The sequence below is a fragment of the Actinoplanes sp. ATCC 53533 genome (assembly GCF_003947245.1).
Genome location: NZ_QHHV01000021.1, coordinates 57,672 through 106,309, shown reverse-complemented (window position 1 = coordinate 106,309; position 48,638 = coordinate 57,672). Strand labels below are relative to the sequence as shown.

General features: G+C 72.4%; 39 protein-coding genes and 3 pseudogenes (1 of these 42 only partly in view). 20 read left to right on the top strand and 22 right to left on the bottom strand.

Annotated features, from left to right (window positions below; genetic code table 11):
• Positions 1 to 197: pseudogene (locus tag DMB66_RS62470) on the top strand (hypothetical protein); the annotation flags it as partial.
• 152 nt (positions 198 to 349) lie between these two features.
• Here the strand turns inward: DMB66_RS62470 and DMB66_RS08545 are convergent.
• The 3 genes and pseudogenes from DMB66_RS08545 to DMB66_RS08530 all read right to left on the bottom strand — a co-directional run.
• Positions 350 to 919 (bottom strand): annotated as a pseudogene (locus DMB66_RS08545) (trypsin-like serine protease); the annotation flags it as partial.
• 143 nt (positions 920 to 1,062) lie between these two features.
• Positions 1,063 to 1,824 (bottom strand): transposase, encoded by a 762-nt coding sequence (locus tag DMB66_RS08535; protein WP_233624397.1) that lies wholly within the window; start codon positions 1,822 to 1,824, stop codon positions 1,063 to 1,065.
• Positions 1,825 to 1,842: 18 nt separating this feature from the next.
• Entirely contained in the window at positions 1,843 to 2,205 is a 363-nt protein-coding gene (locus DMB66_RS08530) for a transposase family protein (RefSeq protein ID WP_233624396.1), read from the bottom strand.
• A 935-nt stretch (positions 2,206 to 3,140) separates the two neighbouring features.
• Between DMB66_RS08530 and DMB66_RS08525 the strand changes: the two genes are divergently transcribed.
• The 4 genes from DMB66_RS08525 (at position 3,141) to DMB66_RS08510 (ending at position 6,313) form a co-directional block, all read left to right on the top strand.
• Positions 3,141 to 3,578, top strand: coding sequence for a hypothetical protein (locus tag DMB66_RS08525; RefSeq protein WP_199752137.1), 438 nt, complete (start codon positions 3,141 to 3,143; stop codon positions 3,576 to 3,578).
• Between the two features lie 63 nt (positions 3,579 to 3,641).
• A complete protein-coding gene (locus tag DMB66_RS08520) occupies positions 3,642 to 5,042 on the top strand; it encodes a DDE-type integrase/transposase/recombinase (protein ID WP_125803475.1) in 1,401 nt (466 codons plus the stop codon).
• The gene (locus DMB66_RS08515; RefSeq protein ID WP_125803474.1) at positions 5,039 to 5,851 is read left to right on the top strand and encodes an ExeA family protein; all 813 of its coding nucleotides are present in this window, start codon (positions 5,039 to 5,041) and stop codon (positions 5,849 to 5,851) included. Before DMB66_RS08520 ends, DMB66_RS08515 begins: the two co-directional genes overlap by 4 nt.
• Before the next feature lie 72 nt (positions 5,852 to 5,923).
• Positions 5,924 to 6,313: a transposase gene (locus tag DMB66_RS08510; RefSeq protein WP_125803473.1), complete on the top strand. Its 390-nt coding sequence runs from the start codon at positions 5,924 to 5,926 to the stop codon at positions 6,311 to 6,313.
• On the opposite strand, the gene DMB66_RS08505 is transcribed toward DMB66_RS08510, so the two are convergent.
• Positions 6,297 to 8,021: a serine hydrolase gene (locus tag DMB66_RS08505; protein ID WP_233624395.1), complete on the bottom strand. Its 1,725-nt coding sequence runs from the start codon at positions 8,019 to 8,021 to the stop codon at positions 6,297 to 6,299. The genes DMB66_RS08510 and DMB66_RS08505 overlap by 17 nt on opposite strands.
• 56 nt (positions 8,022 to 8,077) lie before the next feature.
• Complete coding sequence (locus tag DMB66_RS08500; RefSeq protein ID WP_125803472.1) at positions 8,078 to 9,178, bottom strand: phosphatidylserine/phosphatidylglycerophosphate/cardiolipin synthase family protein; 1,101 nt, start codon at positions 9,176 to 9,178, stop codon at positions 8,078 to 8,080.
• 257 nt (positions 9,179 to 9,435) lie between these two features.
• Here DMB66_RS08500 and DMB66_RS08495 point away from each other — a divergent pair, with 257 nt between their 5' ends.
• Positions 9,436 to 10,908 (top strand): family 43 glycosylhydrolase, encoded by a 1,473-nt coding sequence (locus tag DMB66_RS08495; protein ID WP_199752133.1) that lies wholly within the window; start codon positions 9,436 to 9,438, stop codon positions 10,906 to 10,908.
• Between the two features lie 23 nt (positions 10,909 to 10,931).
• Here the strand turns inward: DMB66_RS08495 and DMB66_RS08490 are convergent, their stop codons facing one another.
• Positions 10,932 to 11,366, bottom strand: coding sequence for a DUF6069 family protein (locus DMB66_RS08490; RefSeq protein WP_125803471.1), 435 nt, complete (start codon positions 11,364 to 11,366; stop codon positions 10,932 to 10,934).
• 124 nt (positions 11,367 to 11,490) lie between these two features.
• Here DMB66_RS08490 and DMB66_RS08485 point away from each other — a divergent pair, with 124 nt between their 5' ends.
• The gene (locus DMB66_RS08485; RefSeq protein ID WP_125803470.1) at positions 11,491 to 11,979 is read left to right on the top strand and encodes a MarR family winged helix-turn-helix transcriptional regulator; all 489 of its coding nucleotides are present in this window, start codon (positions 11,491 to 11,493) and stop codon (positions 11,977 to 11,979) included.
• Positions 11,980 to 12,034: 55 nt separating this feature from the next.
• On the opposite strand, the gene DMB66_RS08480 is transcribed toward DMB66_RS08485, so the two are convergent.
• On the bottom strand, positions 12,035 to 13,150 hold the full coding sequence (locus tag DMB66_RS08480) for a winged helix DNA-binding domain-containing protein (protein ID WP_125803469.1): 1,116 nt from the start codon (positions 13,148 to 13,150) through the stop codon (positions 12,035 to 12,037).
• Between the two features lie 179 nt (positions 13,151 to 13,329).
• On the opposite strand from DMB66_RS08480, the gene DMB66_RS08475 reads away from it, so the two are divergent.
• From DMB66_RS08475 to DMB66_RS08450, 6 genes are all read left to right on the top strand, one after another.
• On the top strand, positions 13,330 to 14,907 hold the full coding sequence (locus DMB66_RS08475) for a methyl-accepting chemotaxis protein (protein ID WP_233624394.1): 1,578 nt from the start codon (positions 13,330 to 13,332) through the stop codon (positions 14,905 to 14,907).
• Between the two features lie 127 nt (positions 14,908 to 15,034).
• Complete coding sequence (tsaA, locus tag DMB66_RS08470) at positions 15,035 to 15,445, top strand: tRNA (N6-threonylcarbamoyladenosine(37)-N6)-methyltransferase TrmO (RefSeq protein ID WP_125803467.1); 411 nt, start codon at positions 15,035 to 15,037, stop codon at positions 15,443 to 15,445.
• Positions 15,446 to 15,462: 17 nt separating this feature from the next.
• Complete coding sequence (locus tag DMB66_RS08465; RefSeq protein WP_233624393.1) at positions 15,463 to 16,074, top strand: enoyl-CoA hydratase/isomerase family protein; 612 nt, start codon at positions 15,463 to 15,465, stop codon at positions 16,072 to 16,074.
• A gap of 513 nt (positions 16,075 to 16,587) precedes the next feature.
• Positions 16,588 to 16,875 (top strand): hypothetical protein, encoded by a 288-nt coding sequence (locus tag DMB66_RS63545; RefSeq protein ID WP_233624392.1) that lies wholly within the window; start codon positions 16,588 to 16,590, stop codon positions 16,873 to 16,875.
• 120 nt (positions 16,876 to 16,995) lie between these two features.
• The gene (locus DMB66_RS08455) at positions 16,996 to 17,685 is read left to right on the top strand and encodes an NAD(P)-dependent oxidoreductase (RefSeq protein WP_125803465.1); all 690 of its coding nucleotides are present in this window, start codon (positions 16,996 to 16,998) and stop codon (positions 17,683 to 17,685) included.
• Between the two features lie 412 nt (positions 17,686 to 18,097).
• Entirely contained in the window at positions 18,098 to 18,562 is a 465-nt protein-coding gene (locus tag DMB66_RS08450; RefSeq protein ID WP_125803464.1) for an ATP-binding protein, read from the top strand.
• Between the two features lie 101 nt (positions 18,563 to 18,663).
• Here DMB66_RS08450 and DMB66_RS08445 read toward each other — a convergent pair whose 3' ends face one another.
• From DMB66_RS08445 to DMB66_RS62465, 12 genes are all read right to left on the bottom strand, one after another.
• On the bottom strand, positions 18,664 to 19,590 hold the full coding sequence (locus DMB66_RS08445; RefSeq protein WP_125803463.1) for a hypothetical protein: 927 nt from the start codon (positions 19,588 to 19,590) through the stop codon (positions 18,664 to 18,666).
• A gap of 46 nt (positions 19,591 to 19,636) precedes the next feature.
• Positions 19,637 to 20,422, bottom strand: a complete 786-nt coding sequence (locus tag DMB66_RS08440) for a phosphatase PAP2 family protein (protein WP_125803462.1) — start codon at positions 20,420 to 20,422, stop codon at positions 19,637 to 19,639.
• A 148-nt stretch (positions 20,423 to 20,570) separates the two neighbouring features.
• The gene (locus DMB66_RS08435) at positions 20,571 to 21,230 is read right to left on the bottom strand and encodes a TetR/AcrR family transcriptional regulator (RefSeq protein WP_125803461.1); all 660 of its coding nucleotides are present in this window, start codon (positions 21,228 to 21,230) and stop codon (positions 20,571 to 20,573) included.
• Positions 21,231 to 21,352: 122 nt separating this feature from the next.
• Positions 21,353 to 22,189, bottom strand: coding sequence for a carbohydrate ABC transporter permease (locus tag DMB66_RS08430; RefSeq protein ID WP_125803460.1), 837 nt, complete (start codon positions 22,187 to 22,189; stop codon positions 21,353 to 21,355).
• The gene (locus DMB66_RS08425) at positions 22,186 to 23,130 is read right to left on the bottom strand and encodes a carbohydrate ABC transporter permease (protein ID WP_233624391.1); all 945 of its coding nucleotides are present in this window, start codon (positions 23,128 to 23,130) and stop codon (positions 22,186 to 22,188) included. Before DMB66_RS08425 ends, DMB66_RS08430 begins: the two co-directional genes overlap by 4 nt.
• Before the next feature lie 69 nt (positions 23,131 to 23,199).
• Complete coding sequence (locus DMB66_RS08420) at positions 23,200 to 24,507, bottom strand: ABC transporter substrate-binding protein (protein ID WP_125803459.1); 1,308 nt, start codon at positions 24,505 to 24,507, stop codon at positions 23,200 to 23,202.
• A 5-nt stretch (positions 24,508 to 24,512) separates the two neighbouring features.
• Positions 24,513 to 26,648, bottom strand: coding sequence for a glycoside hydrolase family 36 protein (locus DMB66_RS08415; RefSeq protein ID WP_233624390.1), 2,136 nt, complete (start codon positions 26,646 to 26,648; stop codon positions 24,513 to 24,515).
• A gap of 29 nt (positions 26,649 to 26,677) precedes the next feature.
• Positions 26,678 to 28,846 carry a CBM35 domain-containing protein gene (locus DMB66_RS08410; RefSeq protein ID WP_125803458.1) on the bottom strand — a complete coding sequence of 723 codons (2,169 nt, stop codon included), beginning with the start codon at positions 28,844 to 28,846 and terminating at the stop codon, positions 26,678 to 26,680.
• Positions 28,847 to 28,957: 111 nt separating this feature from the next.
• Positions 28,958 to 29,989: a LacI family DNA-binding transcriptional regulator gene (locus DMB66_RS08405; RefSeq protein ID WP_125803457.1), complete on the bottom strand. Its 1,032-nt coding sequence runs from the start codon at positions 29,987 to 29,989 to the stop codon at positions 28,958 to 28,960.
• A 96-nt stretch (positions 29,990 to 30,085) separates the two neighbouring features.
• Positions 30,086 to 31,726 (bottom strand): GGDEF domain-containing protein, encoded by a 1,641-nt coding sequence (locus DMB66_RS08400; protein WP_125803456.1) that lies wholly within the window; start codon positions 31,724 to 31,726, stop codon positions 30,086 to 30,088.
• Positions 31,727 to 31,783: 57 nt separating this feature from the next.
• Positions 31,784 to 32,302 (bottom strand): hypothetical protein, encoded by a 519-nt coding sequence (locus tag DMB66_RS08395; RefSeq protein WP_125803455.1) that lies wholly within the window; start codon positions 32,300 to 32,302, stop codon positions 31,784 to 31,786.
• 43 nt (positions 32,303 to 32,345) lie between these two features.
• Positions 32,346 to 33,080, bottom strand: coding sequence for an AbfB domain-containing protein (locus DMB66_RS62465; RefSeq protein ID WP_233624389.1), 735 nt, complete (start codon positions 33,078 to 33,080; stop codon positions 32,346 to 32,348).
• A 543-nt stretch (positions 33,081 to 33,623) separates the two neighbouring features.
• On the opposite strand from DMB66_RS62465, the gene DMB66_RS08385 reads away from it, so the two are divergent.
• Positions 33,624 to 35,189 carry a PP2C family protein-serine/threonine phosphatase gene (locus tag DMB66_RS08385; RefSeq protein WP_125803453.1) on the top strand — a complete coding sequence of 522 codons (1,566 nt, stop codon included), beginning with the start codon at positions 33,624 to 33,626 and terminating at the stop codon, positions 35,187 to 35,189.
• A 6-nt stretch (positions 35,190 to 35,195) separates the two neighbouring features.
• Here DMB66_RS08385 and DMB66_RS08380 read toward each other — a convergent pair whose 3' ends face one another.
• From DMB66_RS08380 to DMB66_RS08370, 3 genes are read right to left on the bottom strand one after another with little or no spacing between them, the layout of a single operon-like run.
• Entirely contained in the window at positions 35,196 to 35,870 is a 675-nt protein-coding gene (locus DMB66_RS08380) for a response regulator transcription factor (protein WP_125803452.1), read from the bottom strand.
• Positions 35,867 to 37,138, bottom strand: a complete 1,272-nt coding sequence (locus DMB66_RS08375; RefSeq protein WP_125803451.1) for a sensor histidine kinase — start codon at positions 37,136 to 37,138, stop codon at positions 35,867 to 35,869. Before DMB66_RS08375 ends, DMB66_RS08380 begins: the two co-directional genes overlap by 4 nt.
• 2 nt (positions 37,139 to 37,140) lie before the next feature.
• Complete coding sequence (locus DMB66_RS08370; protein ID WP_125803450.1) at positions 37,141 to 39,363, bottom strand: MMPL family transporter; 2,223 nt, start codon at positions 39,361 to 39,363, stop codon at positions 37,141 to 37,143.
• Positions 39,364 to 39,526: 163 nt separating this feature from the next.
• Between DMB66_RS08370 and DMB66_RS08365 the strand changes: the two genes are divergently transcribed.
• From DMB66_RS08365 to DMB66_RS08340, 6 genes and pseudogenes are all read left to right on the top strand, one after another.
• Positions 39,527 to 40,441 carry a class I SAM-dependent methyltransferase gene (locus DMB66_RS08365; protein WP_125803449.1) on the top strand — a complete coding sequence of 305 codons (915 nt, stop codon included), beginning with the start codon at positions 39,527 to 39,529 and terminating at the stop codon, positions 40,439 to 40,441.
• Positions 40,442 to 40,542: 101 nt separating this feature from the next.
• A complete protein-coding gene (locus DMB66_RS08360; RefSeq protein WP_125803448.1) occupies positions 40,543 to 41,055 on the top strand; it encodes a hypothetical protein in 513 nt (170 codons plus the stop codon).
• A gap of 101 nt (positions 41,056 to 41,156) precedes the next feature.
• The gene (locus tag DMB66_RS08355) at positions 41,157 to 44,219 is read left to right on the top strand and encodes a PAS domain-containing sensor histidine kinase (RefSeq protein WP_233624388.1); all 3,063 of its coding nucleotides are present in this window, start codon (positions 41,157 to 41,159) and stop codon (positions 44,217 to 44,219) included.
• Between the two features lie 125 nt (positions 44,220 to 44,344).
• Positions 44,345 to 45,799: pseudogene (locus DMB66_RS65770) on the top strand (helix-turn-helix domain-containing protein); the annotation flags it as partial.
• A gap of 235 nt (positions 45,800 to 46,034) precedes the next feature.
• Entirely contained in the window at positions 46,035 to 48,122 is a 2,088-nt protein-coding gene (locus DMB66_RS08345; RefSeq protein WP_158647176.1) for a WD40 repeat domain-containing protein, read from the top strand.
• A 217-nt stretch (positions 48,123 to 48,339) separates the two neighbouring features.
• Positions 48,340 to 48,638, top strand: the beginning of a protein-coding gene (locus tag DMB66_RS08340; RefSeq protein ID WP_125803445.1) for a pectate lyase. Its footprint extends 487 nt past the window's final position; only the first 299 of its 786 coding nucleotides appear in the window; it begins with the start codon at positions 48,340 to 48,342; its stop codon lies off the right edge, out of view.

Genomic DNA, 48,638 nt, shown 5'->3' with positions numbered 1-48,638 from the left:
TGTCGATCGGGCCGAGTTCGTTGGTGACACGCTCGACCATCGAGGTCACCGCGTCGGTGTCGGTGACGTCGGTGTCCAGCGCGATCGCTCGTACCCTGTTCGTCGCTGCGCTGATCACCATCGTCCCCGTGGTCGTCCTGTTCATCGCGATCGAGCGCCATCTGGTCGCCGGACTCACTGCGGGCAGCGTGAAGTGAGTGACCCCAGGGCAATGCACGCCAAGCGGTTCTCCATCAGCTCGTCAGTAGCACCCTCGTATTCGGGTGCCGTGCCCGCTTGCACCGGTGCCAAGCGTGGCGTTCCGTTCGTCGCATCTCGTGGACGGGACGCCACGCTCTTCGGTCAGCGGTCAGGAGTTCGAATCGCTTGCCTCAACTCCTTGCGACAGCACGATCCAGGCCCGGTTGCCGGCCACGCTGGCGTGATCGTTCATGCCGCTCGAATTGGTGTTCAGCGCCGTGCTGAATGCTCCGACCTGCACCCCTCCGACCAGCAACGGGCCGCCCGAGTCGCCCTTGTAGCCCATGCCGGTGTCGTTGATGCTCCAGGACGAAAGGCCGGCACCGCCGTCGCCATCCGGGTAGGATGCGCTGTAGATCCACATGTCGGCATTCTTTAGGGCTGGCGACATCAGTGCCTTTTCGCCGTCCGCCACCGGCTTCTCCGCACCCCAGCCGTACATCGTGCCGGTGGAGTTCTGCGGCGGATCGGCGTCGGCGAGCCGGACGGCCGAGGCGCTCGCAGCGACCGATAGGTGCAGGAGCGCGACGTCGCCCGCTGCGGGCGGGACCTCGGAGCAGTCCACGGCGATCCGAGTGCTCGCACTGAGCTCGAGACCGCCGATCCGGACGGCGGTGGTCTCGCCCGCGTCGGCCAGACAGTGCCGGGCCGTCAGCACCCAAGTCGGGGCGATCAGCGTGCCGCCGCATTGGAAGACGTGAGATCACGGCCTCGACATCGACGACGCCGACACCTGCGCGGTTCAGGCGCTCGATCGAGAGGCGCTGTGTCACCTCGGAGAAAGTACCCGAATCATCGATGACGGTGTAAACACGAAAGCCCTCAGCCGGCAGGGGCTATTGCATAGTCGGGTTGGTCCTGGTCACGGTCGGTTTTCCGGTGGTCACGGCGGTGATGAGGTCGTGGGGTGGTGGCTGGCCTCTCGGGTGGCTTCGGTGATGTTGGTGGCGCCGTTGACGCGGTGGTACCCGATCGAGTTGTTACGGAGGATGGCGAACACGGCGGGGCCGTTGCCGGATCGGGCTTGATGCGCCTCTTCACGTAGCGTGACGTCTCGTACGTAATGCAGACGGTTCTCGATATGCCATTCCAAAACGCGCCCACGTGCCCAGATCGACGGGCCGGGCCGGGCCGGGCCGGGCCGGGCCGGCGGGCAGCGAGATCGTCAGGTACGCCGTCTCGCGGCTGGTCTTGCCCTTGATCGTGCGGGTGCGGGTGATCCGGACGGCCTGTTGCGCGTGGGGGAATTCCAGCCCACCCGGGGTCGCGACGGTGAGCGCCTCGACCGTGCGGGTCTCCTTTGCGGCCGTGATCGGTCTCGCGGGTCTGCGCCCCGATCGGGACCTTGCTCCAGGGAAGGCCCTTGAACTGGTCGTGCGGTTTCCGCTGGTTGGCCTTGACCGTGACCATCAGATGCCCGCCGTCCGCGGCGAGCAACTCGGCGTGCCCGACCTGGGCATGCAACGCGTCCGCCACGACCAGGACGCCTTCCAACGACCCCAGGAGGGCCTTGACTAGGCGCAGCAGTGGCGTGAACGCGGGAATCTCATTCGATTTCGCCGCGATCTGGACCTGGGCGAGCATGATCCCGGTGCTGGTGTCCTAGGCCGAGAGCAGATGGACCTGCCGCCCGTCGCTCAGCCGGGCTCCCCGCTCGACCTTCCCATCGACGGCGACGACCAGGCGCCACCATCGGCCGGCAGCCAGTACCGGCACCGCCCGGCCCCGCAACCAGCCGGCCAGGACCCGCGACAACACCTCGGCGTCGATGCGGGTCAGCAGCCGCCACACCGTCGTCGCGGCGGGCACCCGGCCGGTGAACCCGAGACGCTGCCACACCGTACGGTCCTGGAAACGCACCCAGTCGCCGACCGCGGCGAACGTGCATGCCCCGGCTATCACCGCGCACACCGCTGCCGCCAGGATGCCGGCCAGCGGATACCGCCGGCCCCGCGGATCATCCACCGCTTCCAACGCGACGAACAGGCTCAGACGATCACCATCGGTGACCGCGGTCGGGCACGGCATGTCCGGGGGCGCTGCAGCAGCACGATCTCGGTCAGTGATGATGACATCAGCGGGTGCGGTCCTGTTCTCGATCACGGTTGTCTTCGCAAACACCATGATCACCAACGGGCCGCACCCGTCCTACATGGACCCAGCCCTCGCCGCACGACCACCCGACCGCAGTTCACACACCCCCTTAACCGACTATGCAACAGCCCTGCCTCAGCCGGGGCCGCCAAGGTGGGCTCGACGACGTAGAAGCTGGTCATGATGCCTGCGATGATGAGCGTGCGGCGGCTGGTGCCCTCGACCGCGCGACGGATGCCCTTCCGGACGATGGTGCCGGCTGTGGGCTGCCACAGGAAGCCGGTTGCGGAGCGCATCGAGGTGGTGGGTCGGCGCCTGCGCATCTCCGGGATAGACGCGTTGAGCGGGCTCGGGCGGTCGGCCCAGGACATGCGCAACCCGGTCGCGGTCCCGTTGGAGACTCGCCGCAGGGATGCTCAATGGACCCCGCTCGTCCGTAGGGGTGTTGAGCGACGCTCTGCCTGACGATCGGGTTGTGGTCCAGCGACGGTGACGGTGACGATTGGTGTTGGGGGCTGTCTTCGGGCGGCCCCTTGTTTGTGTGCGACGACAGTTTGAGCATGTTCTCCAGGCGCGGCGGCCCTCCCTTCTCCTTGGCCGGACAGGGAGGGCCGCTACTTGGTGCTCTGGAGGCACCCATGGTGATGGTAGGGACTGCTCAGGGTGAGGTCGATCGGCGGCTGGTCGCGGGCGAGTTGAGGTGCCCGTGCGGCGGCGTTTTGAGGCCGTGGGGTCGTGCTCGGCCGCGGGTGGTGCGGGGTGTCGGGGTGCTGCGGCCGCGTCGGGGACGGTGTGTGGCGTGCCGGATGACGCATGTGTTGCTGGCGGTGTCGTGCCTGGTCCGGCGGGCTGACGGGGTCGAGGTGATCGGTGCTGCGTTGACCGCGAAGGCCGGCGGGCAGGGGCATCGCCGGATCGCGGTGCGGTTGGGTAGGCCGGCCTCGACGGTGCGGGGCTGGCTACGCGCGTTCGCTGGTCGCGCGGCGGTGGTGCGGGCGGTGTTGGCGGTGCTGCTGGTCGCGTTGGACCCCCTCGCTGGGCGGTTGGTGGTGCACGGGTCGGTATTCGCAGACGCGGTGGAGGTGCTCGGAGTGTGTGCCGCGGCGGCCCGGCGCCGGCTCGGGGTCCTCGGCGCGGTGTCGGCGTGGCAGTTGGCTTCAGCGGTCACGGACGGCCGGCTGCTGAGCGGGGCGGTGCCGGGCGAGTGGAGCAACACGAGTTGGCCCTTGGGCACCGCTGGTTGATCAACGAGTCTCCCGGGCAGGTGTGCGCCGACGCGGTGCATCCGAGCAGGTGAGGAGGCGCCGATGGCCACCAGTAGTCGTGCCGGGGAAGATCAGGTCCGGGCCGAGCGGGCCCGGGCGGTAGGGCTGTTCCGGTATTCAGTGATCCGCCAGGCCGCCGACCGCGGGTTGACGACCAGGCAGCGGGGTCGGCTGGTGAGGGCCCTCGCGGAGCGGGAACACACGGGCCCGTTCGGTGCTGCGGTGCGGGTTTCGCGGCACACGATCGACCGGTGGATCCGGGACTGGCGCCGCGGTGGGTTCGATGCGCTGGTGCCCAGCCCACGCCTGGTGTCGCCGCGGACCCCAGCTGACGTGCTCGAACTGGCTGTCGCGTTGAAGAAGGAGGTGCCGGCCCGCACCGCAGCACAGGTGGCGGCGATCCTGCGCGCGCATGGCGGGTGGGCGCCGGACGAACGGACCCTGCAACGACACTTCGCCCGGCTGGAACTGACGACCCGGCCCGGCGGCCAGCCGCCGACGGTGTTCGGCCGGTTCGAGGCGGACGCGCCGAACGTCCGCTGGACGGGGGACGCGTTGCACGGCCCGACGGTGGGTGGGCGCAAGGCGATCCTGTTCGCGTTCCTCGACGACCACTCCCGGCTCCTGGTCGCCGGCCGGTGGGCGCGCCGGGAGGACACTGTGCGGTTGGAGGCCGCGTTGCACGCCGCGGTCGCGTCCCGCGGTGTCCCGCAGTCGATCTACGTGGACAACGGATCAGCCTATGTGGATCGGCAGTTGCTACGGGCCTGTGCCAGCCTCGGTATCCGTTTGATCCACTCCCGGCCGGGCCGGCCCGAAGGGCGCGGCAAGATCGAACGGTTCTTCCGGACCGTGCGGGAGCAGTTCCTCGTCGAGATCGGCTCCGGCCGCGAACTCGACGACATGATCGCGCTGAACACGCTGTTCACCGCGTGGGTCGAGACCGTCTACCACCGCCGCACGCATTCCGAGACCGGCGAGGCCCCGCTGGAGCGCTGGCAGCCGGTCGGCACCCCGGCGTTGCCGTCGCCGCAGCTGCTGCGGGAGGCGTTCCTGTGGTCGGAATGGCGCACCGTCACCAAGACCGCCACCGTCGGTCTGCACGGCAACCACTACGAAGTCGACGCCGCTCTGGTCGGGCGCAAGGTCGAGCTCGTCTTCGACCCGTTCGATCTCACCGCCCTCGAGGTCCGCTGGCACGGCAGATCGATGGGCAAGGCGATCCCGCACAAGATCGGCCGGCACGTGCACCACAAGGCCCGCCCCGACGACACCACATCACCGCAGCCGGCGGTAACCGGGATCGACTACCTGCGCCTGGTCGAGGCGCAGCACACAGCCGAACTGGCCACCAAACTGCGTTACTCGCAACTGGACGACGGCCAACTGCCCGGCCAGCTCGCGCTGCCCGGCACCGACCCGACAGACGAGGTGCCGGCGTGATCGACAAACTGCAAGCGCACTACGGCTTCACCCGCACCCCGTTCGGCAGAGCCCTGGCACCGCAGATGCTGCACCGCCACGGCGGCCACGCCGAAGCCGTCGCCCGGATCGGCTGGTGCGTCACCGAACGCGCCCTCGGTGTGATCACCGGCGAGGTCGGCGCCGGGAAAACCGTCGCCATCCGCGCCGCCCTGGCTGGTCTGGACACCAGCCGCCACACGATCATCTACCTCGGCAACCCCGCCGTCGGTGGCCGCGGCCTCTACGCCGGCATCGTCGGAGCCCTCGGCGGCGTCCCTCGCTTCCACAAAGCCGCCCTCATCCCACAAACCGCCGATCTCCTCGCCGCCGAGGACCACGAACGCGGCCGCACCGTGGTCCTCGTCCTCGACGAAGCCCACCTACTCGACACCGACCAACTCGAAGAACTCCGGCTCCTGAGCAACGCCGACATGGACAGCCACTCACCGTTCGCCGCCCTGCTGGTCGGGCAACCCACCCTCCGACGGCGGATCAAACTCGGCACCTTCGCCGCGCTCGACCAGCGCATCGCCCTGCGCTACACCATCACCGGCATGACCGCCGACGAAACCAGCAGCTACGTCGGCCACCACCTCAAACTCGCCGGCCGTTCCGACACCCTGTTCAGCGACGACGCCCTCGCCCTGATTCACCAGGTCTCCCGCGGCCTGCCCAGAGCGATCAACAACCTCGCCGTCCAAGCCCTCGTCGCCGCCTACGCCACGAACAAGACCATCGTCGACGAATCCAGCGCCCGAGCCGCCGTCGCCGAAGTCACGACAGAATGACCACCACGCCGACACCGTGAACACCAGAACCCCGCCGGCTACGCCGGCGGGGTTCTTTCACACCCAAACCACATCGTCACGCTCAACGACGCCGTCATCGCCATCCACAGCGTCGCTCAACACACCGCGTGCACCCGCTCGCAGCGCTCCGGCCGACAGTTGACGCTGCAACCCCGCCACCTGCACGACACCCTGCGCCAGGCCCGCGCCGAACAACAAACCCCGGCGTGGAAACACACCTACCGCGCCCGCGCCGGGATCGAAGCCACCATCCACCAAACCACCGCCGTCACCGGCATCCACCAAGCCCGCTACACCGGCCTGAGCAAAGTCACCCTCGAACACACCTTCGCCGCGACCGCGATCAACCTCATCCGCCTACACGCCTGGTGGACCAACACACCCCTCCAACGCACCCGAACCACCCACCTGAACAGACTCGATCTCACCCTCGCCGCGTAGACAGAATTAGGCAACAGGGTCGGGAAGCAGAGCAAAGCGCGAGCAACCACCAACACACTCCGCCGGCGGACCCAGCGGCACCGGCGGTCAAACGCCGTAACAGCGGACCCAGCGGACCCAGCGGACCCAGCGGACCCAGCGGACCCAGGGGACCCCAGCGGACCCAGGGGACCCAGCGGACCCAGGGGACCCCAGCGGACCCAGGGGAGCCAGCGGAGCCGGCGGCACCGGCGGCACCGGCGGACAAACGCCGTAGCAGTGACAGCGGACCCGGCGGCGCCGGCGGACAAACGCCGTAGCAGTAACAAGTGCCTACCCGGGCATGCGCAGCTTCGACAGTGGTGGCTCGCCGAGTGGCACGGTCTGCCAGCGGGCGTCGAATGTCCCGGCGGCCGGGTCGAGCCGCACGTGCAGCCGGTGCGGGGTTTCGACGAAGATGAGGTCGACGTGCAGCCGCCCGTCGGACCAGGCGGAGGCCGTGGCCACGGGACCCGTTCGGGTCCAGGCGTCCGGGGCGCCCAGTGCGGCGACCACTTCCGGGCCGCTGTCGGCCAGTTGGATCTCGTCGCCGGCGTTGAGCCGTACCGTGTGCAGGCTTTTGATCTCGTTTGCCGGGCCGGGGCGGAAGGCCATCGGGGCGAGGTCGTCCGGCGGGCGGCTGCCTGCCGGGCCGGGCAGTCGGCCGCCCGGGGGTCGTGGGTGTCCCGGTGCCCGGGTGCGGCGCCGGGGAGGAGGTCAGCGCGGGCAGCAGATGGGTCCAGAGCGCGTCCAGCAGGCCCGGGGTGTCCGGGCTCTGCGAGGTGATCGCGACGACCGCGTCCGCCTCCGGCAGGACCAGCATGAGCTGGCTGTACGCGCCGTCGCCGCGGTATCCGTGCCGGCCGCGCCAGAACTGGAAGCCGTAGCCCCGGTCCCAGTCCGGGTCCGGGCTGGTCGTCGCGACCTGCGCGCGGGTCGCCTGCGCCACCCACTCCGCGCTCAGCAGCCGCCGGCCGGCCCACTCGCCGTTCCGCAGGTAGAGCTGGCCGAGCTTGGCGATCGCCTCGGTCGGCAGGTACAGCCCGGCGTAGCCCAGCTCCAGGCCCCGCTTGTCGCGGCGCCAGCCGGCCCGCGTGATGCCCAGCGGTTCGAACAACCGGGGCCTCAGGTACGCCGTCAGCGACTCCCCGCTGACCCGCTGGATGATCGCCGACAGCGCGTACGTGCACGGCTGGTTGTACGCGAAGACCGTTCCCGGTTCCCGGTCCGGTGGGACGAGCAGGAGGCCGAGCAGCATGTCGCCGTTTCCGGCCACCATCGCCCGTTCGAAGGTCTCGTCGTCGTGCCCGCTGGCCATCGCCGCCACGTGCCGGACCCGGATCGAGCGGGACCGCTCGCCGGTCACCGCCGCGTCGTACTCCGGGAAGTACGACAGCACCGTCGCGTCGAGGTCTACCAGGCCCTCGTCCACCGCGAACCCGAGCGCGGTGGACGCGAAGCTCTTGCTCAGCGAGTAGAGCAGGTGCGGCGTCTCCGGCCCGTACGGCTGCCACCAGCGCTCGGCGACCACGTGACCGTGTCGCAGCACCATCAGGCTGTGCAGTTCCACCCCGTCGAGCGGGGCGACCGCGTCGATGAACCGGTCCACCCCGGTCCCGTCGACGCCCTGCTCGCCCGGCGTGCTCCGCGGCAGCGCCGCCCCGTCGGATACGTCCATGTGATCGGCCACAGTCCGATTTATAGCCGATCGCGACCGACGGCCCGCCACCGCGGCCGCCGGCTGGATCAGACCGGCCGGCCCAGGTCGGTGATGATCCGGTCGATCTCGGCCAGCGCCGCCGTGGCGAGCCGGCGCTGGGCGGCCTCGGCGACCGCGTCGGTCTCCTCGAGATCGCCCAGCACCACGATGTTCTCGTCGTTGAGGGTGGTCGCCGGCCCGGTGTAGTTGAAGCTGCCGATGATGATCAGCCGGGCGTCGACCACCATCAGCTTGTGGTGCACCTTGCGCAGCCCGGTGCCCGGCCGGTTCTCCCACAGCTGCACGCCCGCGGCCTTCAACGGCTGGGTGGCGGCCCAGCGCTGGGCGCCCTGGCCCCGGTCGAGGATGCCGCGGATGGGCAGGCCGGGACCGACCAGGCGCGCCATGGCGTCGTCGATGCCGGAGGACTGGGCGAAGGTGAACATCGCGAAGTCGACCCGGGAGCGGGCCTTGAGCATCTGCTTCATGATCTCCATCTCGGGCCCGTGCCGCGGCGCGAACAGCGGCTTGACCCGGATGCCACCGAGCCGGAACTCGTCCGGCCGGGCCTCGTGGCGCTCGTGCAGGTCGCCGAAGGTGCCGCCGCGCATCCGGTCGAACTCGCTGCGGTACTGGTCGGTGGCCTGCTTGCCGCCAAGCACCACGACGTGGTTGAGATTGTTGCCGGACCGGCCGGCCCCGGTCTCGAGGTTGGTGCCGGTGTCGGTGTGGGTGAAGTTCGCCGAGCCGGTCAGCACGGCCGCGCCGGGCTTGCCGTGGTCGCGCACCACGAACTTCTGGTGGAAGATCGCCGGGTTCAGGTCGGTGATCACGTCGACGCCGGCGCGCAGGAACGCCGCGTGGATGACCCGGTTGACCTCGTTGTCCCCGGCCACCGCCCACGGGTCGGCCGGCGCCCGGTCCTCGTGCAGGTAGCTCGACTCGAGAATGATCTGGACCCGGACGCCGCGGGCCTTGGCGTCGAGGATCGCCCGCGCGATGGGCTCGGAGTCGATCTCCTGGACGGCGATCCGCAATGACGTCGTGGCGGCGGCCAGGAAGCCCAGGATCACCGCGTGCAGGTCGTCGGGGGCGCCCAGCACGGGCGGCCCGGTGTGGAACTCGACATCACCCAGTCGCACGGCCATGGCAGCACCCTCATCTCACCGTCGGCCAGCACTTTTGCCAACCCAGCTCCGCTTCACGATGACCCCGGCGAGCCGCGATTCACGGCCTCGGTCGCCAACCTGACTCGGCCCTCGGCGGGGCCGGCCGGGGCCCGGTGCGGACGACATTCTTTGATGTCAATGGCCGGCAGGTCTTGACGGTGTCATTGTTACCGCTAACACTCTGGCGTAACCCGGGTGAAACAACAGCGGCCGGGTGCAGCCAGAAGGGCGCCCGCATGACCGTCCCCGCGAATTCCCCCGCCCGTACCGGTCGGATGAGCGCGCGCCTGATCGCCGTCGCCGCGGCGCTGAGCCTGGTCGCCGCGACCCTGACCGGTGCCACGCCCGCCGCCGCGTCGCCCTCGGTGCAGTACACGAATCCGCTGGTGAACCAACGGGCCGACGCCCACATCGTCAAGCACACCGACGGCTACTACTACTTCACCGCCACGGTTCCCGAGTACGACCGCATCGTGCTGCGCCGCGCCACCACCATCCAGGGGCTGTCGAGCGCGCCGGAGACGGTCATCTGGCGCAAGCACTCCAGCGGCATCATGGGCGCGCACATCTGGGCGCCCGAGATCCACTTCATCGACGGCAAATGGTACGTCTACTTCGCCGCCGGCGCCTCCGCCGACATCTGGGCGATCCGGATGTACGTCCTGGAGGGCACCGGCGCGAACCCGCTGACCGCCTCGTGGGCCGAGAAGGGCCAGATCCGTACCTCCTGGGAGACCTTCGCCCTGGACGCCTCGACCTTCGTCACCAACGGCGTGCGGTATCTCGTCTGGGCCCAGGCCGAGCCGGGGATCGACACCAACTCCAACCTCTACATCGCCCGGATGAGCAACCCGTGGACCATCACCGGCACGCCGACCAGGATCGCGGTGCCGACGCTGGCCTGGGAGCGGCGCGGCGGGGTCGAGGTGAACGAGGGGCCCGCGGTGATCCAGCGCAACGGCAAGGTGTTCCTGGCGTACTCGGCCAGCGCGACGGACGCCAACTACTGCCTGGGACTGCTGACCGCCTCCGCCACCGGCAACCTGCTCAGCGCCTCGTCCTGGACCAAGACCCCGGACCCGGTCTTCGTCAGCAACGCCGGCACCGGCCAGTACGGCCCCGGTCACAACTCGTTCACCACCTCCGAGGACGGCCAGAGCGACATCCTCGTCTATCACGACCGCAACTACCCGAACATCACCGGCGATCCGCTGAAGGACCCGAACCGGCGGACCCGGGTGCAGAAGCTGTACTGGAACGCCGACGGCACGCCCGACTTCGGCATCCCGGTCCCGGACGGCGCCACCCCGGTCCGCCTGAAGTCGGCCAACTTCCCGGACCGCTTCGTGCGGCACTGGGAATACCGGGCCCGCATCGAGGCCGGCGTGAAGCCGCTGGCCGACTCCCAGTTCCGCCTGGTGCCCGGCCTGGCCGGCGGGGGATCGGTGTCGCTGGAGTCCACCAACTTCCCGGGCTACTACCTGCGGCACAGCAACTTCGAGGGCTGGGTCCGGCGCGACGACGGCACGGCGACCTTCCGGGCCGACGCGAGCTTCACCCGGCGGGCGGGCCTGACCGGCACCGGGACGGTGTCGTTCGAGTCCGTCAACTTCCCCGGCCGGTACCTGCGCCACTACGAGAACCTGATCTTCGTGCAGGCCGTCTCGACGGCGACCGATCGCGCGGACGCCACCTTCATCCTCGAATAGCGGGCCGGGCGGCCCCGCATCCGCTACCCGCGGTCGGGCAGCGGGAGGACGCGACGGAAGACCGGTACGGCGACGGCCGCGACGTTGACGTGCATGACGATCAGGGCGACGACCGCGAACCCGCTCGTCCCGGGCTGCGCGTCGCTGCCCAGCAGCGCCAGGTCGGGCACGAACGACACCACCAGCACGGCCGGTACCAGCCACCGCAGCACCGCCGAGGGTCGCTTGGTCCACCGGCGGATCGCCGCCCAGCCCGCCGCCGCGATCAGGATGCCGGCCACCGTCAGGAAGGCATAGGCCCCGAACCGCAGCGGCTGGAATTCGTCGGAAGCGCCGAACCCGTGCGCGATCACCGCGATCAGGGCGTTGACGGCGACCGCGACCACCGCGGCGGCGACGATTCCGGCCGCGACCGCCAGGCCGGAGCTGCGGGCTACGGGTGCGCTGGTGACTGTCATGGTCTACCTCTCGAAGGGGCTGCCGAAACTTGAGGCATCAACTGAATCTTGTACCACCAAAGATTGATGCGTCAAGTGTTGGGGCCGAACCGGGCGGGCGGCGGGCGGCACCTAGGATGGCGGTATGGCCGGGGATGAGCACAGCGAGCCGGCGTGGCTCGACGCCGACGAGAGCGACGCCTGGCTGCAGCTCGTCCAGTTGACCTCCTGGCTGCCCGCCGCGCTGGACGCCCAGCTCACCCGCGACGCCGAGGTGACGAGCTTCGAGTATGCGATCCTCGCCGTGCTGTCGGAGGCGCCGGAGCGCACCCGGACGATGAGCACCCTCGCGCTGCTGGCGAACGGATCCCTGTCGCGGCTGTCGCATGTGGTCAAGCGCCTCGAGGCGCGCGGCTGGGTGTGCCGCTCCCGCAGCGCCGACAGCGGCCGGGTCAAGAACGCCGTGCTCACCGACGCGGGGTACGCGAAAGTGGTGGAGTCCGCACCCGGCCACGTGGCCGAGGTGCGCCGGCTGACGGTCGACCGGCTGACCCGTACGCAGCTGCGCCAGCTCGCCGCGATCGGGCGCCGCCTCAACAGCGCGCGCGCCGACCGACAGCCCTGGCGGGAATAGCGGCACGCGCCGGCTACCGGATCATCGCCGACCCGCCGCCTCGCCCGGCCGGTGCCTACGTCCCCGGAGACGCGGCGATCTGGACGCGATCACTGTCGTTGTCGGAGAGGAACGACGCCAGCGCCCGCCCCTGCTCGGCCACGGCGGTGCGGTCAGCCCGGGAGAAGCCGCCCAGCGGGGTGACGATCACGGTGCCGGCCCTGACGTCCCAGGTGCCGGCGACCCGGCCGTCGACCAGGACCACGCGCGAGCCGGCTACCGACAGGCCGCGGTGCGCCTTGTCGACGATCCGGCTGCGGTCGTCGTAGCCGAGCAGCGCGTTGTCGAACGCCGGCAGGAACCGCACCGGGGCGGGGGTGTCGGGGTCGGGGCGCGGCGCGTCGGGGAGATCCAGCAGCTCCCGGCCTCGTTCGTCGCGGAAGGAGACCAGCTCGTCGCGTACCGCGGTCACCGCGGCCGGCAGCCCGGCGAGGCCGCACCAGGCGCGCAGGTCCGCCGTGGCCGCGGGGCCGAAGGCGGCCAGATAGCGCCGCACCAGCGCCTCGCCGACCGGATCGGAGCCGCCCGGATCGGAGCCGTTCGGGGCCGGCGGGTCGACCTCGCGTCCCAGCCAGGACGAGATCAGGGCGTTGCGGACTCCCGCCCTCGTGCGCCACAGCCCGCGTGGCGGCAGCTGCGCCATCGGCAGGACGGCCAGCAGCATCTCGCCCAGCGCGCGCGGTCCCGGCGCCGGCCAGCGCTCGGCCAGCGCCCGCGCGAGCTCGGTCATCGAGCGGGGCTCGCCGTCGGCCAGCACCGCCCGGCCCGCCGCCGCGAGCTCGTCGAGGTCCACGCCGGCGAGCTCGCGCCGGTAGACCCCGATGACCCGCTGGCGCAGCATGGCCTCGTGGCGGGAGCGCCAGGCCAGGGCGTCGGCGGCGGTGAGCAGGTGAACCGTGCGGCGCATGAGGTGGGTCCGCACGACGCTCCGGCGGACCAGCAGATCCTCCAGCACCGCCGGGTCGAAGGCGCGCAGCCGCGACCAGAGCCCGACGAACGGCTCCTGCGGTTCCTGGGCCTGCAGGCCGCCCAGGTGCGCGACGGCGTCGAGGACCGGCAGGTCGGCGTGGTCGAGCAGCAGCTGCCGGGCGAGGGTCGCACGGTTGAGCGCCCGGGTGCTGAGTGCGGTCATGGGGAAATCCTCACAGGAGAAGCGGCCATCCCGTGGCCTCTTCCCCTGGCGATCCCGGGGCCGGATGCATTCTCCGAAATCTTCTCGCGGTCGAGCCGGGTTCTGTGACAGTCATCAGGAGTAACCCGGATCATGACGAGGGGGCGGCGATGGCGACGACGGAACACCGGCCACGGCGTATGCGGTTCATTGATCTGCCGCTGCGCGTGAAGGTCCTCAGCGCGGTGGTGGTGACCCTCGCGGTGGCGGTGAGCGTCGGCGTTCTCGGCCTGGTCAAGCTCGACGCGACCGCCACGCACGTGCAGCAGATGTACGTCGAGCAGGTCAAGCCGCTCGGGGTGCTGGCCAACGCGCGACGCCTGGCCATGCAGGGGATCGTGGACACCCTGAGTCACGCCACCAGCCTGGACGACGCCGGTATGGACAAGGTCGAAGCCGACATGCGGACGCACGAGGCCACGTTGGTGGCTCAGCTCGCGGAGTATCGGTTGAAGGCCGCCGATCCCGGTGCGGTCGACGGCTTCAGCGCCGACTGGAAAGCCGCCGTCGACATCCGCGACCAGGTGCTGTTGCCGTTCTCGCGCCGTAACGATTTCGCCGGGTTTCAGAAGGCCCGCGACGCGCAGTTCACCCCCGCCACCGACAAAGCCTTCGCCAACCTCGATGCTGCCTTCGAAGCCGAGCGGGTGCAGGCCGCCGAGCGTTCCACGGAAGCCCACGACGACTACATCGCCGCGCGCAACATGATCATCGTGTTCATCGTGCTGGGCGGCCTCCTGGCGATCGGCATCGGTCTGTTCGTCGTCCGTCAGATCCTCGGCTGCCTGGGCAAGGTTTCCGCCGTTGCCAAGGCCCTGGCCGGCGGAGATCTCACCGTCCAGACCGCCATCGATTCCCGCGATGAGGTCGGCCGGATGGCCGCGGACTTGGATCATGCGATCGGGTCGCTGCGGCAGGCGATGACGGCGGTGGGGGACAATGCCGTCCAACTGGCCGCCTCCAGCGAGGAACTGTGCGCCACCGGCGAGCAGATCGCCGCCGCCGCCGAGGAGACCAGCGTGCAGGCGGGCGCGGTTTCGGCCGGCGCGGAGGAGGTGGACGCGAACATCGCCACGGTCGCCGCCAGTTCGGAGGAGATGGGCGCCTCCATCCGGGAGATCTCGGCGAATTCCAGCGAGGCGGCCCGGGTCGCCGGCGAGGCTGTCCAGGCGGCCGAGGTCACCACTGCCACCATCGGCAGGCTCGGTGAGTCGTCGGCCCAGATCGGCAACGTCGTCAAGGTCATCACCGCGATCGCCGAGCAGACCAACCTGCTCGCGCTCAACGCCACCATCGAGGCCGCCCGCGCGGGTGAGGCCGGCAAGGGCTTCGCGGTGGTCGCCTCGGAGGTCAAGGATCTGGCTCAGGAGACCGCGCGGGCCACCGGTGACATCTTCCAGCAGGTCGAGACGATCCAGACGAACACCGTCGACGCGGTGGAGGCGATCGAGAAGATCACCGCGGTGATCGCGCGGATCAGCGAGTTCCAGACGACCATCGCCTCCGCCGTGGAGGAGCAGACCGCGACCACCTCCGAGGTGGCCCGTAACGTCTCCAACGCGGCCGTGGGAGCCAAGGACATCAGCCAGAATGTCAGTGGTGTCGCGCAGACGGCCCAGACGACCGCGGCGGCGGTGACCGAATCCCAGGCCGCCACGGAGGACCTCGCCCGGATGAGCGCCGACCTGCAACGACTCGTCGCCCAGTTCGCCATCTGACCGGTCCGCCGCCGGGCCCGCGGCCCGCCTTTCCCGGTACGTCCACAGCCGGCCGCCGCAGCCCCGGGTCCGCCGTAGTCTCGACCTGTCGCCGTGGGGAGCAAGCACGCTGAGGGGGAGGGCTGCCATGCCGGACATCGTCGTGCTGCCGGTCGGGGTGGTGCGCTCGTCGCTGACCGATCCACGGGAGGCGCCGCGCCAGCCCGACGAGGGCGCGCCCGCGTCCCGGATCGAGCTGACCCCCGCGGCGGCCGTGGCGGCGGCCGACCTGCGCCCCGGCGACCGGGTCATCGTGCTGACCTGGCTGGACCGCGCCGACCGGGAGACGCTGCGGGTGCGACCCCGGGACGACCCGGACCGGGCGGAGGTGGGGGTGTTCAGCACCCGGTCGTCGCACCGGCCGAACCCGATCGGCCTGCACGAGGTGACGATCACCGAGGTCACCGCCGGGGTGATCACGGTCGGTGCCCTCGAAGCGCTCGACGGGACCCCGGTCCTGGACATCAAGCCGGTGCTGACCGACGTGGCCCGCCGCTGAGCTGGTTCGGACCTACTGTGGAGCTGTCGAACCCACCGTCCACCCGGAAGGACCGTCTGGACCTGGGCTGGGTGCTCGCGAACAGCGACCAGGCGCCGGCCTACCTGCGTGATGTGCAGGTGCTGCTCGCTCGCCTGCTCACCCTGCCGGTGCCGACCATCGCGGCGGTCAACGGGCACGCCTTCGGCGCCGGGGCGATACTGGCCATCGCGCACGACTTCCGGATCATGCGGTCCGATCGCGGCTACCTGTGCTTCCCGGAGGTGGACATCAACGTGCCCTTCACCCCGGGAATGGCCGCGCTGATCCAGGCCAAGCTGACCCCCGCCGCCGCGATCGCCGCGATGACCACCGGCCGGCGCTTCGACGCGCCGACGGCCGTCGAGTTCGGCCTGGTCGACCGCGCGGCGGAGGAATCCGCCCTGCTGGCCACGGCCACGGCGGCGGTGCGCCCGCTCGCCGGCAAGGACCGCGGGACGCTGGGCAGCATCAAGTCCACGATGTTCGCCGGCGCCGCCGAGACCCCTGCGCGCCGCGGCCCTGGCCCTCCCCGCGACCTGACCCGGCCCGGGCGTCTCTTGGCTCGTTGTCGGCTCATCGCATCGCCGGTACGGCTGCCCGGTCGTTGAGCTGGTCGATGAGCGTCAGAACGGCGTCCGGCCGAGTTCTTGGCACGACGCGCTACTCACCCCGGGCATCCGGCTACCTGGGTAGGCGTGCTCACGCGGGAGGCGGGGTGATGATCGGAGACTCTGCGCATGACACATTTTTCCGCGTTCATCGGCGCTTTCGCTCCCCGCGGCCGCGTCCTCGCAGGTGCCGCCCTCGCCGCTCTGGCGCTTTCCGGCTGCGGTAGTAACGCGCCGAGTCCCAGTGGGCAGCCGGCCGGGCGCGTTGATTCCGAGGTGATTGCCGCATCGTCGTCGCCCGAACAGGCGGCGTTCGCGGCGATGCTCGACAGGATCGCGCAGTCGTGTCCTTCGACCGGCGGGGCCGCGCCGGGACCGACTGACAAGAACGCGTCGGGACCGACCGACCAGAAGCCGAGCGGTGGTCCGGTCGGGCAGCAGAGCCTCGCTCCTGGAGAGGTTCCCCCGACTGACCCGATCGAGCCCGGCGCCCCGACAGGGCCCGCGACAGAGTTGAACGACCGTGATCGGTGCGCGAGCGTCCAGCACGAACAGCGCGTCGTCGAGGCGCTGCAGAAGGTCTCGGAGCCCACCCCCGCCAAGGTCCGCGAGGTCCTCAACGGCCTCGGCTACATCGACGAACGCATTCACGGCCTCCAGCAGGACGGACAGGCCACCCGCTTCTACCTCGACCTGCGCGAGAGCGGCGGCCGACTCTGCGAGGCGGGCCGGGCTGCGGGCGCGGTAACGGACATGAACGTTTGTGCAGCCCTCGCCACCGGAGCGTTCGCAGTCAAGTAGCGAGACAGAAGGCCGGCCCTGACCTCATGGCGGACAACCGGCTCGGCGTTGACTGCCTTACGCGGTAAGGCTAGTCTGCGCATAGAGTCTTACGTTGTAAGGTTGAGGGAGGGGGAGGCCATGAGCTTGCGGGTATGCGTCGTGGGGGCTTCGGGAAAACTCGGCCGCTACATGGTTCGGCACGCCCTGGACCGCGGCTACGAGGTGGTGGCGGTGTGCCGCGAGCAAAGTGTCGGGAAGCTCGACGAGTTCGCCGGTCGGATCACCGTGATTCCGGGTGCCACGGACGACCGGGAGGTGATCCGGCGTGCCGTGGCCGGTTGCGACGGAGTCCTCACCGTTCTGGTGCCGTGGGGCGTGCGCGGCTATTCGACCGGGACGGCGCAGGCGGTGATCGACCACGCCCCCGCGCACGCTCGGCGCGTCTTCTCCTGTGGCTGGCACATCACCCGCGACGGCCAGGACGTGTACTCACTCCGGCTCCGGGCGGTCGTCGCGGTCTTCCGGCCGATCGCCCGGCTCCTGAGGGTGGCGGACCTGCGCGACCAGGTGGAGGCCTGCCGCCGGGTGTTCGCCAGCGACACCCCGTGGACCGTGGTGCGCGGCAGCGACCTGGAGGAGGGTGAGAGCGAAGGCCTGCCGGTGTGGAGCCGGCACGTCGGCGATCCGGTCCTGCGCAGCAATCGCACCCGGCGCGTCGACTTCGCCCTGTTCATGGTCGCGGCGCTCACCGACGACGAGCTGATCCGGGAGGCGCCGGCCATCGTCGGTTGCCGGACGCCCTCGGCGCTGGCGGCATCCCGGACCTGACGCGGTGCGGCGCTATGCCTTGCCGCCACCGGAGTCATCCATCGAGGAATGGTCGCGGTGGCACCGCCGCCGGGGTTGCATCCGGGGGTGAGGCGTGCCTCAGCGAGCAGATGTCTTGCCCGAAGAAGCCGGTTGGTCCCGGCGCGGCCGCTGGTAACTGTTATTCACTGTGCTGCATACCTATGATGGTGCGGAGCCAAGATCCACGGACCTTGTGACGATCGGTTCACGCCCCGGAACCGATGAGCCGGGCGGGTCCTCCGTATACCCCTGGGAGGCCCGTCCGGCGCCCCGGCCTGCTCCGGCCGGGATGCGTCCGGCGGGGTGCGCGCCGCCCCGGCAAACCGTTGTTCCAGGGCAACGATGCTTTTGCCGATCTCACCCCGCCCGGCGACCGGACTATGGTTCCTGAATGGCCACGCCGGAGTCACCGCTCACCCAGGACACGGGCGCGGCGCCGGGCACTGCCGCGGCCGAGGTGTTCGCGCGGGACTTCACCGGCGCGGACATCACCGGGCTGCGGCACGACCTGCGGCGCCGTGCCGAGGCGGCCGGGCTGCGCGGCGACGACCTCGACGACTTCGTGGCGGCGGTCAACGAGTTGGTCACCAACGCCGTGCGGCACGGCGGCGGGCGCGGCTCGCTGCGGCTGACCCTCGACGCCGACACGCTGATCGCCGACGTGAGCGACCACGGCGCGGGCTTCCCCGGTGAGGTGCCGCTGTCGGCCGGCCCGCCGCCGGCCGACATGCCCGGAGGCCGCGGGATCCTGCTCGCCCGCCGGCTCACCGACACGCTGCTGATCAGCGACGGCCCGGACGGCGTCACGGTGACGGTGACCCGGTGCCTGTCCACACCGAAGGCAGCGTCGCACTGAGCGCGTTCTTCTGGGTTCCGCACATAACGGAACTCGGGACGCTGCGCTCAGGATGCGCCTCCGGTCCGTGCCGCGGACCAGCGCCGCGCCGGGCCCCCCGGTCAGCGCAGCGAGGGCGCTCGGGAGGCCGGGCGGCGGTTGCGCTGGACCACCGGCCGGCGCCGCGGCCGGCGGTGGGCCTGGCGGAGCGCCCGGCGGCAGGCGGGTCTCGCCGGTGTGCGTTCGGGAGCGGCCAGCAGCACCACACCGACGGCCGCCACCAGCGCGGCCAGGGCGGCCGCCGCCACCGCGGGCAGCGTCAGGCCGGCGCCGAGCCCGAGCAGCACGATCCCGATGCCCGCCGCGGCCACCGGGTTCACGATGGTCAGGGTCGCGAGCGGGCCGCCCAGCCCGTACCGGTAGGCCGCCTGCGACAGCAGCAGTCCCGCCGCGGAGAGCGCGACCACGATCAGGGTCGTGCCGGCCACCGCCGGCCGGGCCAGCGCGGCGGGCCCGTCCGTGCCGATGCGCAGCAGCACGGTCTGGGTCAAGGCCGACGACGCGGCGAAGGCGACTCCGCCGGCCGCGGCCAGGCGCAGGCCCGGCAGTCTGCCCGGGCGCGGTGCCGCCTGGTACGCCCGCCCGGCGAGGGCCACGATCAGCACGCAGGTCAGCAGCACCAGCAGCACCACCTGGCGGTCGTCGAGGGCTTCCGCCGGTGCGGCCGTGCCGACGGCGATCAGGAGCGCGACCAGCCCGGCGATGGTCGCCAGGGCGCCGCGCCACTCGCGGCCGTGCACCCGCCGCCCCGCCACCGCCGCGCCGACCGGCAGCGCCACCACCAGGGTCAGCGCGCCCAGCGGTTGCACGACCGCGAGCGAGCCGTACGCCAGCGCGCCGACATGCAGCAGCGCGCCGCTGCCGTTCAGGGAGATGATCATCCACCAGCGGGGCGCCGCGGCGAGGCGTTCCTGGACCACGGCCGCCAGGGCGTACGCCACGGCCGACAGCAGCGACAGCAGCACGGCGGCGGCCAATGCGACGGTCATGCTGGACCTCCCTCGGGTCCGGCCTGCTGGCGCTCGGTGCGGGCGGTCATGCCGGCTGCTCCGCGGCGAGGGTGGGCACCGGCTGCCGGACGGCGCGGCCGAAGAACGGGTGCGGTTGGCGGTCCGGCCACGGGCAGACCAGCACGACGAGGGCGAACAGTCCCGCCGCGACGATCCCGTCCAGCCAGTAGTGGTTGCCGGTCACCAGGACGACCGTCAGGGTCAGCGCGGGGTGCAGCAGCCAGGCCCAGCGCCAGGGCCCGCGGGTCACCGCGATCAGCGTGACGGCGACCGCCAGCGCCCATCCGACGTGCAGCGACGGCATCGCGGCGTACTGGTTGGTCAGGGTGTCGGTCGCCGGGTCGCCGTAGACCGTGGGACCGACCAGGTGGCCGGTGTCCACGATCCCGGTGGCGGTGAGCATCCGCGGCGGCGCCAGCGGCAGCAGCACGTGGGCGACCATCGCGGCGGCGGTCAGGCCGGCGAGGCCGCGCCGGGCCCAGCGGTAGTACGCCGGCCGGCGCAGGAACATCCAGAGCAGGAAGGCGGCGGTCGCCGGGAAGTGCACGTACGCGTAGAAGCTGTTCGCCGCTTCCAGCAGCGTCGGGTGCCCGATGATCGTGTGCTGGACGGTCTCCTCGCCGGGCAGGCGCAGGAAGCGTTCCAGGTCCCAGACCCGCCAGGCGTTGGCGAAGGCGACGTCGTCGCGGCCCTGGATCAGCAGCCGGGCCAGCTTGTACGCGAGGAACAGGCCCACCACCAGCGCCAGTTCCGGCAGCGCTCGCGGGCGGTCGGCCGGGTCGGCGACCGGTGTTGTCCTGACCAGTCTCATGCCGGTCCTTCCGAGGGTTCGCGCCGGCCGCCGTGGTTCGTGGGGCGGTGACCGGCAGGTGCTTACCGTCGGCGCGGTCGTCGGCGGGACGTACGGCATCGTCCGCCGGCCGGGTCGTCCGGCGGCGGCATGCGGGGTGTGCGGGAGGTCAGGCGGCCGGCGGTCCGGTGTCGCCCGAGTGGTCCGCCGGCATCCCGGGGCACCGGGCCGGGGCCGGCAGCGGCAGGCCGCGGCTGAGCAGGTCGAGGGCCTCGCCGAAGATGTCGGCGAGGCTGCGCCCGGTGGTGCCGGTGGCCCAGAGGCTCAGGCTGGTCTTGACCGCGATGCCCGAGGCGTCGGCGAGCAGCCGGGGATAGACGTCGCGGCCGGCGTCCGTGCCGGTGCGCTCGGCGATGACCTCGGCCAGCTGCCGGCTCAGGTCCTCGAAGCTGGTGAGGTGCTCGGCGAGCAGCGCGTGGTGGCAGCGGATCAGCCCGAGCAGGTTCATCAGGTCGTGGCCGGCGATGCCGCTCTCCAGCGACGGCACCAGGACGGCCCGCAGCGACTCCCAGATCGGCTCGTCGGCCGGGCGGCGGCGCAGATTGTCCGCGACCTCGTGGGCCCGGTCCTGCAGCCCGGCGACGATCGCCTCCTCCTTGCTGGAGAAGTAGTTGCGGAAGGTCCGGGGGGAGACGTCCACTTCCTCGGCGATCCGGTCCGGGGTGAGGGCCGCGATCCCTTCGTCGAGGGCGAGCTTCAGCGCGGCGTCGCAGAGAGCCCGGCGCGTCGCCAGTTTCTTGCGTTCCCGCAGGCCGGGCTCGTCGTTCATGACCTTGACGCTACGTGTTATTTCCAAACGCGCAAGTTTTCCAATCCGGAAAACTTAGTGCTGTGGATCACCATCGGCCGGGGTCTGGGCCCGGCCGATGGTGACCGTCGAGGGCGGCCGGCCTACTTGACCGCGCCGCTGGTGATGCCGGAGATGATCCGGCGCTGGGCGACCGCGAAGACCACCACGAGCGGCAGGCTCATCAGGATCACGTAGGTGAAGATGAGGTGCCAGTTGTTCAGGTACAGGCCCGCGCTGGCGACCCGGAACAGGTTGAGCGGCAGCGTGTCCATCCGGCCGCCGACCACGAAGAAGGCGTAGAAGACGTCGTTCCAGACGTAGAGGCAGACCAGGATCGTGGCGGTGGCCAGCACCGGGCGCAGCATCGGCAGCACGACGCGGCGGAAGACCAGGACCGGGCCGGCGCCGTCCATCTGCGCGGCCTCCTCCAGCGAGGGCGGGATGGTCCGGACGAAGCCGGTGACGAAGAAGATCACCGTGGACAGGTAGATGCCGAGGTAGACACCGATCATGCCGACCGCGGTGCCGGCCAGGCCGAGCTGGCGCAGCAGCAGCACCACCGTGACGACCGCGGGCGGGAGCACGATGCCGCTGATGCCGATCGCGTACAGCACGGCGTTGAGCCGGGTCGACCGGCGCGCCAGCACCCAGGCGGCCATCGAGCCGAAGGTCAGCACCCCGGCGACCGTGGGCACCACGATGAGCAGGCTGCCGAAGAAGGCCGCCGGGACGTCGCCGTCCACCCACACCTGCTTGATGTTGGCCAGCAGCTGCCAGTGCTCCGGCGGGGAGAGGTCCGGGTTGAGCGCCTCGCCCTGGCTCTTGCCGGCGGTCATCACGACCAGCCAGAGCGGCACCCCGATCACCGCCACGACCAGCAGGGTCGTGACCACCGGCTGGAGCCGTCGCCAGACGGCCGCGTCGCTGAGGCGGTTCACAGGACCTCCTCCCGCTTGCGCAGCAGATAGATGACCGGGAAGGCGAGCATGGCCACCATCAGGAACAGCATCAGGCTCATCGTGGTGGCCTGGGCGAACAGGCCCTGGCCGAAGGTGCGGAAGATGAAGATGTTGAGGATCTCGGTGGTCCGCGCCGGTCCGCCGCCGGTGGTCGCCTGCACGATGTCGAAGCCGTTCATCGAGCCGAGCAGCGCGGTGGCGACGTTGAAGGTGATCGCCGGGGCGAGCAGGGGCGCCCGGACCCGCCAGAAGGTGTTCCAGCGCGACGAGCCGTCGATCCGGGCCGCCTCGATGATGTCCTCCGGGACCGTCTTGAGGCCGGCCAGGTAGATGAGCATGGACAGGCCCATCCACTTCCAGCCGTGGATGATCGAGACGACCACGATGGTCCAGGTGGTGTCGCCGAGCCAGGCGTAGTCGAACGGCTGCCGCAGCACGCCGCCGATCAGCTGGTTCAGGCTGCCCTCCGGCTTGAGCAGGGCCTGGAAGATGTAGCCGACCGCGAGCGCGGACATCAGGACCGGGATGAGCAGGAAGACCCGGGCGATCCGGTTGAGCACGGTGTCGCGCTCGACCAGGACGGCCAGCCCGAAGCCGAAGAGATTCTGGAAGATCGCCACCAGTACGGCGTACACCAGGGTGATCCGCAGGGCCCGGAACAGGCTGCCGTTGGAGGCCAGCTCGGTGAAGTTGTCCAGCCCGACGGGGTTGATCGCGGCCTTGAAGCCGGACCAGTCGGTGAACGCGTAGATGAAGTTGAACAGCGTGGGCAGGAAGAAGAAGACGAGCAGGATGGTGAACGCGGGCAGCAGGAACCACGCCGGGTAGGTCCGTCGGTTGATGGCCCCGGCCCGGCGCCGGGCGGCCGCGGGCCGGGCGGCGGGCGGTATGGGCACCCGCGTCTTCTCTACAGTTGACACAGCGCAGGGCTCCTTGGAAGGGGTGGTGTGCGCGGGGCCGGCGAGGTCCCGCGCACACCGGTCACGGGGTCAGAAGCCGGGGGTGCCGGCGGCCTTGGCCAGCTGCGCGAACTGGTCCTGGGTCGTCTTGGCGACCTGTTCCGGCGTCATCGTGCCACCGATCATGTCCGCCAGGTTGAGGTAGAGGTCCGGGTTGGCGACCGCGAGCGCCTGCATGGAGCCGACCGAGGTCGCCAGCGACGCGTGCACGTCCAGCAGGGCCTTCGGGACACCGGCAGGGTTGGGCACCGACGGCTCCAGCGAGATGGTCTTGCGGTCGGCGACGAACGAGGCGTACCCCGGGCCCATCCAGTAGGTCATCAGCTGCCGGGCCGCGGCCTCGCGCTTGGCGTCGCCGGTCTTGAACGCCACCAGGGCGTTGGACTGGTCCGGGATGAAGGTGCCCACGTTGCCCGACGGCGAGATCGGGAAGAAGCCGATCTTGCTGTCCAGCTCGGCGGTGTCGGCCTTGGCCTGCAGCTGGCCGAAGAACGAGTTGACCTGGACCACCATCGCGGCCTTGCCGCCCAGCAGCGCGGTGCCCTGGTCCTCGAACTTGGCGGTCTTGATGTTCGGGTTGAACAGGCCCTCCTTGATCAGGGCCTGGTACTTCTTGATCGCGTCGAGCACGACCGGGCTGTTGAAGGTCTCCTTGCCGGTGTTGATCTTCTCCCAGAGCCCGTCCTTGGCGGCGTCGGCGAGCAGCACCTGCACCCACCACTGGGTGGCCCAGCGGTCCCCGCCCATCTCGTAGAACGGCGTCACGCCCTTGGCCTTGAGCTTGCGGGCGATCTCCACCATCTCGTCGAAGTTCTTCGGGGTGGCGGTGATGCCGTTGGCGGCGAACACCTCCTTGTTGTAGTAGACGCCCTCGACCGCGGGGCTGGTGACCAGCGCGGCGTAGCGGGTGCCGTCCTGGAGGCCGGTGATGTCCTTGAGGTCGGGGGCGAGCTGGCCCAGCCAGGGAGCGTCGGTCAGCGGCTGCAGGTTCGCCTTGGCGTTGAGCGCGGTCAGCATGGACGCCGTCGGCTGCCAGAACGCCAGGTCCGGCTTGTCGCCGGTGGCGACCTTGGTCTGCACACCCTGCTCGTACGGGTCGGGGATGGTGACGACCTCGACCTTGGCCCCGGTCGCCGCCTGGAACTCCTCGATGACCTTCTTCGGCACGGTGTTGCTGTTCTGCGCCGCCCAGATGGTCAGCTGCACGCCGTCCAGCTTGGCGGTGGCCTCCGGCCAGGTGGCCGCGGTGGTGGCCGGCGCCTCGGCGGCGGGGTCGCTGCACGCCGCCAGTCCGAGCGTGAGCACCGCCGCGGCGGCGATTGCGGACAATTTACGCATGATCTTTATCCTTCTTCCTGGGAGGAGGTGACGCCCGTACCCACACCGGCGACGAGCCGGAAGATGCGGGCGGCGGGTTCGGGACCGTCGGCTGCGACGGTCAGAGCTCCGGTGCCGGCAGACCACGAGGCGGCCCAGGCCGGCAACCGGCGGGGATAGAGCACGTCGACCCGGGCGGGCCGGTCGCGCAGGTGCGGCAGTTCCAGCCGTACGGCGGCCTCGGCGCCCGCCCGTCGCCACACGGCGAGATAGGTGACGTCGCCGGCCCGCAGCGCGAGACTGAGCCAGGGATCGGCGAATCCGGGCAGCCCGAGCGGCCACACCGGCACCGAGGTCGCCAGGCCGGCGCGGATCTCGGCGTATTCCCTTACCCCCTCGTGCACCAGGTCGCGCTGACCGTCGGTCATCGCGTCGAGGCGCCCGGAGAGGTAGAGCCGGCCCAGCATGCCGGTGCACATCGTGTAGGCGATCTGCTCGTCGGTCATGTCCGGCTGCGGATAGGCCCAGCTGGCCGACTGCTCCGGCAGCACCGACAGCGGCGCGGCCACCGCGATCGGCGGATAGCGCAGGTAGTCCTGCTGGTCGCTGGTGGACTGCAGCTGCATGCGCGCCAGCAACGCGTAGTCCATCCGCATGGCGCCCGACGCGCAGTTCTCCAGGGTCAGGGCGGGGTGGCGGTCGAGCACCCGGTCCAGCCAGGCCAGGTGCGCCCGGTTGTGGTCGAGCAGCCCGGCACCGGCGCTGGCGGCGGCGAAGTCGGTGCCCACGCCCGGGTCGATGTTGTAGTCGAGCTTGAAGTAGCCCACCCCGAGCTCGCCGACCAGCCGGTCGACCACCTCGTCCAGGTGCGCCACCGCGGCCGGGTGCCGCAGGTCCAGGTGGTACCGGTCGTGCTCGACCAGCCGGACCCCGCCGCGCTGCAGGAACGCCGCCGCCGGCAGCCGGCCGGCCATCGGGCTGCGGACCCCGATCACCTCGGGCTCCAGCCACAGGCCGGGCACCATGCCGTGGCCGCGGATCCGGTCCAGCACCTCGACGAGGCCGCCGGGGAACCGGGTGTGCGAGGGCTGCCACTCGCCGACGCTGTCCCACCACGTCGTGCCGTTGTCGTACCAGCCGGCGTCGATGCAGAACACCTCGGCGCCCGCGGCCGCGGCGGCGTCGACCAGCGGCAGCAACTTGGCCGTGGTCGGGTCGCCCATCAGCGTGTTCATGTAGTCGTTGAAGACCACCGGCAGGGCCCGCCGGTCCTGGTGCTCGCGCACCAGCGCCCGGCGGTGCCCGGTCAGCGCGGCCACCGCGCCGGCGAGGCCGTCGCCGGACACGGCGATCGACACCGGCACGGTCTCGAACGAGGCGCCGGGTGCGAGCCGCTCCTGCCACTGGTGGTCGATGTCGGTCGGACCCAGCAGGGCCACGTAGGCGCCGTCGCGGCGCTCGCCGGCCTCCCAGCGCCACGGGCCGTTGTGCTCGATCTGCCACAGCCAGGTCCGGCCGGTGACCCGGTCGGTGAGGCCCGCGGTGGGCAGGTGCGCCCCGGTCGACCAGGTGCCGTCGCTGCTGACCGCGTACCGGCCGCGGCCGTCCTGGCCGTGGCCGGCCAGGCCGAGGTCGGGTACGTGGTCGCGCAGCGGTTCGCGGACCCACCGGCTCTCGCCCAGCCACTCGCTGTCGGCCCGGACCAGGTCGAGATCGTCGACCGTGGACCCGCCGAACCCGGCGGCGAACGAGGTCACGCCGAGCAGCAGGACCGGGTCCGTGCCCTCGTTGATGATCCGGGTCCGTACCTGGCACGCGCCGACCCCGTCGGCCGAGCGGAACCGCACCTCGGCGGCCAGCCCGGTCCGCTCGTCACGCAGGTCGACGCGCAGCTCGTGCCAGATCCCGTCGCGGCTCTGCTCGCTGCCGGTCAGGCGCAGCCGGACGCCCACGGCCGTCTCCGAGAAGCGGTGTGAGGCCCGGGCCCGGCCCGCCCCGGCGACCAGCAGCTCGACCAGCGGCTGGGCGGCCCTGGCCAGCTGCTGCCGGTCGTCGGTGGCGAGCGTGCGCACACCCACCGGGGCGTCCGGCGCGGCGTCCAGGACGAGCCGCAACGCCGGGTGGCCCCAGGCCACGCTGGTGGTCGTGTCCCACAAGATCACAGTTACTCCTGCCCGTACGGATGATGCGGTCAGCCGAGTGGTGCGGCGATCCGGATCAGGTCGATGTTCGGCGCGTAGCCGGTGGACGCGTTGCCGAACGTGATGCTGTTGGTGCCGGCGGCCAGGTCGACGTCCGTCACCGTGGTGCGGTAGTTCGACCAGCCGAGGGTGTTGCGGAAGTACAGGCGCTTGGCGGTGCCGCCGTTGACGCTGATCTCGCCGTACCGGTCGACGATGTTGCTGTTGTAGTTGGTCGCGCCGGCGCCCAGTTCACCGTTGGCGTAGCCGACGACCATCCGGTACCGGCCCGCGGCCGGGGCCGTGACGTTGGTGACCCGCAGCGTGTTCGCCGGGCCCGCGCCGACGTAGCCGACGTACCTGCCACCGGAGGCGGCGGTGTCGCTGGTGGCGACGGCCGTCCCGGAGAGCGTGTTGCCGGCCGCCTCGGCCTCGTAGGTGGTCACCGTGCCGGTGGTGGCGGCGACGTCTAGGTAGTCCAGGTTGACCGCGTCCCGGTCGTCGGTGGCGTACGCGTTCACGTCGACGCGGTTGATGCCCGCGGTCAGGAACACCTTGCGGGTGACCGTGTTCCAGGTGTTCCAGTTCGCCGTGCCGGGCAGCGCCAGGTCGGTCAGGTCGGCGCCGTTGAGCCGCACCCGCACCGACCGGTCCGCCGGCGCCCCGGTGTACGGCCCGGCGGAATACCGCAGCCCCAGGTTGTAGTAGCCGTCGGCCGGGGCGGTCACCACGAACTTGGTGCTCGCGGTGGTGCTGGCGCCGTACCCCTCGACGAAGTACGTGCCGGAGTAGCCGGTGTTCGTGCCGTAGGTGATCCGTGCGCTGCCGTCGGTGCGGGCGTACTCGGCCTCGTACCGCGACGCCGAGCCGACCGTGGACAGGTCGGTGTTCGGGGTGACGACGACCTGGTAGGCCGACGAGCCCTTGAGCCCGGTCAGCGGGACAGTGACCTGCCCGCCGCTCGCCGCGTAGTCACCCTCGCGGACCAGGTACGGGCCGGTCGACGGGTTGAGCCCCGAGGTGTCCACCGCCCAGACCGAGGCGTGCACGGTCGTGCCGAGGTATGCCGCCGAGCCGAGCCCGGTGACCACCACGTCGGTGTCGTAGCTGCCCGAGGCCGGGTTGTTGCCGCCGAACACCACCCGCGCCTGCTTCTTCGCCGGGTCCAGCGCCGCGACCCCCTGCAGCGAGCCGCTGACCGAGGGCGGAGTGACGGCCACCGTGCTGCCGGTCAGCTCGCCGTACCACTTGTAGAGCCACCAGGCTCCGGTCGCCTGGTTGTTGCGGGTGACCAGGTCGTTGAGCCCGCCCGCGGTGGTCCAGTACGCCAGGCAGCCGTCCACCTTGCTCTTCTCGAACTTGGCGACGAACTGCACCAGGTTGCCGGGCACGCCCAGGTCGCCGGAGAACCGCCCGTACTCGTTGATGGTGATCGGCCGCGGGCTGATGCCCAGCGAGGTCTCCATCGCGCGGTAGTCGTTGTAGTGGTTGTCCCAGTCGGTGAAGAAGTCGTTGCCGAGCTCGTGCCAGGTCATCACGTCCGGCAGCACCCCGCCGTCGCGGGCGGCGGTCAGGAACGAGCGGATGTCGGCCGAGCGGTAGCTCGCGAAGTTCGGCCCGGCGATCCGCGCGCCCGGGTCGATCGAGCGGATCCGCTGGTAGACCGTCTTCCAGTCGGCGTTCAGGCCGGCGACGTCGTTGACGTACCAGATGCCGTCGGGCTCGTTGAACGGCACGTACACGTACGAGCCGCGGTACGGGTCCGCGACCACCTTGCGGGTGATCGTGTCCACCTTGGCCAGGTAGTCCGCGATGCCGAGATCCTCGTACGGCCACTGCTGGTAGACGTCCTGCAGGTAGATCTGGATGTCGCGCCCGCCGGCCCGCTTGAACATCGGGGCGATCCGCAGCGCGTCGCCGTTGGGGTGCTGCAGGCCGTCCGGCGCCTTCTGCGCGGTGACCTGCGGCTTTAGCGCCGCGAGCATGGTCTCGTTGGGGATGCCCTCGTCACCGAGGCCGTAGAGGAATCCGGTCGCGCCGTACCGCAGCGCGCCGGTGCCGGCGGCCAGATCGACGACGAGCCGGGAGGCGGCGGCCTGAGCGGGAGCGGCCGGCTGGGCCGCCAGCAGAACGGTGACCGCGGCCAGACAGCCGGCGGCGCGGATCTTCGGAGAGCTCAACCTGGACCTCCACGGTACGTGTGACCGGTCACATGCATGGCAGTGAGTGTGACCGGTCACATGGCCCGTGGGAAGGGCCGTTACTGTTCTGTTACGAGAAGATTTCTGATGCTACCGGGGCGGTGCCGTCGACTCACGAACCACCAGGTGGGGCGCCGGAAGATCGGGCTGCGATCCGGGCTCCGGCGCGACGAGAGTGGCCAGGCAGGCCTGGCCCAGCGCGACGAAATCCATCCGCACCGTGGTGAGCGCCGGCGTCCAGTACGCCGCGCCGGGCACGTCGTCGAAGCCCACGATGCTGACGTCGCCGGGCACGTCGCGGCCGGCCTCGTGCAGGGCCCGGCGGACCCCGAGCGCCGTGTCGTCGTTGCCGCACAGAATCGCCGTCACGAGCGGATCCGCGGCGAGCCGGCGGCCGGCCAGGTAGGCCGAGCGGGGGTCCCAGCCGCCGGCGACCACCTCCGGCACCGGGGCGCCGGCCGCGAGCAGGGTGTCCCGCCAGCCCGTCTGGCGCGCGCTCGTGCCGGTCTCGGACGGGATGGCGACGTGCTGCACCGTGCGGTGGCCCAGGCCGAGCAGGTGCCCGGTGGCGGCGCCGGCGGCCTGCCGTTCGTCCAGGTAGATCATCGTGCGGTCGCTGCCGGCGACCCCGCCGGCCTCCGTCACGCCGATGGCGGGCACGTCGTCGGGCAGGGCCCGCAGCACCGTGGCCCCCACGGTGTCGTACGCGACCACGATCACGCTGCCGGCGCTGGGATCGGTGACGTACTCGACGGCGTGCCGGACGTCCGCGGCCCGGCCCGATTCCACCACCCGGATGCCCACCGCCAGGCCGCGCAGCCGGGCGGCCTCCTCGATGCCCTGCAGGGTGGCGGCATACCCGTAGAGCATCGTGTTGGTGGTCACGACGGTGACGGCCGTGGCCCGGCCCGAGCCCAGCGCCCGGGCCGCGCGGTTCGGCCGGTAGCCCAGGCGGCCGATCACCTCCAGCACCGCCTGCCGGGTTTCCGGGCTGACACTCGGCGACTCGTTGAGCACCCGCGAGACGGTCTGATAGGACACGCCCGCGGCGGCTGCGACGTCGCGGATGCTCAGCGACTGCTCGCGCCGCCGCCCGGCGGGTCTGTCGGAGGAAGCTCTCATCACAGCGTCATGGTGTGCGCCAGCCGCGCCGACGTCAAAGACATGAGAGCCATGTCGCGGCGCGGATCATCGACGACGGTCCACGCGACCGGCCGGTCAGGGCGCGAGCGCGCCGTGGACGACCCGGTTCCGGCCGGCGTGCTTCGCGGCGTACAGGTTGTGGTCGGCCAGGGTGAGCAGCGCCGACCCGCTCGCGCCGCCGGAAGAGCCGAAGTCGTGCGGGAAGCTCGCCACCCCGATGCTCGCGGTGACCGGCAGGCTGCCGGTCAGGTCCTGCCACGGATGCCGCCGCAGCGTCTCCAGCAGTCGCTCGCACGCCGCCGTCGCGGCGAGCGGATCCGCGCCCGGCAGCACCAACAGGAATTCCTCGCCGCCCAGCCGGGCGGCCAGGGCCGGCTCGGCGACCGCGTCGCCGAGCAGGGTGGCCACCCGCCGCAGGACCTGGTCGCCGACCCCGTGCGAGAACGTGTCGTTGACGCGCTTGAAGAAGTCCAGGTCGACCAGGGCCACCGACAGGGCGGTGCCGTCGCGCGTGGCGCTGCCCGCCAGCCGCTCCAGTTGCTCGTCCACGTGCCGCCGGTTGTAGATGCCGGTCAGCGGGTCGTGCAGGGCCAGCTGCCGGAACTGCTCGGTGGCCAGCCGGGCCTCGGCGGTCTCGAAGACGGCCTGCACCGCGCGGGCCCGCATCTCCCGCTGGACGCTGTGCAGCTTCTCGGTGGCGGCGTGGAACAGCCGGTACTCCGCGTAGGCCGCGGCGAAGTCGCCGGTCAGCGCGTGCAGTTCGGCCCGCGCCTCGTGGACCCGGGCCGTGACGCTCGCGAGGGAACGCTCGCCGGCCAGGCGGGCGGCCTCGTCGAGGGCCTCGCGGGCCTGCTCGGGCTGCCCGCTCAGCCGGTGCGCCTCGGCCACCGTGAGCAGGCACTCCGGCAGGGCGTCACCCTCGGTGACCAGCGGGCCGTCCGGATCCGCCAGCACCGGGCGCAGGATCTCCAGCGCCTCGGCGGGCCGGCCGCCCATCATGCTGATCCGGGCCATCGTGTCGAGGTACAGCCCGTCGAGGACCAGGGTGTGCTCCGCCGCGATCCGGCGGATCCGGGCCACCAGCTCGTCGGCGGCCGCCCCGTCCTCGTTCTCGTACGCGGTGAACGCCATGTTGTTGAGGATGGTGATCACCATCGGTGCGGCGTCGTGCTTGGTGGCGATCTCCAGCGCCGCGCTGAACCGCTCCTGGGCCTGCTCGAACGAGCCGTTCAGGTCCAGCACGAGGGCCAGCGTGATGAGGTGACTGGCGCGGATCAGCGGCGGCATGACATCGGCGTACTCGACGCCCGGGACGGCATGGGTCAGCGCCTCCGCGGCATCGCCCAGCCGCCGGAAGAAGATGGCCAGCAGGCGATGGCTGCGGGCCAGCAGGTACCGGTCGGCGTGCTCCTGGGCCCACATGTTGACGGACTTCGCGATCCGGCCCTGGTCGGCGACCTGGCCCAGCCGGCCCAGCACGTCCCCGGTCACCAGCTCGGCGCGTTTCCGCAGGTCGGTCCAGCCGTGCTCGGCGGCGACGCGTTCGGCCCGGCGGGCCGGGCCGGCGACCGCCCGGAAGTCCTCCACGGTGCGCAGCTCGAGGTCGTGGAGCAGGTCGGCGAGGGACTCACGGGTCACCGTGGCGGGGCCGGGCGATGCCGTCGGGGCGGTCCGGTCCGTGCCCGGCTCGTCCACCGCGGAAAGCATCGCGCTCATGGCTGACAGCTTCGGCGGATGCCGGCCGGACCTGAGCGAAGTGGTGCCCGGCTGCGGCTAGGGGCGGCGCTTGCGCAGGTGCGGGATGATCCACTCGGTCGGCGGCCAGCCCGGCACCGGCAGCTTGTGACTCAGGGCCGCGATCACCCAGCGGTCGCCGGTCCACCGGGTGATGAAGGCCTGGCTGGTGGCCGACGGGCCGCGGTCCGGCGCGCCGGAGTGGGCCAGGGTGGGCACGACGGTCAGTTCCATGTCGGCGCCGACCGGCTGCGAGCGGCTGGCCGTGGGCACCCCGGGGGCGAGGAACGCGTAGAACCGGCGCCAGTGCCGCGCGCAGCGCTGGATCATGTCGGGAAACCACGGATCGGCGGAGTTGCGGGCCGCCAGCGCCGCGGCCCGGGCGTCGTCGGGCCGCTCGTTCATGCCCAGCAGGAAGCTCTGGGCGATGGTCGTCCGCAGATCGGTGTCGAGCGGCACCCACAGCTCCCGGGGATCGGAGGAGCCGTGCACCTTCTCCGCCCACATCGCGATCGCCTGCAGGCTGCTCGACGGTTCCTGGTCGGTCGGTGGGAACATTTGCCTCATTCCTCTCCCGCTCGCCGGACGCGCGAACCGGTGGTCAGAGCGGGGAGCGGACGACGAACCCGGTCGCCGTACCGGTCGACGCGGGCGTCAGTCTCAGCAGCGAACCGCTCTCGGTCACGAACCTGTCCGGATAGTTGTGCGAGCGCAGCACGATGGCACCGCCCCGGGTCTCGGCGCAGAAGGTGGCGTCCAGGTCGAACAACCGGGTCCCGTCCCGCCGGTCCAGCCGGATCCCGAAGTCGCGGTGCCGCAGGAAGCGGCCGGGATAGTTGCTCGACTCGAACGAGACGCAGGCATCGTCGGCCAGGCCCCGCCGGACGATGAAACGGGCGTCGGCGCGGTCCAGCGCGGAGCTGCCCGGCCCGATCCGGTCGACCCGCCCCCGGAAGTCGCGGTGCCGCACCAGCAGGCCCGGTGCGCCGCTCAGGGCGAGGCTGACCGGGGCGTCGATCCGCAGCCCCGGTGACGGGGGAGGCGTCGTCTCGCGCGGGGGATCCGGCTTGGGCGTCGTGCCCGCCGGCGCGGAGGTGGCTTCGCGGCCGGGGGTCGTGGCCGCGGCCTCGACCGGTGGGCGCGGTTGCCGCACGCCCGTGGTGGGCGGCAGGGCCGCCGCCCGGGTCGGGGCGAGGCCGTCGATCGGCTCCGCCGAGCTGATGCTGGCCGGCACGTAGGGCGGTGGCAGCAACGGCGAGATCGGCTCTTGCGCCTCGGTGGCCGCCTCGGGTGTGGCCGGCCGTTCGCCCAGTTGGGTGAGCGCCACCCCGATCATCAACAGACAGGCGACGGCGGCACAGAACACCGTCGCGGAACGTCGCCGCTCGTTCTTTGTCGCCCTACTCAGCGCATAAGAGGTATCGACATTCGTCGGTGGATGTGAGCGGTAAACCAGCGGCGGAGTAAGCGGGCCGGTGCCGGGACGAAATGCTTCGTACGGTGGCAGCCACCCGCCGACCCGCAACCGGGTCTGGGTGTCATCCGCGGAGTCCATGGAAGGGTCAGGAGAGGTCACGCTTTTCCGTTCGCTGGAGAATCAGGCCGTATCGCGCGGAAAGCGCGTACACCGACGCGGATATGCTCCGGCCTTCGAGCGAACTTGGCAACCCTTACATCGCCGGATGTCGGCAATGGCGGTCGCCGATTCGACGCGGACCCCCCGCGACCGGCCAACCGTCGGGCCCTGTGATATCGATGAACCACCCATTCCGGTGAATCCCCCGGTCGATTCTCCGCCGGCACCCACAGTGGACCCCGCCGGTGTCGGTCCCGCTGTCGCCGGGTTCACCCGCGGCCGCCGACCGTTAGGCTGCTGGGCATGGCGATTGACGGTGCGCGGGGCGCCTCCGCGGCCGGCGCAGCGGGCCCGCCGGCGGGGACGCCGGCCGATCGGGGCGCCCTGGTGCGGGAGGTTCTCGCCGTGATCCCGGCCGGCTGCACGTGGCTGCTGCCGGTGCCGGAGGACGGGCCCGTCGCCGACTTCCGGATCGCCGCGGTCAGCGGCAACGACGGCGACGTCTACGGCCGGGGCGCCTCCCGGGTCGGCGCGCTGCTCTCCGAGCTGTATCCGAGCATGGTCGGCGGCCCGCTGTGGCGGTTGTACCAGCAGGTGCAGGCCACCGGCGAGCCCGGCGCGGCGCCGCGGTTCTGGTACCGGGAACAGCAGGCCGGCGTCGTCACCGAGGCGCTGTTCGACGTGAGCGCGCACCCGATGTGGGGCGGGCTGCTCGTCTGCTGGCAACGGCTCGACGAGGACCAGCGCCGGCTGGCGAGAACGGAGCTGCTGGGCAACCTCGGCTGGGCCGAGTACGACCTGAGGACCGGGCGCAGCACGTGGTCGCCGGGGATGTACCGGATCTTCGAACGGGATCCCGCGCGGGGCCCGCTGAGCCGCCGGGAGCAGGCGGCGATCCTGCTGCCGGCCGACGCCGGGCTGAGCGAGGCCGCCTGGCAGACGCTGGACAGCGGCGCCACCTCGGACGTGACGGTCCGCTTCCAGCCCGGCGAGAAGGTCAAGTATCTGCGGGTCCTCTCCGACGCCGCCCGGGACGCCGACGGGACGCCGCTGAAGATCTGCGCGGTGGTGCAGGACGTCACCGCCCGGGTGGACTCGCGGAGCGAGATCGAGCGGCTCGGCGACCAGCTGCGCAGCCGGGAGATCACCGCGCTGGCCGAGCACCGGCTCGCCGGCCAGCTGCAGAATCTGATCCAGCCGGTGCCCCGGGAGCCGTTCCCGCTGCCGGGCCTGCAGGCCGCGGTCAGCTATCTGCCGGCGGAGAAGGCCCTCCAGGTCGGCGGCGACTGGTATCACGCGCAGCCGCTGCCCGACGGGCACACCCTGCTCGCGGTCGGCGACGTCGCCGGCCACGGGCTGGAGGCGGCCAGCGGCATGGCGCATCTGCGGTTCGCGCTGGTCGCGTGGCTGTCGATCGGCATCTGCGATCCGGGCGTGCTGCTCGGTCACCTCAACAAACTGAGCCGGCAGCTGGCCATCACCGGCACCGCCGTGATCGCCACCTACGACCCGGCGAGCGGCGTGCTGTCCTGGGCCCGCGGCGGGCACATGGCGCCGCTGCTGACGCACGCCGGGCGGACCGAGGAGCTCCCGCTGCCGCCGGGGGTGTTGCTGGGCGCGGCCGACCACGCCCGCTACCCGGTCGTCAGCGTCGCCCTGCAGCCGGGTGACCTGGTGCTGTTCTACACCGACGGGCTGGTGGAGCGGCGCGACCCGGCCGGCGCCGACCTGCTGGAGCAGGTGAAGCGGACCCTGTCCGAGGTGTCGGCCGAGTCCGGCGAGCTGACCCTCAAGCGCCTGCGGGACCTGCTGCCCGCCGCCGGGCCGGACGACGACACGTGCACCCTGGCCGTCCGCGTCCTGCGCTGATCGCGGTCAGCCCCGGCCGCGGGGCACCACCAGGCCGTTCTCGTAGGCGAAGACCACCAGCTGCGCCCGGTCCCGGGCACCGATCTTCATCATCGCCCGGTTGACGTGCGTCTTCGCCGTCGCCGGGCTGATGAACAGCTCCTCGGCGATCTCGTTGTTGGACAGCCCCGCGCCGGCCAGCACGGTGATCTCCCGCTCCCGGGCGGTGAGCTCGGCCAGCCCGGGCAGCTGGGTGCCCGAGCGCGCGTCGGGCTGGGTCAGGAACCGCTCGATCAGTGCCGTGGTGGCCGCCGGCGACAGCAGGGACTCCCCGGCGGCGACCGTGCGTACGGCCTGCAGCAGGGCCTCCGGGTCCACCCCCTTGCCGAGATAGCCGCTGGCGCCGGCCCGCAGGGCCGCCACCACCAGTTCGTCGGTCTCGAAGGTCGTCAGCACCAGGATCTTCACGCCGGCGAGGGACTCGTCGGAGGTGATCCGCCGGGTGGCCTCGATGCCGTCGGTGCCGGGCATCCGGATGTCCATCAGCACGACGTCGGCCCGGGCGCTGCGGGCCCGCTCCACCGCCTCGTCGCCGGTGGCGGCCTCGGCCACCACCTCCAGGTCGGGCGCCGAGTCGAGCAGCAGCCGGAACGTGGCACGCAGCAGCGCCTGGTCGTCGGCGAGGAGGACGCGGATGGTCACGGTGCCAGCCTTCCGGTAGTGGGGGATTCGGTGCCGGCGGCCTCCGCCGGCAGGGTCGCGGTCACGGCGAAGCCGCCCTCCGGTGTCCACCGGGTGTCCAGGAGGCCGCCGCAGGAGCCGGCCCGCTCCCGCATGCCGATCAGCCCGTGCCCGGTGCCCGGAGCCGGGAGCGCGCGGGCCCGGTGCGGCGCCGGCTGGTTCTCGATCCGCAGCTCCAGCGCGCGTGGCGACCAGTGCAGGTGGACGGCGATGCCGGCGCCGGCTGCGTGTTTGGTGGCGTTGGTCAGCGCCTCCTGCACGATCCGGTAGGCGGCCGTGTCCGCGCCGGCGGCGAGCGGGCCGGGCCGGCCGGTCACCCGCAGCGCGATCACCGCCCCCGCGGACCGGAACCCGCCGAGCAGCTCGTCGAGCCGCTCCAGCCCGGGCACGGGCCGCCGCCCCTCGGGCCCGGCGGCCTCCCCGTCCTGGCGCAGCAGGCCGACCGTGGCCCGCAGCTCGTCCAGTGCCCGCCGGGTGTGCGTGCTGATGTCTTGCAGCGCGGTCGAGGCGGCCGGCAGGTCGGTGCGCATCAGATAGCCGGCGACGCCGGCCTGCGCGTTCACCAGGGTCAGGTGGTGCGCGAGCACGTCGTGCAGGTCCCGGGCGATGCGCAGCCGTTCCGCGACGACCTCGGCGTTCGTCTCCGCCTGCCGTTGCAGGGCGCGGAGCGCCTCGCGTTCCCGGTGGCCGCTGACGAACCGCCCGACAGTGGTGGCGATGACGACCAGGTCGAACATCACCATGTCGGTCGCGATCAGGCTGTGCGGCCGGGCGATGAGGCTGACGATCAGCAGGATGACGGCAGCGGGGCCGCAGGCGGCCCAGGTGTACGCCCGCGGCAGGCGCGTCGCCACTGTCCAGGCGGCGCCCATCGTGGCCAGCGGCACCGGCTGGTACGCGGCCATCGCGATCGGCGTGGCCAGGCCCGGGTCGACGAACGGCACGACCACCAGGTGCAGCGACTCGGCGAGCACGGTGGCGCCGAGCACCGCGAGCGGCCACCGGGTCCGGGCCAGCAGCGGCAGCCAGGACAGCACGGTGAAGACCAGCAGGGTGGGGCCGGGGAACTCCTCGTGTCCCTGCCGCAGGGTGACGGCGGCGAGCATGGTGCCCAGAACCACGACGTGGAACGCCAACCCCGCCGCCCAGCCGCCCCGCTTGTCGCGGCGCGCCTGGGCGGTGTCGTGGGCGGGCCCTGTCGGTCGCCTGGCGAGCGCCTCCGGGCCCATCGTCACTCCCTCGTCATCGGTCCGGCACCGACCGGCTCACGACCGGCCGGCGCGGCAGCGGGCCGGGCCGTGGGCCGGGCCGCGGGCGCCGCCGCGCCCTCGACCGACAGCCGCGGCGTGATCCGCTCGGCCCACCGCGGATACCACCAGTTGGCGCGCCCGATGAGCCGCATCAGGGCCGGCACCAGCGTCAGGCGCACCACGAAGGCGTCCACCAGGGCGGCGATGCCCAGGCCGATGCCGATCGCGGACACGATACGCTCACCGCTGAAGCCGAACGAGGCGAACACACAGAGCATGATCAGCGCGGCGGCGGCGATGACCTGACCGGTCTCGGCCACCCCGGCGCGGACGGCCTTCAGGTTGTCGCGGGTGTGCGTCCACTCCTCGTGCATCCGGCTGACCAGGAAGACCTGGTAGTCCATCGAGAGGCCGAACATCACGCCGACGATGATGACCGGCACCAGGTACATCACCGGCGCGCCCGAACCGACGCCGAGCAGCTCCGCGCCCCAGCCGAGTTGGAAGATGGCGGTGACCGCGCCGAGTCCCACGAAGATCGTGGCCACGTTGGTGAGCGCCCCGACCAGCGGCACGAGCACGCTGCGGAAGGCGACCGCCAGCAGCAGGAAGCCGAGCACCGCGACCAGGCCCAGGTAGAGCGGCAGCTTGTCGATCAGCGCGGCGGAGATGTCGATGCTGGTGGCGGTGGTGCCACCGACGTACACCCGCAGCCCGGTGCCGGACTCGGCGGCCGGGATCACGTCGTCGCGCAGGGTGCCGACCAGCTCGGTGGTCTCCTCGGTCTGGGCGCTGGTGGCCGGGACGACGGTCGCGACCGCGATGCGCTGCCCGGCCGCGGCCGGCGCCGCCGCCACCGAGGCGACCCCGTCGACCGCGGCGAGCCGGCCCACCAGGGTGGTGAAGGCCCGCGCCGAGGCCGCGTCCGGGGTGCGGGCGACGAGCAGCAGCGAGGCGTCGAAGCCGGGGCCGAAGCCGTCGGCCATGAGCTCGTAGTAGGCGCGGGCGGAGGAACCGGCGGGATCGCTGCTCGCGTCGGCGTCGCCGACCCGCATGGTCGCCACCGGCGCGGCCAGCGCCACGATCACCAGCAGGGCGAGCAGGCCCATCCGGCGCGGCGCGCGCTGCACGAGGCCGGCCCAGCGCACGGCGAGCCCGGCCCGGTGCTGCGGCGACGCCGGGCCGGCCCCCGCGGTGCCCGCGACCGCCGCGCGCTGGCGGCGGGACAGGACGCGGTGGCCGAGGATGCCCAGCAGCGCGGGCAGCAGGGTGATCGCCGCGGCGACGGTGAACAGGACGGTCACAGCGGCGGCCTGCGCCATGCCGGTGAGGATGCCGAGCTCGACCACGAACATGCCGAGCAGCGCGACCATGACGGTGACCCCGGCGAAGACGACGGCCCGGCCCGAGGTGTCCAGCGCCTGGGCGATCGCGTCCGGGACGCGCGCACCGCCCAGCAGCGCCTTGCGGTAGCGGTTGACGATGAACAGCGCGTAGTCGATGCCGACGCCCAGGCCGATCAGCGCGCCCATCGTCAGGCTGGTCGCGGCCAGGTCGACGGCGTGCGAGGCGAGCATGACCACCAGCAGCGAGACGCACACCCCCACCACGCCGGTGACGATCGGCAGGACCGCGGCCCAGACCGACCGGAAGACCAGCAGCAGGATCGCCAGCGCGGCCAGGATGCCGACGATCTCGGTGCCGTGCGAGGCGGCGGGCAGCTCGGTGAACGCCGTACCGCCGACCTCGACGTCGAGGGTGCCGCTGCGCAGGCTGGTCGCGGCGTCGGTGATCGGCGTGACGTCGGCGTCCTCGGCCAGCACCACAGTCGCGTAGGCGGTGTCCGAGGCGGCGTCCAGCTGCCGGGCTCCGGCCTGGTCGTACGGGCTGACCACGGCCCGCACGCCCGGCATGGTGGCCACCTGGCCGAGCATGGCGGTGACCTGCCGGCGTACGGCCGCGTCACCGATCGCCACCCCGTCGGTGTGCCAGGCGATGGTGCCCTGCTCGGTGCCCGTACCCTGCGCGCCCGACTCGGCGAGCAGGCTGTAGGCGGTGGCGGACTCGCTGTCCGGCAGCTCGGCGTCGTCGGTGAACGCCGTGCCGATCCCGATGACGAGCATGATCAGGGCGACGAGGGTGGCGATCCAGCCGCCGAGGACGGCGAACCGCCACCGGAAGCATTTCTGGGCGAGAGCTCTCACGACACGGACCTTTCGAGGAGGCGATCTGACCTCCCCTACGGTCGTCGGAAAGGGCCGCCGGGTCGTCGCCCAGCCGCGGTGATCGAAGTACCGCAGTCGCGGTACGGCCGGACCCGCGAAAAGTCCGTCGCGGCCCGGACCGGTGGTCCGATAGCGTCCCGCCATGGTCTACCAGCTGCCCCTGGCGTACCTGCTCGGCCTCGAGGGCGTCGCCCTGCTGCGGGCCTTCGGCGGGGAGCACGACCGGGGCTTCACCGAGGCCCGCATCGCCGAGATCCGCCGGCTGCTGGACCACCCGGAGCTCGGCGGCCCGGGCGTCACGGCCGAGCGGGTCGGCACCGTGGCGGGCTACCAGGTCTGGTCGCGGACCTACGACCAGCCGGGCAACGGGCTGTTCGCCTTCGAGGAACCGCTCGTGGACGAGATCCTCGATCCGTTGCCACCCGGCGTCGCCCTGGACGCCGCCTGCGGCACCGGCCGGCACTCCGGGCGGCTGGTCGCGCGGGGGCACCGGGTCATCGGCGTGGACAGTTCGCCGGACATGCTGGAGCACGCCCGCGCCCGGGTGCCGGAGGCGGACTTCCGCCGGGGCGACCTGCACAGCCTGCCGGTGCCGGACGACCACGTCGACGTCATCGTGTGCGCGCTGGCCCTGGTCCATCTGCCCCGCCTCGGGCCGGCGTTCCGGGAGTTCGCCCGGGTGCTGCGGCCCGGCGGGCACCTGCTGATCACCGACGTCCATCACGAGACGGTGGCGCTCGGCTCGGTGCCCCGGATGCGTTCCGCCGTCGGTGGGCCCGGCCTGTTGCCGGCCTACCGGCACCGGGCAGCCGACTACCTCACCGCGGCATTGCCGCTGGGCCTGCGGGTGCGCCGCTGCGAGGAACCCGGACGCAGCGCCGGCCCGGGCGCGGCCGGCGGCGCGGCCGGCGAGGCGGCCGTCGACCTGTCGGCGACGCCCGGGCCGTGGGACGACTGGCCCTGGTCGCTGGTGGGCATCGTCCCGGCCGCGACGGCCGCCGCCTGGAACGACGCGCCGGCGGTGATCGTGTGGCACTTCGAGCTGCCCGCGAGCTGACGGATGCCGGAGCCGAGGCCGTGGGCTGCCGGGACGTGCCCGGAAACGCCGTATCGGCGCAGCGCTGCGGCGGGCGTTGACCCGCCGCTTACCGTGACGGCATGACGCTGCCACCACCGCCGGACTTCGTGCCGGCCTACGCGCCGCCGCGCCGCGGCAGCCGGTTGCCCTGGGTTCTCGGGGGCGTCGCGGTCCTGGCCGCGCTGCTCTGCCTCGCCGGGGCCGGGGTGGCGACCGTCTGGCTGCTGCGGACGGGGGAGGAGAACCAGCCCGGGTCCGCGCCACGGGTCAGCTCCGAGACCGCCCGGGCGGACGCGGACGCGGCGACCTGGCCCGAGCTCACCGCGCTGCCCGTCACCACCGAGCCGACGCTGCGTTCCGGCGGCAACGGAACGCCGACCCAGGTGGCGTTCGTCAACGACACCCGCCAGGTCGTCACCGTCTCCTGGATCGATCAGGACGGCAGCCGGGTGACGTACCAGACGCTCCGGCCGGGTGAGACCTATACCCAGCCGACCTACGTCGGCCATCCCTGGGTCGTCGCCGCGGTGGACGGCCAGGCCCTCGCGGTGTTCCAGCCGGCCCCGGCGCCGGGCCGGGCCGTCGTGCGCTGAGCCCCGGCGCCGGACCAATTGACCGTTTCGGCCTCGGCGTCCTCCGCATTCGTCAAGCATGAGGTGATGCGGCACCAGGATTCGGCAGTGCGGGGGTACTGATGGCGGGTCTCGCGGTCACGGCCCTGTTCTTGTTGATCTTCGTGTGGGCGACGGTGGGCTATCTCCGCCGCCGTGACCCGCTGCTGCGTGATGTCATGCTCATCTTCAGCGCGGTGGCGATGCTGTTCGTGCTGAGTGTGCTCCGGCTGGCGGTGGGCATGCCGTCCCGGACGGTGGCCGGCCTGGTCACCGGCGTGCTGCTGGGACAGCCGTTCTTCACGCTGCGGCTGGTGAGCCGGCTGCGCCCGGTGCCGTCCTGGGTGATCTGGGGCGCGCTCGCGGCGTGGATCGCCTCCGCGGTGCCCGTGCTGGTCATCGCGCAGCCGCTGCCCGACCACGTGGTGTGGCCGGTGGTGACGCTGTTCTTCCTGGTGGAGGCGGTGGCCGCGGCGCTGCTGGCGGTCGACGCCCGGCGCCGCGGCGGTGCGGCCCGGATCCGGCTGGCGTGCGCCGCCGTGGGCACCGGGCTGTTCGGTGCGACCATGCTGCTCGCCGGCGCGGGCGTGGCGGTGGTGCCCCGGTCCCTCGCGGTCGTCTCGGCACTCATGTACCTGCTGGCCTTCATGCCACCGCACTGGCTGCGGCGCACCTGGTCCTGGGGCGCGGCGAACGCCCTGATGCGGAGCCTGCTCGCCGCCCCGCCGGCCGAGCCCGCGCACCGGATCTGGCAGCGCTACTGCGAGCGGGCCCGGCAGGTGCTCGGCGCCGACCTGGTGGTGGTCCTGCTGCCCAAGCCGGGCGGCACGGTGCAGGTGATCAGCGATCCGGTCCTCGACCTCGCCGCGTGGCGCTGCCGTACGGCGGACGTGGCGAGCCTGCCCGCCGTGGCGGTGACCATCGACGCGCTCGCGGGCTGGACCGATCCGCCGCCGGTCGCGGCGGACCTGGCCCGGATCAGCGGCACCCGTTTCGTGAACGCGGCGCCGCTGCCGGCCCCCGGGGGAACACTGCTGCTGCTGCACCGGTTCCGGACCCTGTTCGCGGACGACGACGTCGAGCTCTTCGCCGAGCTGGCGAGCCAGGCCGCGGCCCTGGCCGAGCGGGCCGCCGTGCTCGCGGAGCGCCAGCGGCTCGCGGTGATCGTCGAGTCCTCCGCCGACGCGATCATCGGCAAGGCCGTCGACGGCATCATCACCAGCTGGAACGCCGGCGCCGAGCGGCTGTACGGCTACCGCGTCGACGAGGCGGTGGGCCGCGACGCCGCCATGCTCTTCCCGGAGGACTGCCGGGACCGCGAGGCGGAGTTGCTGGCCTGTGTGCTCCGCGGCGAGCGCGTCGACCAGGTCGAGGTGCGCAACTGCACCCGGGACGGCGTGCCGGTCACGGTGTCGCTGACCTCGTCGCTCATCGCCGACGCGAGCGGGCAGCCGCTCGGCGTGGCCTGCATCGTGCGCGACATCAGCGAGCGCCAGCGGGCCGAGGCGATGTTCCGCGGGCTGTTGGAGGCCGCACCCGACGCGATCGTCGGCGTCACGGCCGACGGGCGGATCGCCTTGCTCAACGCGCAGGCGGAGCGGCTGTTCGGATATCGCCGCGACGAGTTGCTCGGGCAGTCCGTCGACATCCTGGTGCCGGAGCGGGTCCGGGCGGCGCACCCGGGCCGCCGGCTGCACTACTTCTCCAGCCCGCAGCCGCGGCCGATGGGCGGCGGTGTGGAGCTGGCCGCGGTGCGCAAGGACGGCAGCGAGTTCCCGGCCGAGATCAGCCTCTCGGCGCTCGAGACCGACCAGGGTGTCATCGTCTCGGCCGCGGTCCGCGACGTCTCCGAGCGGCTGCAGGCGCAGGCCGAGCGGGAGCGCCTGGCCGCGCAGGCCGAGCACGACGCCGCCGAGCGGCGGCTGCAGCACACCCGCCGGCTGGAGAGCCTCGGCCAGCTGGCCGGCGGCGTGGCGCACGACTTCAACAACATCCTCGCGGTGATCGCCAGCTACACCGAGCTGCTCACCGAGACCCTGCAGACGCCCGCCCCGGACGCCGGGGAGCTGACCGCGGCCCGCGCCGACCTGGCGCAGATCGGCCGGGCCACCGAGCGCGCCACCCGGCTGACCAAGCAGTTGCTGGCCTTCGGCCGCCGCGAGATCACCCAGACGCAGGTGCTCAGCCTCAACCACGTGGTCGGCGACGTCGAGCAGATGCTGCGCCGCACCCTGGGCGAGCACATCCACCTCGTCACCCACCTGGACAGCGCTCTGCTGCCGGTGAGCGTCGACCCCAGCCAGTTCGAGCAGATCCTGCTCAACCTCGCGGTGAACGCCCGGGACGCGATGCCCGGTGGCGGCACGCTCTCCATCGACACCAGCAACACCGAGCTGGACGAGGACGACGTCGCGGACTGCACCGAGCTGAGCCCGGGCCGCTACGTGCGGTTCCGGGTCAGCGACACCGGCAGCGGCATGCCGCCCGAGGTGGCCGAGCGGGCCTTCGAGCCGTTCTTCACCACCAAGCCGCAGGGCGCCGGCACCGGCCTGGGACTGGCCACGGTGTACGGCATCGCCACCGCGGCCGGTGGCCACGTCCGCCTCTACTCCGAGGCCGGCATCGGCACGACCATCACCCTGGTGCTGCCGGCCTCCGACGCCGCCGCCGTCACGGACGCCGGTGCTCCGGCGGATGCCGGTGAGCCGGCGGCCCCCGGCTCGCGGGAGGCGACGATCCTGCTGGTGGAGGACGAGGAGGCGCTGCGCGACGCGAGCGGCCGCATCCTGGCCCGGGCCGGCTACGAGGTGCTCGTCGCGGACGGCGGCGCCGCCGCCCTGAGCATCGTCCAGCACCACCCGGAGCCGATCCACCTGCTGCTCACCGACGTGATCATGCCGAACATGATGGGCAACGAGGTGGCCGCCCGGATCCACGAGCTGCGGCCCGAGATCCCGGTGCTCTACATGTCCGGCTACGCCCAGCCGGTCCTCACCGAGAACGGCACCCTGCAGCAGGGCGTCACCATCATCGAGAAGCCCTTCACCCGGCGGGATCTGATCGACCGGGTGCACGCCCGGCTGCACCACGCCGGCGAGAGCGGCGACTCCTCCGGGCCGGTGACCGTCGGACACCACGGCGGCTGAGCCGCACGAGGGCCGTGGCGAGAAGTCGCCACGGCCCGGGCTCCGATCCCCCCGTCGATGACCGGACCGTTCCTGTCTAGCAACCGTTCCCGCATGTCCGCTTGTTGACTTCCATCGATCAATCAATGCCCGGACAATGTCCGGGCGGGCTGTCATCAGATCGATGCATATGGAGGTCGTCGGTGGGGCGTGCCGAACGTCAGGTCGATCCGGAGGCCGGTCCGCTGCAACGCTTCGCGTGGGAGCTGCGCCAGCTGCGGCTGCGGGCCGGCCGGCCCAGCTATCGCGAGCTGGCGGCCCGCGTGCACTATTCGGCGTCCATGCTGTCCGAGGCGGCGGCCGGGCTGTCGCTGCCCTCGCTGCCGGTCACCCTGTCGTACGTGCAGGGCTGCGGCGGCGACCGGCAGGAGTGGGAGCGGCGCTGGCAGCAGCTGGCCGCCGAGCTGTCCCGGCCCGCCGTCGCGCCGGAGGAGCCGCCGTACCTGGGCCTGTCGACCTTCCAGGCCCGGGACGCCGAGCGGTTCTTCGGCCGCCGGGCGCAGGTGCGCGAGCTGGTGGGCCGGCTGGCCGAGGGGCCGTTCCTGGCCGTCTTCGGCGCCTCGGGCAGCGGCAAGTCCTCGCTGCTGCGCGCCGGCCTGGTGCCGGCGCTGGCCGGCCGGGAGGCCTGCGGCGGACGGCCCGCCGGCAGCCTGGTGCTGACCCCGGGCACCGAGCCGGTGCAGGAGCTGGCCGCCGCGCTGGCGGCCCGGCAGGGCGTGCCCGCCGCGGCCCTGCACGCCGACCTGTGCGCCGCCGCGGCCAACGGGGCGCTGGCCGTCCGGCAGGCGGTGGCCGCCGACCCCGGCATCGACCTGCTGGTCATCGTGGTCGACCAGTTCGAGGAGGTCTTCACGCTCTGCCGCGACGACGGCACCCGGCGGCTGTTTCTGGACTGCCTGCTGGCCATCGCCGCCGGCTGCCCCGACCGGGCCCGCGTCGTGCTCGGCGTGCGTGCGGACTTCTACCCGCACTGCGCCCGGCATCCCGGCCTGGTCGCGGCCCTGCGGGACCGGCAGGTGCTGATCGGCCCGATGGACGACGCCGACCTGCGCGCCGTCGTCACCGGCCCGGCCGAGCGGGCCGGCCACCGGGTCGAGCCGGCGCTGGTGGACGCGGTGCTGACCGACGTCGCCCACCAGCCCGGCGCGCTGCCGCTGGTCTCGCACGCGCTGCTGGAGACCTGGCACCGCCGCCAGGGCCGGCTGCTGACCCTCGCCGGCTACCGGGAGGCGGGCGGCGTCGCCGAGGCCGTGGCCCGGACGGCGGAACGGGTCTTCGGCGAGCTGGAACCAGCCCGCCAGGAGGTCGTGCAGGACATCTTCCTGCGGCTGACCGCCCTGGGCGAGGGCACCGAGGACACCCGCCGGCACGTCCCGTACGCGGAGCTGCCCAGCGGGCCGGCGGCCGCCGGCGTCCTCGACGAGCTGGCCCGGGCCCGGCTGGTGTCCTGCGCCGAGCACACGGTGACCGTCGCGCACGAGGTGCTGATCCGCCGCTGGCCGCGGCTGCGCTCGTGGCTGACCGCCGACCGGGAGCAGCTGCGGGCCCACCGCCGGCTGACCGAGGCGACCGCCGAGTGGGAGCAGCACGGGCGCGACGACGCGTTCCTGTGGCGCGGCAGCCGGCTGGCGTCCTGGCAGGAGCGGCCCACCGACCGGCTCAACGAGGCCGAGCGCCTCTTCCTCGCGGCCGGCCACCGGGTGCAGGAGCACGAGCAGCAGGCCCGCCGCCGCCGCACCCGATGGGCGGTCTCCCTGCTCAGGCGCGGTGGTCGTGGTGGTGACCGTGCTCGCCACGGTCAGCGCGGCGCAGGCCCGGCGGGCCGGCCGGGAGCGCGACCTGGCCTTCTCCAACGAGCTGGCCGCCGCCGCCCGCGAGCAGCTCAGCCTGAAGCCGGAGCTGTCGTTGCTGCTGGCCCGGCAGGCCCTGCTGGTGCGGCACACGCCCGCGGCCGAGGCGGTGCTGCGGCAGGCCACCGCCCAGTCCCGGGTCCGCTCCGTGCTCGCCGCGGGGCAGGGGCAGGTCTTCGGCGTCGGCTACAGCCCGGACGGGCGGCTGGTCGCCACGAGCGGCGACAACGGCACTGTCCGGGTCTGGCGGCGCGCCGCCCGCGGGCCGGCCACCGGCGCGCCCCGGGTGCTCGCCGGTCACCGGGGCGAGGTGTGGAGCCCGGTCTTCAGCCCCGATTCGCGGCTGCTGGCCGCCGGCGGCATCGACGGCACGGTCACGGTGTGGGAGCTGGGCGGTCAGGCCGGGCCGCGGGTGCTGCGGGGCCACAAGGGTCCGGTGTGGACGGTGGCGTTCAGCCCGGACGGGCTGCGGCTGGCCGGCGCCGGCGACGACGGCAGCGTCCGGATCTGGGACGTGCGGCGCGGCGGCGCGGCCGGCACCGTCCTGCGCGGGCCGGTGCGGCAGCTCGGCATCGCCTACAGCCCGGACGGGCGCAGCCTGGCGGCCGGCGACGGCGACGGCGTGGTGCGGGTCTGGTCCGCGACCGGCGCGGGCCGGCCGCGGGTGCTGCGCGGCCCGGCCTCCTCGGTGGAGAGCCTGGCCTTCGGCCCGGACTCCAAGGCGCTCGCCGGCGCGAGCACCGACGGCACGGTCCGGGTCTGGCGCCTGGACCGGACCGGCGAGGCGGTGGTCCTGCGCGGCGACGGCTCCGGTACGGCGGAAGCGGTCGCCTTCAGCCCGGACGGCCGCCGGGTGGCCGGCGGCGGCAGCGACGGCACGGTACGGGTGTTCAACGTGGACGGCGGCACGGATCCGCTCGTGCTGCCGGGCCACGACGGTCCGGTGTGGAGCCTCGCGTTCAGCCCGGACGGCGCCTGGCTGGCCAGCGGCAGCGGCGACGGCTCCGCACGATTCTGGGATCCGGCCGGCCCCGGCGGATCCCAGGTGCTGTCCGGGCACGCCGGCGCGATCTGGGGCGTCGCGATGTCCCCGGCCGGCGGCCCGGTGGTGACCGCCGGGCAGGACGGCACCGTACGGCTCTGGCCCCGCGATGTCACCGGCACGCCGACGATCCTGCGCGGGCACACCGGTGACGTCAACGCCGTCGCGGCCGGTCCCGGCGGCACCCGGGTGGCCAGCGCCGGGATGGACCGCACCGTCCGGGTCTGGGACGTGGCGACCGGGCGGGCCACGGTGCTGAGCGGCCACACCGGCTCGGTCTGGGAGCTGGGCTTCCTGCCGGACGGCGGCCACCTCGCGAGCGCGGGCGGCGACGGCACGGTCCGGATCTGGGACATCGCCGCCGGGACGGCCACCGTGCTCAAGGGCCATGACGGCCCGGTGCGCTCGGTGGCGGTCGCCCCGGACGGCCGGCACGTCGCCAGCGGCGGCCGGGACGGCACGGTACGCGTCTGGGACGTGGCCACCGGCCGGGCCGTGACCCTCCGCGGCCACACGGGCGGCCTGGTCTTCCGGGTCACCTTCAGCCCGGACGGGCGGCAGCTGGCCAGCGGCGGGCACGACGGCACGATCCGGCTCTGGGACGTCGCCGGCACCGGCAGCCCGACCGTCCTGCGTGGACACCGTGGTGCCGTCTGGAGCGTCTCCTACAGTCCCGACGGCCGGCTGCTGGCCAGCAGCGGCGACGACGGCGGGCTGCGGATCTGGCGGACCGCCGAGCCGGGTGCCCCGGTCGTGCTGCGCGGCTTCGGCAGCCCGGTGGAGGGTGTGGTGTTCGGGCCGGGCCCGGACGGGCTGGCCACCGTCCACGACGACGGCACGCTGCGCCTCTCCCGGTGCGACGTCTGCGGCTCCCTCGACCGGATCCGGGCGCTGGCCGAGACCGGCGCCGTCCGCGGCTTCACCCCCGAGGAGCAGCAGGCCTACCTGAGGGGTGACCATCGCTCTCCGTGATCTCCCACGATGTGGGAAGTTTCCGGCCGGTTGCAGTCCGGCGTCGGCAGAAGCCGCAGACCAGGCCGGTCGCTCACTGCAAACTCCCTGAGGAAAGCGCATTCCTAAGACATGTGAACAGTTGTGTTCATCGATGTTACAGATATATTCGGCTGGCACCGGGCGACCGTCCTCCGTCCGGGAACAACCCATCCCCTCCCCGAGATGAGGTCCGCGCATGCGCCGATCCCGCAAGATCTGGTACGCCCTCGGCACCGTCGCCGCACTGTCGGTGGCGGCGCTGGTGCCCGCCGCCACGGCGTCGGCCACCACGATCCCGGCGAACACCGGCTCGATCCCACTGAGCGCCACCAAGAGCTTCTCCGGCACCTTCGACGGCGGCATGAAGCGCTACTACGGCACCGGTGCCCTCGGCTCGGGCGGCCAGAACGAGGGTCAGGACCCGCTGTTCGACCTGCCCAGCGGCGGGACGCTGAAGAACGTCATCCTGGGCAGCCCGGCCGCCGACGGGGTGCA

Excerpts from the sequence above, each read along its gene's own strand:
- DMB66_RS08365 (WP_125803449.1), top strand. The coding sequence starts at position 39,527 with ATGGTCTACCAGCTGCCCCTGGCGTACCTGCTCGGCCTCGAGGGCGTC.
- DMB66_RS08500 (WP_125803472.1), bottom strand. The coding sequence starts at position 9,178 with ATGGCCGTGCGACTGGGTGATGTCGAGTTCCACACCGGGCCGCCCGTG.
- DMB66_RS08400 (WP_125803456.1), bottom strand. The coding sequence starts at position 31,726 with ATGAGCGCGATGCTTTCCGCGGTGGACGAGCCGGGCACGGACCGGACC.
- DMB66_RS08405 (WP_125803457.1), bottom strand. The coding sequence starts at position 29,989 with ATGAGAGCTTCCTCCGACAGACCCGCCGGGCGGCGGCGCGAGCAGTCG.
- DMB66_RS08525 (WP_199752137.1), top strand. The coding sequence starts at position 3,141 with ATGACGCATGTGTTGCTGGCGGTGTCGTGCCTGGTCCGGCGGGCTGAC.
- DMB66_RS08445 (WP_125803463.1), bottom strand. The coding sequence starts at position 19,590 with ATGACCGTCGCATTGGCCGCCGCCGTGCTGCTGTCGCTGCTGTCGGCC.
- DMB66_RS08480 (WP_125803469.1), bottom strand. The coding sequence starts at position 13,150 with ATGACCGCACTCAGCACCCGGGCGCTCAACCGTGCGACCCTCGCCCGG.
- DMB66_RS08455 (WP_125803465.1), top strand. The coding sequence starts at position 16,996 with ATGAGCTTGCGGGTATGCGTCGTGGGGGCTTCGGGAAAACTCGGCCGC.
- DMB66_RS08395 (WP_125803455.1), bottom strand. The coding sequence starts at position 32,302 with ATGTTCCCACCGACCGACCAGGAACCGTCGAGCAGCCTGCAGGCGATC.
- DMB66_RS08420 (WP_125803459.1), bottom strand. The coding sequence starts at position 24,507 with ATGCGTAAATTGTCCGCAATCGCCGCCGCGGCGGTGCTCACGCTCGGA.
- DMB66_RS08360 (WP_125803448.1), top strand. The coding sequence starts at position 40,543 with ATGACGCTGCCACCACCGCCGGACTTCGTGCCGGCCTACGCGCCGCCG.
- DMB66_RS08520 (WP_125803475.1), top strand. The coding sequence starts at position 3,642 with ATGGCCACCAGTAGTCGTGCCGGGGAAGATCAGGTCCGGGCCGAGCGG.
- DMB66_RS08435 (WP_125803461.1), bottom strand. The coding sequence starts at position 21,230 with ATGAACGACGAGCCCGGCCTGCGGGAACGCAAGAAACTGGCGACGCGC.
- DMB66_RS62465 (WP_233624389.1), bottom strand. The coding sequence starts at position 33,080 with ATGATCGGGGTGGCGCTCACCCAACTGGGCGAACGGCCGGCCACACCC.
- DMB66_RS08490 (WP_125803471.1), bottom strand. The coding sequence starts at position 11,366 with ATGACAGTCACCAGCGCACCCGTAGCCCGCAGCTCCGGCCTGGCGGTC.
- DMB66_RS08385 (WP_125803453.1), top strand. The coding sequence starts at position 33,624 with ATGGCGATTGACGGTGCGCGGGGCGCCTCCGCGGCCGGCGCAGCGGGC.
- DMB66_RS08355 (WP_233624388.1), top strand. The coding sequence starts at position 41,157 with ATGGCGGGTCTCGCGGTCACGGCCCTGTTCTTGTTGATCTTCGTGTGG.
- DMB66_RS08485 (WP_125803470.1), top strand. The coding sequence starts at position 11,491 with ATGGCCGGGGATGAGCACAGCGAGCCGGCGTGGCTCGACGCCGACGAG.
- DMB66_RS08495 (WP_199752133.1), top strand. The coding sequence starts at position 9,436 with ATGACCGTCCCCGCGAATTCCCCCGCCCGTACCGGTCGGATGAGCGCG.
- DMB66_RS08450 (WP_125803464.1), top strand. The coding sequence starts at position 18,098 with ATGGCCACGCCGGAGTCACCGCTCACCCAGGACACGGGCGCGGCGCCG.
- DMB66_RS08475 (WP_233624394.1), top strand. The coding sequence starts at position 13,330 with ATGCGGTTCATTGATCTGCCGCTGCGCGTGAAGGTCCTCAGCGCGGTG.
- DMB66_RS08535 (WP_233624397.1), bottom strand. The coding sequence starts at position 1,824 with ATGCTCGCCCAGGTCCAGATCGCGGCGAAATCGAATGAGATTCCCGCG.
- DMB66_RS08440 (WP_125803462.1), bottom strand. The coding sequence starts at position 20,422 with ATGAGACTGGTCAGGACAACACCGGTCGCCGACCCGGCCGACCGCCCG.
- DMB66_RS08375 (WP_125803451.1), bottom strand. The coding sequence starts at position 37,138 with ATGGGCCCGGAGGCGCTCGCCAGGCGACCGACAGGGCCCGCCCACGAC.
- tsaA (WP_125803467.1), top strand. The coding sequence starts at position 15,035 with ATGCCGGACATCGTCGTGCTGCCGGTCGGGGTGGTGCGCTCGTCGCTG.